Source organism: Sphingomonas populi, assembly GCF_004208535.1.
Lineage (GTDB): Bacteria > Pseudomonadota > Alphaproteobacteria > Sphingomonadales > Sphingomonadaceae > Sphingomonas > Sphingomonas populi.
This window is the reverse complement of sequence record NZ_SGIS01000034.1, coordinates 1-55,122: the sequence shown is the minus strand read 5'-3', so window position 1 is coordinate 55,122 and position 55,122 is coordinate 1. Positions and strand designations below refer to the sequence as shown.

Annotated in this window: 58 protein-coding genes, 1 tRNA gene and 1 riboswitch (1 of these 60 only partly in view); of the genes, 28 read left to right on the top strand and 31 right to left on the bottom strand. The window is 66.7% G+C overall.

The window, feature by feature from the left end; genetic code table 11:
* The 3 genes from EWE75_RS18640 to EWE75_RS18630 form a co-directional block, all read right to left on the bottom strand.
* A protein-coding gene (locus tag EWE75_RS18640; RefSeq protein ID WP_130159613.1) for a GGDEF domain-containing protein crosses the window boundary here: on the bottom strand, nt 1-113 show its beginning. It extends 1,111 nt beyond the left edge of the window; only the first 113 of its 1,224 coding nucleotides appear in the window; its start codon is at nt 111-113; its stop codon lies beyond the left edge, outside the window.
* Nucleotides 114-186: 73 nt separating this feature from the next.
* Entirely contained in the window at nt 187-885 is a 699-nt protein-coding gene (locus EWE75_RS18635; protein WP_130159612.1) for an HAD family hydrolase, read from the bottom strand.
* A 1-nt stretch (nt 886) separates the two neighbouring features.
* Nucleotides 887-2,086 (bottom strand): toxic anion resistance protein, encoded by a 1,200-nt coding sequence (locus EWE75_RS18630; protein ID WP_130159611.1) that lies wholly within the window; start codon nt 2,084-2,086, stop codon nt 887-889.
* A gap of 345 nt (nt 2,087-2,431) precedes the next feature.
* Here EWE75_RS18630 and EWE75_RS18625 point away from each other — a divergent pair, with 345 nt between their 5' ends.
* Together EWE75_RS18625 and EWE75_RS18620 are read left to right on the top strand one after the other, a co-directional pair.
* A complete protein-coding gene (locus tag EWE75_RS18625; protein ID WP_130159610.1) occupies nt 2,432-3,538 on the top strand; it encodes a sensor histidine kinase in 1,107 nt (368 codons plus the stop codon).
* On the top strand, nt 3,535-4,335 hold the full coding sequence (locus EWE75_RS18620) for a LytR/AlgR family response regulator transcription factor (RefSeq protein ID WP_130159609.1): 801 nt from the start codon (nt 3,535-3,537) through the stop codon (nt 4,333-4,335). The genes EWE75_RS18625 and EWE75_RS18620 overlap by 4 nt, the downstream gene beginning before the upstream one ends.
* A gap of 214 nt (nt 4,336-4,549) precedes the next feature.
* On the opposite strand, the gene EWE75_RS18615 is transcribed toward EWE75_RS18620, so the two are convergent.
* Together EWE75_RS18615 and EWE75_RS18610 are read right to left on the bottom strand one after the other, a co-directional pair.
* Nucleotides 4,550-4,816 (bottom strand): DUF3297 family protein, encoded by a 267-nt coding sequence (locus EWE75_RS18615; RefSeq protein ID WP_130159608.1) that lies wholly within the window; start codon nt 4,814-4,816, stop codon nt 4,550-4,552.
* 96 nt (nt 4,817-4,912) lie between these two features.
* Nucleotides 4,913-5,293 (bottom strand): hypothetical protein, encoded by a 381-nt coding sequence (locus tag EWE75_RS18610; protein WP_130159607.1) that lies wholly within the window; start codon nt 5,291-5,293, stop codon nt 4,913-4,915.
* A gap of 155 nt (nt 5,294-5,448) precedes the next feature.
* Here EWE75_RS18610 and EWE75_RS18605 point away from each other — a divergent pair, with 155 nt between their 5' ends.
* Nucleotides 5,449-5,856 carry an EVE domain-containing protein gene (locus EWE75_RS18605; RefSeq protein WP_130159606.1) on the top strand — a complete coding sequence of 136 codons (408 nt, stop codon included), beginning with the start codon at nt 5,449-5,451 and terminating at the stop codon, nt 5,854-5,856.
* Between the two features lie 165 nt (nt 5,857-6,021).
* Nucleotides 6,022-6,963 (top strand): phosphatase PAP2 family protein, encoded by a 942-nt coding sequence (locus tag EWE75_RS18600; protein WP_427915797.1) that lies wholly within the window; start codon nt 6,022-6,024, stop codon nt 6,961-6,963.
* Nucleotides 6,964-7,055: 92 nt separating this feature from the next.
* Here the strand turns inward: EWE75_RS18600 and EWE75_RS18595 are convergent, their stop codons facing one another.
* The 4 genes from EWE75_RS18595 to EWE75_RS18580 form a co-directional block, all read right to left on the bottom strand.
* A complete protein-coding gene (locus EWE75_RS18595; RefSeq protein WP_130159605.1) occupies nt 7,056-8,216 on the bottom strand; it encodes a TrmH family RNA methyltransferase in 1,161 nt (386 codons plus the stop codon).
* A gap of 141 nt (nt 8,217-8,357) precedes the next feature.
* A complete protein-coding gene (gene nrdR, locus EWE75_RS18590) occupies nt 8,358-8,819 on the bottom strand; it encodes a transcriptional regulator NrdR (protein WP_130159604.1) in 462 nt (153 codons plus the stop codon).
* 119 nt (nt 8,820-8,938) lie between these two features.
* Nucleotides 8,939-10,261 (bottom strand): serine hydroxymethyltransferase, encoded by a 1,323-nt coding sequence (glyA, locus tag EWE75_RS18585; RefSeq protein ID WP_130159603.1) that lies wholly within the window; start codon nt 10,259-10,261, stop codon nt 8,939-8,941.
* Nucleotides 10,258-10,707, bottom strand: coding sequence for an RpiB/LacA/LacB family sugar-phosphate isomerase (locus tag EWE75_RS18580; protein ID WP_130159602.1), 450 nt, complete (start codon nt 10,705-10,707; stop codon nt 10,258-10,260). The genes glyA and EWE75_RS18580 overlap by 4 nt, the downstream gene beginning before the upstream one ends.
* A 109-nt stretch (nt 10,708-10,816) precedes the next feature.
* Between EWE75_RS18580 and EWE75_RS18575 the strand changes: the two genes are divergently transcribed.
* From EWE75_RS18575 to EWE75_RS18550, 6 genes are all read left to right on the top strand, one after another.
* The gene (locus tag EWE75_RS18575; RefSeq protein WP_130159601.1) at nt 10,817-11,401 is read left to right on the top strand and encodes a sigma-70 family RNA polymerase sigma factor; all 585 of its coding nucleotides are present in this window, start codon (nt 10,817-10,819) and stop codon (nt 11,399-11,401) included.
* The gene (locus EWE75_RS18570) at nt 11,398-12,114 is read left to right on the top strand and encodes an anti-sigma factor (protein ID WP_130159600.1); all 717 of its coding nucleotides are present in this window, start codon (nt 11,398-11,400) and stop codon (nt 12,112-12,114) included. Before EWE75_RS18575 ends, EWE75_RS18570 begins: the two co-directional genes overlap by 4 nt.
* 78 nt (nt 12,115-12,192) lie before the next feature.
* Nucleotides 12,193-12,756 carry a fasciclin domain-containing protein gene (locus EWE75_RS18565; protein WP_130159599.1) on the top strand — a complete coding sequence of 188 codons (564 nt, stop codon included), beginning with the start codon at nt 12,193-12,195 and terminating at the stop codon, nt 12,754-12,756.
* Between the two features lie 268 nt (nt 12,757-13,024).
* A complete protein-coding gene (locus EWE75_RS18560) occupies nt 13,025-14,251 on the top strand; it encodes a BtaA family protein (protein ID WP_130159598.1) in 1,227 nt (408 codons plus the stop codon).
* Nucleotides 14,251-14,913 carry a class I SAM-dependent methyltransferase gene (locus tag EWE75_RS18555; protein WP_130159597.1) on the top strand — a complete coding sequence of 221 codons (663 nt, stop codon included), beginning with the start codon at nt 14,251-14,253 and terminating at the stop codon, nt 14,911-14,913. Before EWE75_RS18560 ends, EWE75_RS18555 begins: the two co-directional genes overlap by 1 nt.
* A 32-nt stretch (nt 14,914-14,945) precedes the next feature.
* Nucleotides 14,946-15,509 (top strand): Uma2 family endonuclease, encoded by a 564-nt coding sequence (locus EWE75_RS18550; protein ID WP_130159596.1) that lies wholly within the window; start codon nt 14,946-14,948, stop codon nt 15,507-15,509.
* 166 nt (nt 15,510-15,675) lie between these two features.
* On the opposite strand, the gene hemA is transcribed toward EWE75_RS18550, so the two are convergent.
* Nucleotides 15,676-16,917, bottom strand: a complete 1,242-nt coding sequence (hemA, locus tag EWE75_RS18545; protein WP_130159595.1) for a 5-aminolevulinate synthase — start codon at nt 16,915-16,917, stop codon at nt 15,676-15,678.
* A 240-nt stretch (nt 16,918-17,157) separates the two neighbouring features.
* Here hemA and EWE75_RS25125 point away from each other — a divergent pair, with 240 nt between their 5' ends.
* Nucleotides 17,158-17,316 (top strand): hypothetical protein, encoded by a 159-nt coding sequence (locus tag EWE75_RS25125; protein WP_165388443.1) that lies wholly within the window; start codon nt 17,158-17,160, stop codon nt 17,314-17,316.
* On the opposite strand, the gene murI is transcribed toward EWE75_RS25125, so the two are convergent.
* A complete protein-coding gene (gene murI, locus EWE75_RS18540) occupies nt 17,313-18,110 on the bottom strand; it encodes a glutamate racemase (RefSeq protein WP_130159594.1) in 798 nt (265 codons plus the stop codon). The genes EWE75_RS25125 and murI overlap by 4 nt on opposite strands.
* Before the next feature lie 132 nt (nt 18,111-18,242).
* Here murI and plsY point away from each other — a divergent pair, with 132 nt between their 5' ends.
* Together plsY and dprA are read left to right on the top strand one after the other, a co-directional pair.
* Complete coding sequence (gene plsY, locus EWE75_RS18535) at nt 18,243-18,851, top strand: glycerol-3-phosphate 1-O-acyltransferase PlsY (RefSeq protein ID WP_130159593.1); 609 nt, start codon at nt 18,243-18,245, stop codon at nt 18,849-18,851.
* Nucleotides 18,844-19,926, top strand: a complete 1,083-nt coding sequence (dprA, locus tag EWE75_RS18530; protein ID WP_130159592.1) for a DNA-processing protein DprA — start codon at nt 18,844-18,846, stop codon at nt 19,924-19,926. The genes plsY and dprA overlap by 8 nt, the downstream gene beginning before the upstream one ends.
* A 206-nt stretch (nt 19,927-20,132) precedes the next feature.
* Here the strand turns inward: dprA and EWE75_RS18525 are convergent, their stop codons facing one another.
* From EWE75_RS18525 to gor, 3 genes are all read right to left on the bottom strand, one after another.
* Nucleotides 20,133-20,906, bottom strand: coding sequence for a helix-turn-helix domain-containing protein (locus tag EWE75_RS18525; RefSeq protein ID WP_130159591.1), 774 nt, complete (start codon nt 20,904-20,906; stop codon nt 20,133-20,135).
* Nucleotides 20,907-20,989: 83 nt separating this feature from the next.
* Complete coding sequence (locus EWE75_RS18520) at nt 20,990-23,023, bottom strand: M13 family metallopeptidase (protein ID WP_130159590.1); 2,034 nt, start codon at nt 23,021-23,023, stop codon at nt 20,990-20,992.
* Between the two features lie 75 nt (nt 23,024-23,098).
* Nucleotides 23,099-24,448: a glutathione-disulfide reductase gene (gene gor, locus EWE75_RS18515; RefSeq protein WP_130159589.1), complete on the bottom strand. Its 1,350-nt coding sequence runs from the start codon at nt 24,446-24,448 to the stop codon at nt 23,099-23,101.
* 143 nt (nt 24,449-24,591) lie between these two features.
* On the opposite strand from gor, the gene EWE75_RS18510 reads away from it, so the two are divergent.
* Nucleotides 24,592-25,029 carry a hypothetical protein gene (locus EWE75_RS18510; RefSeq protein WP_130159588.1) on the top strand — a complete coding sequence of 146 codons (438 nt, stop codon included), beginning with the start codon at nt 24,592-24,594 and terminating at the stop codon, nt 25,027-25,029.
* A gap of 9 nt (nt 25,030-25,038) precedes the next feature.
* On the opposite strand, the gene EWE75_RS18505 is transcribed toward EWE75_RS18510, so the two are convergent.
* Complete coding sequence (locus EWE75_RS18505) at nt 25,039-25,455, bottom strand: Rieske (2Fe-2S) protein (protein ID WP_130159587.1); 417 nt, start codon at nt 25,453-25,455, stop codon at nt 25,039-25,041.
* 140 nt (nt 25,456-25,595) lie between these two features.
* Between EWE75_RS18505 and EWE75_RS18500 the strand changes: the two genes are divergently transcribed.
* Nucleotides 25,596-26,606 (top strand): glycosyltransferase family 2 protein, encoded by a 1,011-nt coding sequence (locus tag EWE75_RS18500; protein WP_130159586.1) that lies wholly within the window; start codon nt 25,596-25,598, stop codon nt 26,604-26,606.
* A 120-nt stretch (nt 26,607-26,726) separates the two neighbouring features.
* On the opposite strand, the gene rnc is transcribed toward EWE75_RS18500, so the two are convergent.
* Both rnc and lepB read right to left on the bottom strand, forming a co-directional pair.
* The gene (rnc, locus tag EWE75_RS18495; RefSeq protein WP_130159585.1) at nt 26,727-27,440 is read right to left on the bottom strand and encodes a ribonuclease III; all 714 of its coding nucleotides are present in this window, start codon (nt 27,438-27,440) and stop codon (nt 26,727-26,729) included.
* A complete protein-coding gene (gene lepB, locus EWE75_RS18490) occupies nt 27,395-28,255 on the bottom strand; it encodes a signal peptidase I (protein WP_130159584.1) in 861 nt (286 codons plus the stop codon). The genes rnc and lepB overlap by 46 nt, the downstream gene beginning before the upstream one ends.
* Before the next feature lie 107 nt (nt 28,256-28,362).
* Between lepB and pgi the strand changes: the two genes are divergently transcribed.
* On the top strand, nt 28,363-29,853 hold the full coding sequence (pgi, locus tag EWE75_RS18485) for a glucose-6-phosphate isomerase (protein WP_130159583.1): 1,491 nt from the start codon (nt 28,363-28,365) through the stop codon (nt 29,851-29,853).
* Between the two features lie 190 nt (nt 29,854-30,043).
* Here pgi and EWE75_RS18480 read toward each other — a convergent pair whose 3' ends face one another.
* A complete protein-coding gene (locus tag EWE75_RS18480) occupies nt 30,044-32,134 on the bottom strand; it encodes a RelA/SpoT family protein (RefSeq protein WP_130159616.1) in 2,091 nt (696 codons plus the stop codon).
* Nucleotides 32,135-32,249: 115 nt separating this feature from the next.
* On the opposite strand from EWE75_RS18480, the gene EWE75_RS18475 reads away from it, so the two are divergent.
* The gene (locus EWE75_RS18475; RefSeq protein ID WP_130159582.1) at nt 32,250-33,143 is read left to right on the top strand and encodes an SDR family NAD(P)-dependent oxidoreductase; all 894 of its coding nucleotides are present in this window, start codon (nt 32,250-32,252) and stop codon (nt 33,141-33,143) included.
* Here EWE75_RS18475 and EWE75_RS18470 read toward each other — a convergent pair.
* A complete protein-coding gene (locus EWE75_RS18470) occupies nt 33,115-34,101 on the bottom strand; it encodes a DUF2171 domain-containing protein (RefSeq protein WP_130159581.1) in 987 nt (328 codons plus the stop codon). The two genes, EWE75_RS18475 and EWE75_RS18470, sit on opposite strands and share 29 nt — an antisense overlap.
* 256 nt (nt 34,102-34,357) lie before the next feature.
* On the opposite strand from EWE75_RS18470, the gene EWE75_RS18465 reads away from it, so the two are divergent.
* Nucleotides 34,358-34,433, top strand: a tRNA-Ala gene (locus EWE75_RS18465).
* 49 nt (nt 34,434-34,482) lie between these two features.
* Here EWE75_RS18465 and EWE75_RS18460 read toward each other — a convergent pair.
* The 6 genes from EWE75_RS18460 to EWE75_RS18435 form a co-directional block, all read right to left on the bottom strand.
* Complete coding sequence (locus EWE75_RS18460; RefSeq protein WP_130159580.1) at nt 34,483-34,692, bottom strand: hypothetical protein; 210 nt, start codon at nt 34,690-34,692, stop codon at nt 34,483-34,485.
* A gap of 193 nt (nt 34,693-34,885) precedes the next feature.
* Complete coding sequence (locus EWE75_RS18455; RefSeq protein ID WP_231708444.1) at nt 34,886-35,620, bottom strand: FadR/GntR family transcriptional regulator; 735 nt, start codon at nt 35,618-35,620, stop codon at nt 34,886-34,888.
* A 22-nt stretch (nt 35,621-35,642) separates the two neighbouring features.
* Nucleotides 35,643-36,572, bottom strand: coding sequence for a Gfo/Idh/MocA family protein (locus tag EWE75_RS18450; RefSeq protein WP_130159578.1), 930 nt, complete (start codon nt 36,570-36,572; stop codon nt 35,643-35,645).
* Nucleotides 36,569-37,543: an AraD1 family protein gene (araD1, locus tag EWE75_RS18445; protein WP_130159577.1), complete on the bottom strand. Its 975-nt coding sequence runs from the start codon at nt 37,541-37,543 to the stop codon at nt 36,569-36,571. The genes EWE75_RS18450 and araD1 overlap by 4 nt, the downstream gene beginning before the upstream one ends.
* The gene (locus EWE75_RS18440; RefSeq protein WP_130159576.1) at nt 37,540-39,117 is read right to left on the bottom strand and encodes an aldehyde dehydrogenase (NADP(+)); all 1,578 of its coding nucleotides are present in this window, start codon (nt 39,115-39,117) and stop codon (nt 37,540-37,542) included. The genes araD1 and EWE75_RS18440 overlap by 4 nt, the downstream gene beginning before the upstream one ends.
* A 151-nt stretch (nt 39,118-39,268) precedes the next feature.
* Nucleotides 39,269-41,062, bottom strand: a complete 1,794-nt coding sequence (locus EWE75_RS18435) for an IlvD/Edd family dehydratase (protein WP_130159575.1) — start codon at nt 41,060-41,062, stop codon at nt 39,269-39,271.
* Between the two features lie 95 nt (nt 41,063-41,157).
* Between EWE75_RS18435 and EWE75_RS18430 the strand changes: the two genes are divergently transcribed.
* The 8 genes from EWE75_RS18430 (at nt 41,158) to EWE75_RS18395 (ending at nt 46,019) form a co-directional block, all read left to right on the top strand.
* Entirely contained in the window at nt 41,158-42,459 is a 1,302-nt protein-coding gene (locus EWE75_RS18430) for a sugar MFS transporter (protein WP_427915796.1), read from the top strand.
* Nucleotides 42,456-43,331: an SMP-30/gluconolactonase/LRE family protein gene (locus EWE75_RS18425; RefSeq protein ID WP_130159574.1), complete on the top strand. Its 876-nt coding sequence runs from the start codon at nt 42,456-42,458 to the stop codon at nt 43,329-43,331. Before EWE75_RS18430 ends, EWE75_RS18425 begins: the two co-directional genes overlap by 4 nt.
* Entirely contained in the window at nt 43,328-44,209 is an 882-nt protein-coding gene (locus tag EWE75_RS18420) for a 2-dehydro-3-deoxygalactonokinase (RefSeq protein ID WP_130159573.1), read from the top strand. Before EWE75_RS18425 ends, EWE75_RS18420 begins: the two co-directional genes overlap by 4 nt.
* Before the next feature lie 9 nt (nt 44,210-44,218).
* The gene (locus EWE75_RS18415; protein ID WP_130159572.1) at nt 44,219-44,854 is read left to right on the top strand and encodes a 2-dehydro-3-deoxy-6-phosphogalactonate aldolase; all 636 of its coding nucleotides are present in this window, start codon (nt 44,219-44,221) and stop codon (nt 44,852-44,854) included.
* Nucleotides 44,855-44,900: 46 nt separating this feature from the next.
* Complete coding sequence (locus EWE75_RS18410; protein WP_130159571.1) at nt 44,901-45,155, top strand: type II toxin-antitoxin system Phd/YefM family antitoxin; 255 nt, start codon at nt 44,901-44,903, stop codon at nt 45,153-45,155.
* On the top strand, nt 45,152-45,418 hold the full coding sequence (locus EWE75_RS18405) for a Txe/YoeB family addiction module toxin (protein ID WP_130159570.1): 267 nt from the start codon (nt 45,152-45,154) through the stop codon (nt 45,416-45,418). Before EWE75_RS18410 ends, EWE75_RS18405 begins: the two co-directional genes overlap by 4 nt.
* A gap of 71 nt (nt 45,419-45,489) precedes the next feature.
* Nucleotides 45,490-45,732 carry a type II toxin-antitoxin system ParD family antitoxin gene (locus EWE75_RS18400; protein WP_130159569.1) on the top strand — a complete coding sequence of 81 codons (243 nt, stop codon included), beginning with the start codon at nt 45,490-45,492 and terminating at the stop codon, nt 45,730-45,732.
* Nucleotides 45,729-46,019, top strand: a complete 291-nt coding sequence (locus EWE75_RS18395) for a type II toxin-antitoxin system RelE/ParE family toxin (protein WP_130159568.1) — start codon at nt 45,729-45,731, stop codon at nt 46,017-46,019. The genes EWE75_RS18400 and EWE75_RS18395 overlap by 4 nt, the downstream gene beginning before the upstream one ends.
* 35 nt (nt 46,020-46,054) lie before the next feature.
* Here the strand turns inward: EWE75_RS18395 and thiC are convergent, their stop codons facing one another.
* The 5 genes from thiC to EWE75_RS18370 all read right to left on the bottom strand — a co-directional run bounded on the left by thiC (nt 46,055) and on the right by EWE75_RS18370 (nt 52,118).
* Complete coding sequence (thiC, locus tag EWE75_RS18390; protein WP_130159567.1) at nt 46,055-47,932, bottom strand: phosphomethylpyrimidine synthase ThiC; 1,878 nt, start codon at nt 47,930-47,932, stop codon at nt 46,055-46,057.
* A gap of 41 nt (nt 47,933-47,973) precedes the next feature.
* Nucleotides 47,974-48,090, bottom strand: a riboswitch (TPP riboswitch).
* 54 nt (nt 48,091-48,144) lie between these two features.
* Nucleotides 48,145-49,164, bottom strand: a complete 1,020-nt coding sequence (locus EWE75_RS18385) for a ferritin-like domain-containing protein (RefSeq protein WP_130159566.1) — start codon at nt 49,162-49,164, stop codon at nt 48,145-48,147.
* A 41-nt stretch (nt 49,165-49,205) separates the two neighbouring features.
* Nucleotides 49,206-50,159, bottom strand: coding sequence for a ferritin-like domain-containing protein (locus EWE75_RS18380; protein WP_130159565.1), 954 nt, complete (start codon nt 50,157-50,159; stop codon nt 49,206-49,208).
* A gap of 137 nt (nt 50,160-50,296) precedes the next feature.
* The gene (locus tag EWE75_RS18375) at nt 50,297-51,181 is read right to left on the bottom strand and encodes a MipA/OmpV family protein (protein ID WP_130159564.1); all 885 of its coding nucleotides are present in this window, start codon (nt 51,179-51,181) and stop codon (nt 50,297-50,299) included.
* Between the two features lie 160 nt (nt 51,182-51,341).
* Complete coding sequence (locus tag EWE75_RS18370; protein WP_130159563.1) at nt 51,342-52,118, bottom strand: SDR family oxidoreductase; 777 nt, start codon at nt 52,116-52,118, stop codon at nt 51,342-51,344.
* Between the two features lie 107 nt (nt 52,119-52,225).
* On the opposite strand from EWE75_RS18370, the gene EWE75_RS18365 reads away from it, so the two are divergent.
* Entirely contained in the window at nt 52,226-53,005 is a 780-nt protein-coding gene (locus EWE75_RS18365) for an ATP-binding cassette domain-containing protein (protein ID WP_130159562.1), read from the top strand.
* A gap of 175 nt (nt 53,006-53,180) precedes the next feature.
* Entirely contained in the window at nt 53,181-54,692 is a 1,512-nt protein-coding gene (locus tag EWE75_RS18360; protein WP_130159614.1) for an ABC transporter permease/substrate-binding protein, read from the top strand.
* Between the two features lie 68 nt (nt 54,693-54,760).
* On the opposite strand, the gene EWE75_RS18355 is transcribed toward EWE75_RS18360, so the two are convergent.
* The coding region (locus EWE75_RS18355) for an IS30 family transposase (protein WP_130159561.1) at nt 54,761-55,122 on the bottom strand (362 nt) is incomplete at its 5' end.

The following is a 55,122-nucleotide window of genomic DNA, read 5'->3' as shown; positions in this document are numbered from 1 at the left end:
AACCATTCGACCGCGCGCTGCTGCTGGTACGAAAAGCGTATGATTGCGAACGCCACTGCGAACAGCAGCGCCACGCAGGCGTTGACGATAAGTGCGTAAACCGCGCCGTCCATGACCGAAAGGCTCCCCCTTCGGTCACTATAGGGTGATCCCCTCGAAAAAATGGTTAACGCGCGCCTGCTGGCGCTAGGCCGTGCCCTCGTCGCGGTATTTGATTTCGAGGAAGCGGCCGCGCGTGGCGAGCGCGTCGAGATCGCCTTGCGCGAGCTGTTCGGTCATCTCGCGGATCTCGGCGTCGATCAGGCGGAGGCTGTCGGCGAGCTGCGCGTCGGGCGACTTGCCGTTGCGCGCCTGTGCGCGCAGCGGCTCGGGAACGCGGGCATAGCCACGGATCAGTTCGGGGAGTTGCTCGCCGAGCAGTTTGCGCACCTCGAACGCGGCGGGCTGCTGCTCGTCGAGGGTGGCAAGCTGGGGCGCGAGCGTGTCGAGCCGGGTGCCGATACCGTCGAGCAAAGTCTGTGCGGGGGCGGGCAAGGCCGGGCGCTGCGTTTCGAGCCATTGCTCGGTGCGGGCGGGCAGTGCTTTGAGCGGGACTTCGGCGAGTTTCTCCGCCGCTACGGGCGTGTCGAGGCGGGCGAAGGCGAGGATCAGCGTCACCGCGACGAGCAGCGCGGCGACGAGCAGCGCGCCGCCCATGCCGATCGGCATGATCCAGCCGACGACGATCGTCGCCACCACGATCGCCAGATCGGCGCTCGCGATCAGCGCGGCGCGCTTGGCGAGGCTGGTGCCCCCACGCGCGCGGCGGCGTTGCGCCACGCTGCGCTCGCGCGTGCGGTCGAGCAATTCGCTGGTGCGCGCGAGCTGGCGATCGACGTCGGTCATGTCACACCGCCTCCAGCTTGAACGCGCTGTTGGGGCCGGCGAGGGTGTTTTGCGCGGCACCCTCGGCGCGGGCGATATAGCCCTTCGATTTCTCGACCTCGTTCGACAGCGTGTTGACCGTGGTCTTCATCGAATCGAGCGCCTTCAGCTTGAACGTGTCGATCGCGTCCATCGTGTCGTAGATGTTCTGGAACGCGCGCTGGAGCGTCTCGACGGGGATGGTCGATGCGGCGGCCTGTTCGTGGATCGTCGCGGTCTGGCTCTTGAGCAGCTTGCCGGTCGCATCGATGATGTTGGCGGTGGTGGTGTTGAGCGCGGTGATCTGGTCGAGCACCAACCGCTGATTGGCGAGCGCCTGCGCGACGGTGACGGCGGTGCGCAAAGCGGAGACGGTGGTGGTCGAGGCGCGATCGACGCCCTTCACCAGCTCGACGTTGTTCTTCTTGACGAGATCGAGCGCGAGATAGCCCTGCACCGTCACTGCCATTTGCGTCAGCAGATCCTGCGTGCGTTGGCGGACATAGAAAAGCGCGGTCTCGCGGATCGCCTTGGCCTTGGCCGGGTCGCTATGGTCGAGTTCGTTGGCCTTGTCTTCTAGGCGGCTGTCCATTTCCTTCGACAGCACGATCATCTGTTCGAGCCGGCCCATCGCCGCCCACAGATTGGCGCGCTCGGTATCGATCGCGGCATTGTCCATCAGCAACTCGTCCTTGCCACGCGCGAGCGTCTTGAGGATCGCGTTGATGTGCGTCTGCGAGGAGCGGTATTTGTCGAAATAGCTGGTGATGCCACCGCCGAAGATCTTGCTGACGAGGCCACCGCGCCCCGACAGCAGGCTGCTGTTGGCGGCGGGATCGAGCTTTTCGATCGTGCGGCGCAGCTCGGTGAGGTCGGCGCCGACGCTGCCTTCGCCGTCCATCGCCTTGACGGGCCTGTCGAGGAAGCGGTTCGACTGGCCGGCGGCGTCACGGATTTCCTTCTGCCCCATCGCCGCGATCGCATCGACGCGTTTGCCGAATTCGGGCGAGTTGACGTCCTGCGCGACGAGCTCATCGACGAAGCCCGACACCTTGGCCTGAAGCTGGGTGCGGACCTTGTCGTCGACCGGGACCAGGCCGGCGGCCTTGGCGGGGGCGACGACGGGCACCGGATCGGGCGGGGTCAGCACCAGGCTCTGCTCGGTCGTGTCGGTATCGGCCATCGTCTCTTTCCTTTGCGGGTGTTCGCCCGTCTCAAGCTGTTATATGTAAATAACACACGAGGTTTTGCAATCTCTGGCTGTTCTTCGCCTTTAGCGCGTCCCGTTCCCCCGCGAAAGCGGGGGTCCAGAGCCGCGAACGCCGCGCTCGTTGCTCTGGACCCCCGCTTTCGCGGGGGAACCGTTCAAGGAACGGGGAGCAGGTCAAAGAAATCGTCGCCCCCGGCGCAGGCCGGGGCCGTTGGGTTTGCGGCACTCGGCTCGCCAAGTTACGCGGCGGCCCCGGCCTGCGCCGGCGACGATGTGGTGACTTTGCGCTCTCCTTCCAGCCGGGCTAGGGTGGGCCGCATGGCGCTGTTTTCCCTTCCCGCGATCTTCTCGCGGCCGTTTTTCGAGGACAAGGGGCGCGCGTTCTGGCGGCTGCAGGCGGCGGGGTGGTCGGGCTATCTGCTGTTGCGCAGCGTTTCCAGCGTGTCGAACGGGCAGGACATTTCGGGCGTGGTGCCGGTGATTGTCGAATCGATCGTCGGCTATTGCATCACGCTGCTGCTCTCGACGCTCTACCATTATTACCGGAACCAGCGGCAGCTCGCCGCGATCCTGCTGACGATCGTCACGCTCGCAGTGGCGACGGTGCTGTATTCGGTGCTCGACGCGTTTTCGTTCTCGTTCATCAAACTGGCCGATCCGGGGCTGAACCTCGGGCTGGTGCTGGGGACGATCTTCCTCAACTTCACCGTGCTTGCCGGCTGGTCGGCGCTGTATTTCGGGATCAATTTCTACCTGATCGTCGAAGCGCAGATGGACCAGATGGCGGCGCTGGAGAACACCGCCAGCTCGGCGCAGCTCGCGATGCTGCGCTATCAACTCAACCCGCACTTCCTGTTCAACACGTTAAACTCGATCTCGACGCTGGTGCTGCTCAAGCAGACCGAGCGCGCCAACGCGATGCTGAGCCGGCTGTCGTCGTTCCTGCGCTACACGCTCGCCAACGAGCCGACCGCGAATGTCACGCTCCAGCAGGAGGTTGAAACTCTGAAGCTCTATCTCGAAATCGAGAAGATGCGTTTCGAGGACCGCCTGCGCCCAAGCTTCGAGATCGATCCGCGCGTGTCGCAGGCGCGGTTGCCGTCGCTGCTGCTCCAGCCGCTCGTCGAAAATGCGATCAAATACGCGGTGACACCCAAGGAAGAGGGGGCCGAAATCAACGTCACCGCGCGGTTGAGCGGGGATCGGGTGCAGATCGCCGTATCCGATACCGGGCCGGGCTTGTATGAAACGAAAGCGCGGGCAAGCGCATCGACAGGCGTGGGGCTCGCCAACATCAGGGAGCGGCTGGCGCAGACTTTCGGGTCTGACCACCGTTTCGAAACGCGTTCGATCCCAGGGGGCGGATATGGGGTCGAGATTGAAATACCGTTCCAGTTAGAGGAACCGAAGAGAGAGGCCGCATGACGATCCGTACCATCCTGGTCGATGACGAACCCCTGGCGATCCAGGGTCTCGAGCTGAGACTGCAAGCGCATGACGATGTCGAGATCATCGAGAAATGCGCCAATGGCCGCGAGGCGATCCGCGCGATCAAGACTCACAAACCCGACCTTGTCTTCCTCGACATCCAGATGCCCGGCTTCGACGGCTTCTCGGTCGTGCAGGGGCTGATGGAGGTCGAACCGCCGCTGTTCGTGTTCGTGACCGCCTATTCGGACCACGCGCTGAAGGCGTTCGAGGCGCAGGCGACCGATTATCTGATGAAGCCGGTCGACGAGGCGCGGCTTGCCGACACGCTCGACCGCGTGCGCCAGCGGCTCGCCGAGAAGCGCGGCGTCGAGGAGGTTGACCGGTTGCGCGAAGTGCTCGCCGAGGTCGCGCCCGAATCGGTCGACGAGCTTGGCGGCAGCGACGAGCAGGTTTCGGCGAACCGTTTCGAAAAGCTCATCAACATCAAGGATCGCGGCCAGATCTTCCGCGTGGATGTCGATACGATCGAGCGGATCGACGCGGCGGGCGATTACATGTGCATCTACACCGGCGACAACACGCTGATCCTGCGCGAGACGATGAAGGATCTGGAGAAAAGGCTCGACCCGCGCCGGTTCCAGCGCGTGCATCGCTCGACGATCGTCAACCTCGATCTGGTCAAGGAGGTGAAGCCGCACACCAATGGCGAATGCTTCTTGGTGCTGGGAAGCGGCGCGCAGGTGAAGGTGAGCCGCAGCTACCGCGACGTGGTCGCGCGGTTCGTGCATTGAGGTGAGGTTGGGGGAGGTGAGAGAGGCTTGATCGGCTTCTTTCACTCCCCGTTCGTCCCGAGCGAAGTCGAGGGACTAGCCGGGCGCAGGTGTCTCGACTTCGCTCGACACGAACGGTTTGGGGTGGTCGCCCCGGCGTAGGCCGGGGCCGTCACGTAATTTGGCGAGCCGGTTGCCCCGAACCCAGCGGCCCCGGCCTACGCCGGGGCGACGATTAGGCTTCCGTCTCTTCTTCGCCCTCGGCCGGGCGCTCGAACCACGACTCGACTTCGCCGGACAGCTTGAGCGTCAGCGGCTGGCCGTTGCGGTCGACCTTCTTGCCGAGCGCGACGCGAATCCAGCCTTCGGAGCGGCAATATTCCTCAACGTCGGTGCGCTCCTTGCCCTTGAAGCGGATGCCGATCCCGCGCGAGAGCTTGGCCTCGTCAAAGAACGGGCTGCGCGGGTTGGATGAAAGGCGATCGGGGGGTGTGTCGGTCATGATGGCGCGCTTCTTGGCGGAAAAGATGCGGGAAGGCCAGATGCGAAAACGGCGCGGGGGGAAGCCCGCGCCGTCTTGCGTTCCGTGCCGGTCGGATCAGTTGCAGACGCGGACCCGGACGTTTTCCCCGTAATAGGGGTCCCAGCGCCACGAACTGTAGCAGCGCGGGCCGCGATATTCGTCGTAATAATACGCGGGCGGGGCAGCGTAATAGCCGCGCGGACCGTCGTAATAGCCGCCGCCACGGTAGTAGCCACGATCATAGCCACGGTTGCTGCTGGCGATCGCCGCACCGACGCCGAGACCGACGATGCCGCCAAGCAGCGCTGCGCCGGTCGCGTCACCGCCACGATGATACCCGCCGTGATACCCACCGCGATAGCCGCCGCGCCACTGCGCCTCAGCCGGAACCGCCGCCGTCAACGCCGTCGCGGCCAGGGCGACACCAAGACCGGCCTTTTTCAAAAACGCGTTCATCTCCAACCTCCTCGTATCAAAGCCCGTCCGCATTGCCGATATAACGCTTCGGTGGACCAGCTTGTTGCACTTGACTAGCCGAGTCGGTCTGAACACGCTCGGAATGGTGCGTTAAGCTGTGGTTTATACGCGGCATCGTGACGAAGGGGGGGATGATGGCATATTGGCTGATGAAGTCGGAACCGGAAAGCTATGCCTGGGCTGATCTGGTTGCCGAGGGCACGACCGAATGGACCGGGGTGCGCAACCCGGCGGCAGCGCTGCACCTGAAGGCGATGGCGGTCGGCGACCGCGCGTTCTTCTACCATTCGGGCAAGGAGAAGGCGGTGGTCGGCGTGATGGAGATCGTGCGGACGGCGCAGCAGGACGGCGATGTGCCGCGCTGGGTGTCGGTCGCGGTCGCGCCCGTCGCGGCGATGCCCAGGCCGGTCACGCTGGCGGCGATCCGGGCCGAGCCGACGCTGGCGGGGCTCGAGATGCTGCGCCAGTCGCGGCTGTCGGTCAGCCCGGTCGGTGAAGCGGAATGGGCGGTGGTGCTGGCGCTGGGCGCGTTCGACGGGTGAGCGCATCGGTGTGGCTTGGATGACACTTCTGTCATGCGCAGTTCAGGGCGGCGATAGCCACGGCGGCGCACAGGGCTGTCATTTATGTGTAACGCGCTATAGCGTGTGTGACTCGATCGACACGCCTCTCGTGCCGATCGGCAGCCCCGGAGTTTCGGATTCACCGTGTTGACCCTGTCCTCTGCGCCCAAATGGATCGCCTCGGGCCTTTTGTTGTCCTTCGTCGTGCTGGTGGCGCTGTTGCATCATGCCGGGCTGAGCATCAATCCGTGGAGCCCGAGCAACCTGCCCTTCGTCGGCGTGGCGGTGACGGCAGCGGCGCTGCGCGTCGCGGCGCGACGGTGGCCGACGCCGATGCTGGTGATCGCGGCGCGGACCGGCACCTTCTATGCGGTGCTGACCGCGATGGTGTTGATGGGTGCGGTCGCATCATATCCGCTCGCGGCGATGTCGCACGGGTTCAGCGATGCCGCGCTCCAGCATGCCGACCGGCTGCTCGGGTTCGACTGGATCGGGATGTACGATATGGTCGCCGCGCATCGCAGCCTGCAACTGCTCGGCACCGCCGCCTATCGCAGCATCTATCTGACCCCGGCGGTGATCCTGGGCTGGTTCGCATGGGAGGGGCGTAACGAGGATGCCTATCGCTTCTTCGCGACCTTCTGGTTGGCGGCGATCATCGCGCTGGTGCTGTATCCGATGATGCCGGCGGTCGGCCCGCTGTCCTATCTGTGGCATGGGCCGATGCCGTACCTGCCCGAGAGCGAGACGTGGCAGCAGGGGCTGATCCCGGTGCTGCGCGCGGGCGGCGACACCGTAATCGATCTGGGCCAGTTGCGTGGCCTCGTCTCGGCGCCGAGCTTCCATACCGCGTCGGCGTTCCTGTTCATCGCGGCGGGGTGGCAAATCCGGCCACTGCGCTGGGCGGTGGTGGCGATCAACGCGGCGATGCTGCTATCGACGCCGATCGAGGGCACGCATTACCTCTCCGACATGATCCTCGGCATGCTGGTCGCGCTGGTGGCGATAGCGGTGGTGGGGTTCGTCTCGGCGGAACGCGGGCGCGGGCGGGTCGGGGCGCCGGAGTTCCAGCCGAGCCGGGTTTGAGGGCCGACTTCATCGCTTCCGTTCGTGCCGAGCGCAGTCGAGGCGCCAGCGCTTGGGACCATCCCTCGACTTCGCTCGGGACGAACGGGAGGTTAGCTGCGGGGTTCCTTCTTCCGTTTTGCCCCGGCGAGCGCTGACAGCACGCCGCGCAAGGTGCGGACTTCCTGGCTCGACCAGCCTGGTTTGGTGAGCAGAGTGCGCAGCGTCCGCCGCGTCGCGACGGTGCGGTCGGGCGGATAGAAGAAATTGGCGCCGACGAGCATGTCGTCGAGCTGCGCGATCATGCCGTCGAGGTCTTCCTGGGGGGCCGGTTCGGGCAGATCGACTTCGGGCGGCTGCGCGAGCGCGACTCCCTTGGACCATTCATAGGCGACGAGGATCACCGCTTGCGCGAGATTGAGCGAGCCGAACTCGGGGTTGATCGGCACGGTGATGATCTCGCGCGCGACCGCGACGTCGTCGGTCTCCAGCCCCGAACGTTCCGGCCCGAACAGGATCGCGCTGCGGCCCGGCCCGGCGTGGACTTTGCGTGCGGCGACCTCCGGGGTCACGACCGGCTTGGTGACGCCGCGCTTGCGCACCGTGGTGGCATAGACGTTGGGGCAATCGGCGATCGCCTCGGCGAGCGTCTCGAACACCTGCGCCTGTTCAAGCACGCTGTCCGCGCCCGAGGCGGCGGGGCCAGCCGACGGGTTGGGCCAGCCATCGCGCGGGGCGACGAGGCGCATCTCGGTAAGCCCGAAATTGAGCATCGCGCGCGCGGCCTTGCCGATGTTCTCGCCGAGCTGCGGGCGGACCAGGACGATGACGGGGGGTGGGGGCGGCTGGTGGGTGTCGGGATCGGTGCCTCGACTTCGCTCGGCAGGAACGGGGGGGGAAGGGGTCTCCGCAACCTTGAGGGAAGATGGTTCGTCCTCAACCTCCGTTCGTCCCGAGCGAAGTCGAGGGACAGAGTGCTGACGCTCGTCGCGTTCCGAGGGTGGCATCGCCGCCACGCTGAGCGCAGCCCAGTCCGACGCGATCAGCGCTTCCTTCTTCGCGCGAGCCCAGGGTTTGATCCGCTGTTCAGCCTCAAGCGCTTCGATGCGCGACGGGAAATCCTGCGACCACATCAACGCGACCGGGAGACGCGACTGGGTATACCCCTGAATCTCGCCCGTCATGTGCTGACCGATGCGGCGTTCGAGATCGTCGGTGTGGCCGGTATAATAGGTGCCGTCGGCGCAGCGGAGGATGTAGACCCAGAAGCTCATCGCGCGGCTCTATCCCTCGATACGCTATTTCGACAAGCTCGATAGCGAGCGCGGGCACCTTCCGCTCGTCCCGAGCGAAGGTGTCTCGACTTCGCTCGACACGAACGGTTGGGGGTACGGAGTTACCGCGCCATCACCCCATCACCCCTTCGCCACCGCGCTCACATTGCCGGCGAATTCCTCGAAATCCTTCGCCTCGCGGAAGTCCTTATAGACGCTGGCGAAGCGGATGTAGGCGACCGAGTCCATACCCTTGAGGCCGTCCATCACCATTTCGCCGATGCGCTGCGATTGCACTTCGGTTTCGCCCTGCGTTTCCAACTGGCGCTGGATGCCCGAGACGAGTTTCTCCAGCCGCAGCGGCTCGATCGGGCGTTTGCGGGCGGCGATCAGCAGTGAGCGGAGCAGTTTCTCGCGGTCGAAGGGTTCGCGGCGGTCCTCGCTTTTCAGCACCACCAGTTCGCGGAGCTGGATGCGTTCGAACGTGGTGAAACGCGCCGCGCAGCCCTCGCACTGGCGGCGGCGGCGGATTGCCGCCCCGTCTTCGGTGGGGCGGCTGTCCTTTACCTGACTGTCTTCATGGCCGCAGAAGGGGCAGCGCATTTAGGCTTCCTTTTGGAAGAGCGGTGCCGGCCCGCTCCCCCACCCGGCCGCCCACTCAGGGTATTCTGGATGGGCGGCCGGGTGGGGGAGTGGGCCGGCACCGCATGCGCGTGAGCGCATCAAAGGTTCGCGTAGATCGGGAAGCGCGCGCAGAGCGCCGCGACGCGCGTCCGCACGTTGGCCTCGACCTGCGCGTCGCCCTGTTCGCCGTTATTGCGGAGACCGTCGAGCACGTCGGCGACCATGTTGCCGATCTCGCGGAACTCGGCGACGCCGAAGCCGCGGGTCGTGCCGGCGGGCGAGCCGACGCGGATGCCGCTGGTCTTGGTCGGCGGCAGCGGATCGTTGGGGATGCCGTTCTTGTTGCAGGTGATGCCGGCGCGTTCGAGCGCCTCGTCGGCGTCCTTGCCGGTGACGCCGAGCGGCGTGAGATCGATCAGCGCGAGGTGCGTGTCGGTGCCGCCCGAGACGACTTCCGCGCCGCGTTCCTTGAGCGTGGCGGCGAGCACCTTGGCGTTCTCGATCACGGCGGCGGCGTAGGTCTTGAACTCAGGGCGAAGCGCCTCGCCGAACGCGACCGCCTTGGCGGCGATGACGTGCATCAGCGGGCCGCCCTGAAGGCCGGGGAACACCGCCGAGTTGATCTTCTTGGCGATGGCTTCGTCGTTGGTCAGCACCATGCCGCCGCGCGGGCCGCGCAGCGTCTTGTGCGTGGTGGTCGTCACGACATGCGCGTGGGGCAGCGGCGAGGGGTGCAGGCCGGCGGCGACGAGGCCGGCGAAATGCGCCATGTCGACTATGAAATACGCGCCGACCTCATCGGCAATCGCGCGGAACTTCGCGAAATCGATCTCGCGCGGATAGGCCGAACCGCCGGCGATGATGAGCTTGGGGCTGTTGGCGCGGGCGATCTCGGCGACCTGTTCGTAATCGATCAGGTGCGTGACCGGATCGACGCCATATTGCACCGCATTGAACCATTTTCCCGACATCGCGGCGCGCGCGCCGTGCGTCAGGTGGCCGCCGGCGTCGAGGCTGAGGCCCATCACCGTCTCGCCCGGCTTGACCAAAGCGAGCATCACCGCGCCATTGGCCTGCGCGCCCGAATGCGGCTGGACGTTGGCGAAGCCGCAGCCGAAGAGCTGCTTGGCGCGGTCGATCGCGAGCTGCTCGACCTCGTCGGAAGGGTGGCAGCCCTGATAATAGCGCTTGCCGGGATAGCCCTCGGCATATTTGTTGGTGAACACCGATCCTTGCGCTTCCAGCACCGCCTTGGAGACGATGTTCTCGGAGGCGATCAGCTCGATCTGATCCTGCTCGCGCTTGAGTTCATGGGCGACGCCGGCGAACACAGCGGGATCGGCGTCGGCGAGGCCGCGCGTGAAGAAGCCGTCGGGCTGGACTGCGTTCAGCGAGGGCGATTCGAGGGTCTGGGTGCTCATGCGCTTTCCCTTTCGGAAGGGGCGCCGAGCTTGTCGACGCGGGGTTGATGGCGACCGCCGGCGAAGGCGGTGGCGAGGAAGGATTCGAGACAGGCCTGCGCCATGTCGGGGCCGGTCAGCCGGGCGCCCATCGCGATGACATTGGCATCGTTATGCTCGCGCGCAAGCGCGGCGGCATAGGGATCGGACACCAGAGCGCAGCGGCACGCCGGGTTGCGGTTGACCGCGATCGAGATGCCGATGCCCGATCCGCACAGCGCCACGCCGAAATCGGCTTTGCCCGCAGCGACATGCGCGGCGAGCTTGTAGCCGTAATCCGGGTAATCGACACGCGCGGTCGTTTCCGGGCCGAGATCGACGACATCATGCCCGGCGGCGCGCGCCCAGGCGACGAGCGCCGCCTTGAGATCGACGGCAGCGTGATCGGAAGCGAAAGCGATGTGCAAGACGGCGCGAGTCCTCAAGGCGATGCAGACGCGCGGCTCTTACGCAAACCGTCACGCGAATGCCACACCTGCTGTTGCGGGCGCGCGTGTTAAACCATACAGCGGTGGCATGACGGACACGCCCGCCGCACCGATCATCGGCCGCGATGCTGTGGCGCGCGCGGAACTCGTCGAAATCCTGGTCCGCACCGGCGACGAGGACCGCGCGGCGTTCCGCGACTTATACATTCGCACCAACGCGAAGCTTTTCGGCATCTGCCTGCGTATCTGCGGGGAACGGGAGGCGGCGGCGGATGTGTTGCATGACGTGTATCTGACGGTGTGGAAGCGCGCGGGAGCGTATGAGCCGTCGCGCGCCAGCCCGATCACCTGGCTGGCGACGATCGCGCGCAACCGTGCGATCGACTGGCGGCGCGCGAACGGAACACGTCGGTCAGCGCCGATCGAGGAGGCGCCCGAACTGGTCGACGCCGCGCCGCTGGCGAGCGATGCGCTGATCGCCGACGAGGAGGCGCACAGCCTGCATCGCTGCCTTGAGGAGCTGGACGGCAACCAGCGCGAGTCGATCCGCACCGCCTTCTTCCAGGGCGTGACCTATGCCGAACTCGCCGAGCGGCTGAGCGTACCGCTCGGCACGATGAAGAGCTGGGTGCGACGCGGGCTGGCCCGCTTGCGGGAGTGTCTCGAGGCATGACCGACATCCGCACGCCTGACGACCTGCCCGACGTCACCGCCGCCGAACTCGCGCTCGGGGTGCTGGAGGGGGAGGAGCGTGCGGTCGCGCTGCGCCGGGTGCTCGCCGAGCCTGGCTTTGCGCAAAGCGTCGAGACGTGGCGCGAATATTTCGGCCAGTTGTTCGCGGTGTGGCCCGAAGCCGCCGCGCCCGACGGCGTGTTCGAGCGAATCGAACGTTCGATCGACGCGCTGCATGGTGTTGTGCCGCCGTCGCGCGGGATCTGGCCGGCGGTGGCGGGGCTGATGAGCGTCGCGGCGGTGGGGCTGCTGGTGTTCGTCGTCGCGCGTCCGCCGCAAGCGCCGCTGCCGGTGCCAGCGCCGAGCGTGGTGGCAACGCAACCGCTGCTCGTCGCCTCGATCGCACCGACCGCCAAGGGTGCTGCCATCGCCGCCGTGTACGATCCCGCGCGCGGCGTGCTGCGGCTGACCACAGCCGAGGCGCCCGCCGCCCGGCGCAGCGCCGAACTCTGGGTGATCGGCGCGGACAAGACCCCGCATTCGCTCGGCCTGCTCACGCCCGGCGGCGCGACCCGTGTGACGCCGGCGCCAGCGATTCGCCGCCAATTGGCGGCGGGGGCGACGCTGGCGGTGACGATCGAGCCCGAAGGCGGCTCGCCGACCGGCGCGCCGACTGGCCCGATCGTGCTGAAGGGTGATCTGACGGCGGTTTGAGGGCGGGTGCGTCCTTCTCGCCAGTCGCCCGTACCTCCCCACGCGCCCAACCCCGGCGCGAAACAGGAGAGCACTCCCATGACCCCGATCTTCCGCGCCGGCCTTGCCGCCGCCCTCGTCCTCGGCAGCGCGACCGGCGTCGCCGCGCCGGCGTTCGCCAAGTCCAACCCGATGGTGGGTGGCGCCGCGATGTACCCGACCAAGACCATCGTCGAGAATGCGGTCCATTCGAAGGATCACACCACGCTGGTCGCCGCCGTCAAGGCCGCCGGCCTCGTCGAGACGCTCAGCGGACCCGGCCCGTTCACCGTGTTCGCGCCGACCAACGCCGCCTTCGCCAAGCTGCCGGCCGGCACCGTCGACACGCTGGTGAAGCCCGAGAACAAGGCGATGCTGACCGGCATCCTCACCTATCATGTCGTGCCGGGCCGGATTTCCGCCGCCGACATCGCCGCCAAGGCCGAGACGAACATGGGCACCGCGACCTATGCGACGGTGCAGGGCGGCACGCTCAGCTTCAAGAAGATGGGCCGGGGCTGGGTGGTGATGGACGCCAAGGGCGATACCGCCCGGATCACCATCGCCGACGTGTTCCAGTCGAACGGCGTGATCCATGTGATCGACACGGTGCTGATGCCCTGATCGCGGTGGCGGAATGAATTTCCGCGCGGGCTGCATCCGCGCGGCGATGTGCTTCGTACATTGTGGGCCTTTCCCTCCCCCGGGGCGAAAGGTGTGTACCCGGGCGGCGATGCTCCTCCGCTGCCGCCTGGGAGTGCGTACCGGACCTGTCGGCGGAACTCTCTGCCGACAGGTTCTTTTCATTTGGTCGCGGACACGTCATGGAAGCGTCATCGCATTGTCGTAGGCGAGCGCCGCGCGTCACCCGCCCGGCCCGCAGGAGATTGTAATGGCCACCGCTGTCCGCCCCCCCAAGAACCGCGCCGTGCGTGCGGCGGTTCACCGCCATGATCACCTGTCCAAACAGGGCATTCTCGAACGCGCCTTCACCTTTGCGTTCCGTGGGCTCGTGTACGCGCAGATCTGGGAAGACCCGGCGGTCGACATGGAAGCGCTGGCGATCACGCCGGACAGCCATGTCGTGACGATCGCCTCGGGCGGCTGCAACGTGCTGTCGTATCTGACCGCGAACCCGCGTGCGATCACTGCGGTCGATCTCAACACCGCGCATATCGCGCTCAACAAATTGAAGCTGGTCGCGGCGCGGCACCTGCCCGATTACCAGACCTTCCACCGTTTCTTCGCGCGCGCTAACAGTCGCGCCAACATCCTCGCCTATCGCACCTATGTCCGCCCGTTCCTCGATGAGACGAGCAAGCGCTATTGGGAAGGCCGCGACATGGTCGGCCGGCGGCGGATCGGCGGGTTCGCCAAGGGCGTTTACAAGCGCGGGCTGCTCGGCAATTTCATCGGCGCGGCGCATCTGATCGCGCGGATGAACGGGGTGAACCCCAAGGTGCTGCTCAAGGCCAAGACGATCGAGGAGCAGCGCGAAATCTTCGACCGCGAGTTCGCGCCGGTGTTCGACAAGGGCTTCATCAAGTGGCTGACCGACCAGCCCGCCTCGCTGTTCGGCCTCGGCATTCCGCCCGCGCAATATGAGGCGCTGGCCGGCGACGAGAAGATGGCGGTGGTGCTGCGCGAGCGGCTCGAGAAGCTCGCCTGCGACTTCGACCTCAAGGACAATTATTTCGCATGGCAGGCGTTCAACCGCGGCTATAGCGAAGACCCCAATGCGCCGCTGCCGCCGTATCTCCAGAAGGCGCATTACGAGGAGATCGTCGATCGGGTCAGCCGGATCGAGGTGCGGCATACCAACTTCACCGACTATCTGCGCAGCCAAAGCGAGGGTTCGCTCGATCGCTACATCCTGCTCGACGCGCAGGACTGGATGACCGACCAGCAACTCACCGAGCTGTGGGGTGAGATCACCCGCACCGCCAAGCCGGGCGCGCGCGTGCTGTTCCGCACCGCCGGGATCGAGACGATCCTGCCGGGCCGCGTGCCGGACGATATCCTGTCGAAATGGGATTACCGCGCCGAGGAGTCGCTCGATTACACCAAGCGCGACCGCTCCTCGATTTATGGCGGCGTCCATCTGTACGTCCTGAAATAATGGCGGCGGTGGGCGGCGCCGGCCATGCCGGACACATGGATGCGATCTACAAGACGCAGCGCCATTTCTACGATCTCACCCGCAAATATTACCTGCTCGGCCGCGACGCGCTGATCCGCGATCTCGCGCCGCCGGCGGGCGGGAGCGTGCTGGAGATCGGCTGCGGCACCGGACGCAACCTGATCGCGGCGGCGAAGCGCTGGCCGGATGCTCGATACTACGGCATCGATATTTCCGAGGCGATGCTGGAGACGGCGCGCGCCAATGTCGCCAAGGCTGGCCTCGCCGACCGCATCACGCTGGCGCAGGGCGATGCCACGGCGTTCGACAGCGTGGTGCTGTTCGGGGTGGCAGCGTTCGACCGCATCTTCCAGAGCTATACACTGTCGATGATCCCCGACTGGAAGGGCGCGTTGCGCGAGGGCGCGGGCAAGCTTGCACCCGGCGGGCGGCTCGACATCGTCGATTTCGGCCAGCAGGAGCGCTTGCCGGGGGCGTTCAAGGCGGTGCTGTTCGCTTGGCTCGCGCAGTTCGACGTGACGCCGCGCGCGGAGCTGAAGGGTGCGGCCTGCGGAATCGCCCGCGACACCGGGCTGACCGCGAGCTTCGCATCGCTCCGCAATGGATACGCTTGGTCCGCGCGGTTGAGCCGGGCGGCTTAACGGCAGGCGACAAATGTGGTAAGCTCAACGCTATGAACTCGCTAAGCCGCATCGCAGCCCCCAGCGCCGTGCCTAGCGTCAAGGCGCGTTTCACCACCGCTGAATTTCTCCAGATGGTCGAGGCGGGCGCCTTTGACGATATGAAGGTCGAACTGGTCGATGGGGAGCTTGAGCGAATGAATCCCCCGATGAACGCACATTCCGACCGACAGGGGCGTGCGACGTTTCGGCTGATGACGGTGCTTGGGGAGGATCGGGTCCGCGTCGAGATCGGTGTCGTTTTGGACGATTCCACGGTGTTGGGATGCGATGTTGCCGTGCTTCACGCGCCTGTCCGTGAGAACCGGATGCTTGGCGTCGAGGACATCGCGCTGGTCGTCGAAATTGCCGAGACGACAATCGCGCGCGACATGGGGATGAAGCGCGCGAAATATGCATCGGCGGGGATTGCCGAATATTGGGTGGTCGACGGCGGTCGCTCAGTCGTTCATGTCTTCGCGGAACCGCTGGACGGCGAATATGCTTCGATCAGTACGGTGCGCTTCGGCGCGCCATTGGCGGTGCCGGGTACGGACCGGACGATCACGATCGATTGATCGTCCGTCACCGCGCCAATCAGTGATGGAAGATCAGGTACAGCACCAAAATAACGGGCAGCGGCACGCCCAATGCCCAGAGAATGCAGCCTTTTCCCATCGTGATTCCCCTGATCGAAGGTTCGTCACGACATAACTGCGGACCCTGCCGCCAGTTCCGCCCGGATCAGGCGGCCTTGCGCAATTCCAGCCGGCTCCAGATTTCGGAGAGCGCCTCGGTCAGCTCGACCATCATCGCTTCGGTGTGCGCGGGGCCGGGGGTGAAGCGCAGCCGCTCGGTGCCGCGCGGCACGGTGGGGTAGTTGATCGGCTGGACGTAGACGCCGTATTCGGCGAGCAGGATGTCGCTGATCTTCTTGGCGCGGGCGGGATCGCCGACCATCAGCGGCACGATATGCGTGTCGCCGGGCATCACCGGCAGTCCGGCTTCGGCGAGCATCGTCTTGAGCTTCGCTGCCGCCGCCTGTTGCGCCTCGCGCTCGACGCTCGACGCCTTGAGGTGGCGTACGCTCGCCAGCACGCCCGCGACCAGCACCGGCGACAGCGAGGTGGTGAAGATGAAGCCGGGCGCGTAGCTGCGGATCACGTCGACGATCATCTGGTCGGCGGCGATATAACCGCCCATCACGCCGAACGCCTTGCCGAGCGTGCCCTCGATGATGGTCAGCCGATCGGCGACGCCGTCGCGTTCCGAAATGCCGCCGCCGCGCGCGCCGTACATGCCGACCGCGTGGACTTCGTCGAGATAGGTCAGCGCATTATATTTATCGGCGAGGTCGCAGATCGCTTCGACCGGGGCGATGTCGCCTTCCATCGAATAGACGCTCTCAAACGCGATCAGTTTCGGCGTGGCGGGGTCGGCCGCCGCCAGCAATTCCTCGAGATGCTCGAGATCGTTGTGGCGGAACACGAACTTCTCGCAGCCGGCGTTGCGGATGCCCGCGATCATCGAGGCGTGGTTGAGTTCGTCGGAGAAGATGATGCAGCCGGGCAGAATCTTGGCGAGCGTCGCCAGCGTCGCTTCGTTCGAGACATAGCCCGAGGTGAACAGAAGCGCGCCCTGCTTGCCGTGGAGATCGGCGAGTTCGCCTTCGAGATCGACATGGTAGTGCGTGTTGCCGCCGATGTTGCGGGTGCCGCCCGAGCCGGCGCCGACATCGTGCAGCGCCTCCTCCATCGCCGCGATCACCTTGGGGTGCTGGCCCATCGCGAGATAATCGTTCGAACACCAGACCGTGATCGGCTTGGGTCCGTTGTGCCCGGCGAAGCAGCGCGCGTTTGGGTACGCGCCCTTGTTGCGCAGGATGTCGATGAAGACACGGTAGCGGCCCTCGGCGTGCAGCCGGTCGATCGCTTGAGTGAATATCCGCGAGTAATCGACCCCGCGCGCCGGTGCATGCGATTCCATGATTGTCGGCATCTAATCCCAACCCCTCCCGATATCCAGCGATTTGCGCACCCCATGAGACGGCTGGAGATATACGACGATCGCCCGATTCTTCTTGTTCTGGATCAAAGCCGTGTCGGTTCAATCCTGCTATGATCGCAAACATCGCAGCGCATCGAGTCGCACGCAAGTCCAAGATCAAGAGCGTCGTCAGGCGCTGTCCCGAATGCCGCTGTGCTTGCAAGAGACGGAGCTGGGATCATGAACGAAGGACAGGACAAAGCCCGCTATTATGCCCGACGCGCGGCGCAGGAGCGCGCCGTGGTGGCGCGATCCGACGATCCGCTGGCGCGGCGCGTGCATGCCGAACTGGCGGAACGCTATGCCGCGCTCGGCCACGAACGGGATGCACGCGGCTAAAGCGTCTCGGTTTCGGCGAGGCCGAAGCGCGCGAGCGCGGGACGGAGCGCCGCATCCGCCGCGCCGGCGCCGGTGAACACGGCAAGGCCGGGGCCGGGCTGCTCGGGCCAGACGTGGTCGCGCGTCAGATACGCGATTCGCCGCGCGATGCCGGCTGACCCGTCGACGAAGGTGAGCGGGCGCGGCGCGGCGGCGGCGAGCTGATCCGCGACCAACGGGAAGTGCGTGCAGGCGTTGACGATCGTGTCGATGCGGTCTCCGCCGGGCTGATCGAGCAAGCCGGCGAGGATCGCACGGTAGCGTTCGGGCGGTGCCGCTTTACCGCGCAAGGCGTCCTCGGCGAGCGCGACCAGCTCCGCCGAGCCGTGGCGCAGCACCAGGCAATCGCCGGCGAAGCGCGCGGCGAGATCATCGACATAGGGTTGGCGCACGGTGGCGTCGGTGCCGAGCACGCCGATCGCGCGGGTGACGCTCGCCTCGGCGGCGGGCTTGATCGCGGGGACGGTGCCGACCACGGGCAGATCAAGCGCGCTACGCACCGCGCCGAGCGCGATCGTCGAGGCGGTGTTGCAGGCGATGACGATGAGGCGCGGGCGATAGCGCTCTGCCAGCCGACCGAGCAAGGCCGGCACGCGCGCGGCGATCTCCGCCTCGGTCTTGGTGCCATAAGGGAAGCCCGCCGAATCGGCGACGTAGACGAACGGCGCTTGGCGGAGCAGTGCGCGGGTCGGCGCCAGCACCGACAGCCCGCCGACGCCGGAATCGAAAAACAGGATCGGGCGTGTGTCCATCATCGCCCGCGCCATACCGGCGCGCGCGGATTTGACAATCGTCCCGTCTTCAATCGTGCTGCTTGATGAAGAGCAATGGCGTGGCCGGCCCGGGTTCGCTAGAAGCGGGGCGTCTGGGGGCGAAACGATCCGATCATGCCGACCGAATATCTCTGGGGTGCGCCGGCGGGCGTCTTGCTGCTCGGCTATCTGCTCGGCTCGATTCCGTTCGGGCTGATTCTCACGCGCGCGTTCGGCGCGGGCGATCTGCGCCAGATCGGATCGGGCAATATCGGTGCGACCAACGTGCTGCGCACCGGGCGCAAGGGGCTGGCGGCGGCGACTTTGATCCTCGATGCGCTGAAGGGGTTTGCGGCGGTGGCTATTGCCGAGAGGCTCGCGCCGGGAACGGGCGTGCTCGCGGCGGCGGCGGCATTCGTCGGGCATCTCTATCCCGTGTGGCTGCGCTTTCGCGGCGGCAAGGGCGTGGCGACATTGCTCGGCGTGGCGCTGGCGCTGCACTGGCCGGTCGGGTTGGTCTATGCGGCGGTGTGGCTCGGGCTGCTCGGCGCTTTGCGGATTTCCTCGGTGGCTGGAATGACGGCGGCGGTGAGCGCTCCGGTCGCGGCGGCTTTGTTCGACAGGTTCGACCATGTGCCGCTGCTGATCGCCTGCGCGCTGCTCGTGCTGTGGAAGCACCGCGCCAATATCGAGCGACTGCTCGACGGCACCGAACCGAGGGTGGGCAGCAAGGCGCGTGGCTGATGCCGCGTCGATCGCGCGGCTGCGGCTGATCCGCACCGCGTCGATCGGTCCCGTCACCTACCGGCAGTTGATCGCGCGCTTCGGCGATGCGGCGGCGGCGATCGAGGCGCTGCCACAGCTTGCCGCGCGTGGCGGCGGCCGCTCGCCGGTGGTCGCGGCTGTCGCCGTGGCGGAGCGCGAGATTGCGGCCGCGCGCAAGCTGGGTGCGCGGCACCTCTTCATCGACGATGCCGACTATCCCGATCTGCTCGCGCAGCTCGACGATGCGCCGCCCGCGTTGATGGTGCGCGGCGATGTCGCATTGCTCGCGCGCGACACGGTGGCGATGGTCGGGGCGCGCAATGCTTCGGCGGCGGCGTGTCGGTTCGCGCGGCAGATCGCCGCCGAGCTGGGCCGCGAGGGCGTGACGGTGGTTTCCGGCCTCGCGCGCGGGGTGGATACGGCGGCGCATGTCGGCTCGATCGAGGGCGGCACGGTCGGGGTGATCGCGGGCGGGATCGACGTGGTCTATCCGCCCGAAAACGCCGAGTTGCAGGAGCGGATCGCGCGTGAGGGGTTGCTCGTCGCCGAACAGCCGCCGGGCACCGAGCCGCGCGCGCGCCATTTTCCGTATCGCAATCGTATCATCGCAGGGGCTTCGCTGGGGACATTGGTGGTGGAAGCCGCGCCACGTTCCGGCTCGCTCATCACCGCGCGGCTGGCCGGAGAGGCGGGGCGCGAGGTGATGGCGGTGCCGGGCAGTCCGCTCGATCCGCGCGCGCAAGGGTGCAACGGGCTGATCCGCGAGGGCGCGATTCTTGTGCAGTCGGCGGCGGATGTGCTTGAGGCGATCCGGCCGATCGATGCGCGCAGCGTGCGCTCGCGCGGGGTGCGGTTCGACGCGCCGGTCGCGGCGGACGCCAGCGACCGTGAGCGGCGGGTGATTACCGGCTTGCTGGGGCCGGTGCCGGTGGCGGTGGATGAACTGATCCGCCAGTCCGGCGCGGTGCCGGCGGTGGTGCAGGTGGTGCTGCTTGAGCTTGAACTGGCCGCGCGGCTGGAGCGGCACGCGGGCGGGCGGGTGAGCCTCACCTGATCCTCCCCGGTACGGGGAGGTGGCGCGCGCAGCGCGACGGAGGGGGGCTTCCCCAAGCGATACCGTATGCGGAATCCCCCCCTCCACCAGCCTGCGGCTGGTTCCCAGTTTTGGGTTGGCCATGCCCCGCATGGCCAAGGATCGTCCGGGGGACGATCCGACCCAAAACTCCGTGCCGGGGAGGATCGCAAGAGATGCTGTCGTCGCTATTCGATCATCACGCCGGCCACACGCCAGCGGCCATCCTCGCGCACCAGCGTGACCGTCTCCACCGCCTCGGCCTTGTTGGCGAAGCGGGTACGGAACTTGGTCACTTGATAGCCGGCGGGCGGGGCGGGGATGTCTTGCTGGCTGACGAAGGTGCGGGAGATCATCTTGCCGAATTGCGCGCGCGCCTTTTCGGACTCCGCTGTCCACATTTGTAGGGTGTTCGACTTGCGGAAGGACGCGCCGGTTGCGCGATAGCTTTCGTCCCAGCGGGACTGATCCAGCAGGGTGAGCCAGTGTTGCGCAGTGTCCACCACCTCGGCGTCCGGCGTCCCGGTGGCGGCGGCGGGCCTTGGCGGAGACGCCACTTGAGGCAGTGCGGCGAGCAATACGAGACCGAGCGCGAGCGTCATGAGCAGGACTCCAAGGAGGATCGGGCGGCGGTGTGTCTGCCCTGCGCCGTCGATCGGCGTGGGCTCCTGATCCACCCGCTGCCGGGCCGCGTCTTCCCCGATTTCCGTGTCCCCAACCAAATCGGGGGTGGGGGAGGTGACATCGCCGCCTTCTGCCTCAAACAGAATGCGTGCCGCTTCGCGGCTGCTCGACACAGCCATTTTGCGCCGGGCGTCGCGGAGGCGCTCGTTGATCGTATGGACCGACAGCCCGAGACTGCGCGCGATCGATTTCGCATCGTGGCCGCGCACGATGAGGCGAAGCGTCTGCTTCTCCTTTTCGGTGAGCGCGCGAGGCCCTGTTTTTGTCGGCGTGTTCATGCCTTTCGGCACCTATGGCGGGCCTATCGCCGCGACCACCCCGAAAAATTTGTATCTTCGGAGTGGAGCGGGATGGGAGGATCTTACCAGATATGCACGCGCTGGGCGGGCGGTAGATACAGCTTGTCGCCGGGCTTTACGTTGAACGCGCTGTACCAGGCGTCGACATTGCGGACGACGCCGTTGGCGCGGAAATAGACCGGGCTGTGGGGATCGGTGAGCAAGGCCTGACGCTGCGCGTCGGGGCGGGTCTTGCCGCGCCACGCCTGCGCGAAGGCGAGGAAGAAGCGCTGGTCGCCGGTGAGGCCGTCGATCACCTTGGCCTTGCCGTGTTTGGCCTGATAGCGCTGGTACGCCGCATAAGCCGCCTCGATCCCGCCGAGATCGCCGATATTCTCGCCGAGCGTGAGCTTGCCCTGGATGTGCGTGCCGGGGACGGGTTCATAAGCGTCATACTGGCCGGCGAGCGCGGCGGTGCGCGTCTCGAAGGCCTTCTTGGCTTCGGGCGTCCACCAGTTTTCGAACTTGCCGGTCGGGCCGAAGCCGGCGCCCTGATCGTCGAAGCCGTGGCCCATTTCGTGGCCGATCACCGCGCCGATCGCGCCGTAATTGACCGCCGCATCGGCATTGGGATCGAAGAACGGCGGTTGCAGGATCGCCGCCGGGAAGGTGATCTGGTTCATCAGCGGGTCGTAATAGGCGTTCACCGTCTGCGGGGTCATCTCCCACAAGGTGCGATCGACCGGCTTGGGGAAGCGCGACAGTTCGAGCTGATGCTCGAACTCGCCAGACCGCATCGCATTGCCGAGCAGATCGCCGCGCACGACCTTGAAGCTGGTATAGTCGATGTACGTATTAGGGTGGCCAATGCGCGGTTCGAACGCGGCGAGCTTGGCGAGCGCGGCGGTGCGGGTCGGCGTGTCCATCCACGGTGCCTTGGAGATGCGCTCCTGATAGGCGCCGCGCAGATTCTCGATCAGCTCGTTCATCTGCGCCTCGGCGGCGGGCGGGTAGAAGCGCGCGACATAGAGCTGGCCAACCGCCTCGCCGAGTGCGTCGTTGGTCAGCGCGACGCCGCGCCGCCAGCGCTCGCGCTGGGTGGGTACGCCCGACAACGTGTGCTTGTAGAAGGCGAAGTTGGCATCGTCGAACGCCTTGGGCAGAGAATCGGCGTGATCGCTGACGAAGTGGAAGGCGAGATAGTCCTTCCACGTCGCGACTGGCGTGGCGGCGAAGATCTTGGCCATCGCGGCGAGCGCGGTGTTCTGCGTCATCAGCACGGTGGGCGAGCTTTCGACGCCGGCGGTGCGCAGCATCAGCGCCCAGTCGAACTCGGGCGCCTTTTTGGTGAGGCCGGCGATATCCTCGGGATCGTTGAGCGCGGCGATGTCGCGGCTCTGCGCGGGCGACCATTGATCCTTGGCCATCGCGGTTTCGAGCGCGAAGATCGCATCGGCCTTGGTGCCGGCGTCACCGATGCCGGCGAGCGTGAGCATCTGCGCGATATAGGCGCGGTACGCCTTGCGGAACGCGTCGTATTTCTCGCCCGCGAGCAGATAATTGTCGCGCGGCATGCCGAGCCCGCCCTGGCCGGCGGCGGCAGTGTAGCGCGTCGGATCGGCGAGGCCGGGCATCACCTCGATCTCGACCGGGCTGGCATAGCCGACGGTCGCGAACAGGGTCTGAAGCCCGGCGCGGTCCTGCACCGCTGCGATTTTGGTCAGATACGGCTTGAGCGGCGCGGTGCCTTTCGCCTCGATGGCGGCGGTGTCCATCCACGTCGCGTAGAAATCACCGACCTGCTTGCCGGTCGCGCCGTATTTGGCGGGGTTGGCGGCCATGTCGTCGAGGATGGTGCGGACGTTCGCCTCGGACGCGTCGCGCAGCAGCACGAACGCGCCGGTCGAGGCCTTGTCGGCGGGGATTTCGGTCTTCTTGTCCCAGCCGCCATTGGCATAGGCCCAGAAATCGTCGCCCGGCTTCACGGCGGGGTCGCGTGCGGTGAGATCGACGCCGAAATCGCCGTAAACGGTCTTGGCGGCGGGTGCGGCGATCGTCGGCACGGCGACCGCGAGAGCGAGCATCGCCGAGGTGCGAAGCAGAACGGACAAGCGCATGAAATCCCCCACTAACTGTATTAGTGGAGGATAGCGGTGCGCCGGCCCGGCGGCAATCCCCCGAGCCGGCCGCGTTTATCGCAGCAGCACGAGTTCTTCGGCCATCGTCGGGTGCAGCGCGATCGTGTCGTCGAACGCCCGTTTGGTGAGACCGGCCTTCACTGCCACCGCCGCCGCTTGCAGGATTTCGGGCGCGTCGGGGCCGATCATGTGGATGCCGAGGATTCGGTCCGTCGTGCTGTCACACACCATCTTGTAGAGCGCGCGTTCGTTGCGGCCGGCGAGGACGTTCTTCATCGGGCGGAAGTCCGAGGTGTAGACCTTGACCGAACCGAACTTGTTCTTGGCCTGCCCCTCGGTCAGCCCGACGCTGGCGATCGGCGGATGGCTGAACACGGCGGAGGGGATGTTGTCGTAATCGACCGTGCGCGGGGTGCCGCCATAGACCGTGTCGGCGAACGCCTGCCCCTCGCGGATCGCGACCGGGGTGAGCTGGACGCGGTTGGTGACATCGCCGATCGCGTAGATGTTATCGCACGACGTCTGGCTCGCGTCGTTGACGGGGATCGCGCCCTTGGCGTCGACCTCGATGCCGGCGGTCTCCAGCCCGAGCCCCTTGGTGTTGGGGTCGCGGCCGGTGGCGAACATCACGCAATCGGTCTCGATCGGGTCGTGCCCGGTCATCGACACAAGCAGGCTGCCGTCCGCCTGTTTCTCGATGCCGCGAAAATCGGCGTGAAAGCGGAAGTCGATCCCCTTCATCATCGAAATCTGGAGCAGCCGGTCGCGGATCTGTTCGTCATAGCCGCGCAGGATCACGTCGGTGCGGTTGATGAGCGTCACATGCGCGCCGAACTGGTGAAACACGCCGGCGAATTCGTTGGCGATATAGCCCGCGCCGGCGATCACCATGCGCTTGGGCACCGCGTCGAGGTGGAACGCCTCGTTCGAGGTGATACCGAGTTCATGCCCCGGGCAGGCCGGCACCGACGGGGTCGCGCCGGTCGCGACGAGGATGCGGCGTGCGGTCAGCTCGCGGCCGTCGCCGAGCTTGATGCCGTGCGGGCCGGTGATGATCGCACGGTCATTGATGATCTCGACCTTGTTGTTGGTCAGCGTCGAGGTGTACGCTTGGTTGATCCGGTCGACCTCCTCGAAGACGTTGGCGGTCAACACCTTCCAGTCGAAATCGCAATCGGGCACGTTCCAGCCGAAGCGGCGGGCGTCGGCGAGATCCTCGGCGAAATGCGCGCCGTAGACGAGCAACTTCTTGGGAACGCAGCCACGGATGACACAGGTGCCGCCGACGCGATATTCCTCCGCCACCGCCACCTTGGCGCCATATGCGGCGGCGACACGCGACGCGCGCGTCCCGCCCGAGCCTGCGCCGATGACGAAGAGATCATAATCATAGCTGTCGGTCATGCATTGCTCCTAGACCGCGCGACCTCGCTTCGAAAGCGCATTGTCGCGTGCCCGCTTTCCTGTATCGAAGCGCTTAGGTAGGGTGCCGGGGTGCCCTGGGGAAGCGGTCGATAGCGCCGCAGGGTCGTTCAAGGAGACTGTCGATGCGCCGTATTTCGTGCCTGTTGGGGCTGCTGGCCCTCGCCGCGTGCCAGCAGAGCACGCCGACGACCGATGCCGCCCCCCAGCAGGAAGTCGCCGAGCAGACCGATACGCCCAATCCGACCGAATCGCCGATCGATCCCGATCCCAACAATCCGCTGATCGGTGACTGGAAGCTCGATGACGGGCTCGCCTGCATCTACAACCGGCTGACCTTCACCGAGGACATGCGCGTCATGCACCGCACCGGCAGCGCCGCGCAGGACATTCCGACCCCGGTCGATACCTATAAGGTGGCCGGCGGCAAGGTTCAGGTCGAGGTGGTCGGCGAGGACAATCCCGTCACCTATGTGGTGTTCGATGCGTCGCATATCGGCGATGGCACCGAGGCGTGCCGGTTCCACAAGGTGAGTGCGGTGGCGGTTCCGCCGGCCAATTGAGGCGGGCGCCTACGCCAGCCCGAGGAGCAGCCGCCACCACGGCGGCGGCCCGCTCCGGGCGGTGAAGATCGTGCCCTTGCGCACCTCGACCGGCCAGCTTTGCAACCGCTGTTTGACGCACGGCCCCGCCACGCAAACGCCGTCCTCGGCACGGAACAGCGCGCCGTGCCAGGTGCAGGCGACCAGCAGGCCGGTCGATACGGCATGGACCTGATAGCTGTCCGGCTGCGCCGCCAGCGGCACGCCGGCGTGCGGGCACAGATCGACATAGCCGGTCACGCTGTCGCCGCTGCGCACCACGAAGCCGTCGAACCGGCCCGCCTTCAATCGCAGGCGGAACCCGCGTGCCGCGCCGTCGGCGATGTCGGCGAGCGGGGCCAGTTTGAACCCCGGCGGCGTGGCGTAGAGGCGGGTCTCGGCTGGCATCGGGCGTCCTTCGCGAAAGCGCGGCCTTATCCTTTATAAACGGATGCGATGCTATCCGCGCGGGCGGTAATGGGGAGTCGCGTGCGGTGAGGCAATTTTCGGCATCGGAATTCGGCGGCCAAGGCGCTATGCGCGAGGCTATGCAACGTCCTGCCCTGTCGATCGTGATCCCCTGCTACAACGAGGCGGCCTGCCTCGACCAGCTCCATGCGCGCGTGTCCGCCGCTGCCCGGGCGGCGGTGGGGGAGGATTTCGAAATCCTGTTCATCAACGACGGATCGAAGGACGATAGCTGGCCGGTGATGCAGCGGCTTTCCGCCGCCGACCCGCATCTCGTCGCGATCAACCTGTCGCGCAACCACGGCCATCAGCTCGCGCTCACCGCCGGGCTGGACCTGTGCGCGGGCGAGCAGATCCTCATCATCGACGCCGATCTGCAAGACCCGCCCGAACTGCTCACCGACATGCGCGCGATGATGACCGCGCAGAACGCCGACGTCGTCTATGCAGTGCGGCGCAAGCGCGCGGGCGAATCCTTGTTCAAGAAGGTCACCGCCGCCGCGTTCTACCGGCTGCTCGACCGGGTGACCGATACCGCGATCCCGCTCGACACCGGCGATTTTCGCCTGATGAGCCGGCGCGCGCTCGACGCGTTCCTGTCGTTGCCCGAACAGGCGCGCTTCATTCGCGGCATGGTGGCGTGGGTCGGCTTCCGCCAGGTGCCGTTCGCCTATGACCGGCACGAGCGGTTCGCGGGCGAGACCAATTACCCGCTCGGCAAGATGATCCGCCTCGCGCTCGACGCGGTGACGGGTTTCTCGACCGCGCCGCTGCGGCTCGCCAGCCATGCCGGGCTGGTGCTGACCGGGCTGTCGCTGCTGCTGTTCGTCTATATCGCGATCGGCTTCTTCACGGGCTCGGCAGTGGCGGGCTGGACCTCGACGATGCTGGTGGTGGTGCTGCTCGGCGCGGTGCAGATGTTCGTGCTGGGGATGATCGGCGAGTATCTCGGCCGGCTGTATGTGGAGTCGAAACGGCGGCCGCTGTATCTCGTGGCGGACGTCGCCGGCCCGGTGCAGGGGCGCGCGACCCTGGGGTTCAATGCGGTGCCGCCGCCGCGCGAGGTTCCGAGCGAGGCTGCGGGGGAATAGCGCGACCTATTTCCAACCCGTTCGTGCCGAGCGCAGTCGAGGCACCTGCGCTCTTGGCACGCCCCTCGACTTCGCTCGGGACGAACGGGGGAGTGGGCGGTAGGTGGTTGACGCGAGTGGTTACGCCGTAACCTTCGCCAGCAGCGCGGCCGCCGCTGCGGTTTCGGCTTCCTGCTTCGATCCGCCTTCGGCTTGCACCTCGGCGAAGGTGCCGAGCGAGGCTTTCACGATGAAGCGCGGGGCGTGGTGCGGGCCGGAGCGGTCGAGCACGTCGTAGCTCGGCGCCTTGCGGTTGTGCGCGGCGGCCCATTCCTGGAGCGCGGACTTGGGGTGTTGCGGCGCTGCCGTCGCGCGGGTTGGGCGGTCGCCCCAGGCGGTGCGGATCGCGTTGCGCGCCGCATCCAGCCCGGCCTCAAGGTACAGAGCGCCGATCAGCGCTTCCATCACGTCGCCGAGGACGTTGTCGCTGTCGGTAGCACCATCGTCGCGCGCCTGCTTGCCCAGCCTCAGGTGGGCGGCCACGCCCAGCGCGCGCGCGACATCGGCGCAGGCGGCACCCGTCACCAGCGTGTTGAGCCGCCGCGACAGCGCGCCTTCGGGTTCCTTGGGATAGAGCGCGTAGAGCCACTCGGCCATGACGAGGCCGAGCACGCGGTCCCCCAGAAACTCCAGCCGCTCGTAATTCGCCGCCGCCTGGCTGCCGTGGGTCAGCGCGCGCTCATAGGTGGCGAGATCGATCGGCGTGTGGCCGAGGATCTCGGTAAGCCATGTCGCGAGCGCGCCGCCGCTCAAAAGCCTTCCCCGATGCGGTTCAACCGCGCGGCGGTGAACCATGTCCACGGCAGGAACCAATTGGCGGAGCCGTCGGTGGACCAGAAACCGACCACCGCCTTGCCCTCGATCCGTTCGAGCGGGACGTACCCCATGCCGCTGCTCTCACCGGGCAGCGCGTCGGCGGGGGCCGGGAAGCGGCTGTCCGAACTGTTGTCGCGGTTGTCGCCCATCACGAAGACATGGCCGGCGGGCACGTTATAGACCTTGGTATCGTCGCGGTCGGGCATTTCGCCCTTGTCGAGCACGTCGTAGCTCTTGCCGTTGGGGAGCGTCTCGCGGAACTGCATGTAGCGGCAGACCGGCTTGCCCTTGGCGTCGACATCCTGGAACTGGCTGTCGCAGGCGTCGGTGCCGTAATTGGGCGACAGCGGCAGCAGGAAATCGCCGACGCGCTGCTTGGGCACCGGCACGCCGTTGAGGATGACCTGGCCGTGGCGGACCTGGATCGAATCGCCGGGCAGGCCGATGATGCGCTTGATGACATCGACATCGTCGCCCGGGGGCCCGCGGAACACCACCACGTCGCCGCGTGCCGGATCGCGCCCGAAGATGCGGCCCGGAATCGGCGGGAAGCCCCACGGCAGCGACCAGCGCGAATAGCCGTAATTCCACTTCGAGATGAACAGATAGTCGCCGATCAGCAAGCGCGGCATCATCGACTCGCTCGGGATGCTGAACGGCGCGAAGATGAAGCTGCGGAACACCAGCACGACGAGCGCCAGCTTGAGCAGGAAGCTGAGCGTCTCGCGCGTTTCGGACCGGGGCTTCTTCGCCTTGGCCGGGGTCTGCGCCGGAGTGGAGTCGGTTTCGGACATTTTCGGGCCTTTGGGCAGGGCGGGCGGGCGCGTCAAGCTGGCGGTTGTAATGTGGTGCGACTAGGACGATCTCACCAACCGTTCCTATCATAAATACCGAGGTGACCATGCCTGCCGACTGGACCGCGATCGAACAGCTCCCCGCGACCAAGCTTACCGATCTCTTCGCTGCGGACGCGGGGCGGCTCGACAGCTTCAGCCTCGATATCGCAGGCCTGCATTTCGACTGGTCGAAGACGCATCTCACCAAGGACGCGGTCGCCGCGTTCGAGGCGCTCGCCAAGGCGCAGGATCTCAGCGGCAAGCGCGAGGCTTTGTTCGCGGGCAAGGTCATCAACACCACCGAGGGCCGTTCGGTCACGCATGTCGCCGAGCGTGGTGAGGGCAATGAGGAGGACGTCGCCAAGGCGCAGGCGCTCCACGCCCGCATGCGCGCGCTGATCGACGCGATCGAGGGCGAGGCGCTCGGGCCGATCGAACATATCCTGCATGTCGGTATCGGCGGCTCGGCGCTCGGCCCCAATCTGCTCGTCGATGCGCTTGGGCGTCAGTCGGGGCGCTATGATGTCGCGATCGTCTCCAACGTCGATGGCGCGGCGCTGGAAGAGGTGTTCGCCAAGTTCGATCCGACCGCGACGTTGCTGGTGATCGCCTCGAAGACCTTCACCACCAAGGAAACCATGCTCAACGCCGAGAGCGTGCTGCAATGGATGGCCGAGGGCGGGGTCGAAGACGTGTACGGTCGTGTGGTCGCGCTCACCGCCGATCCCGACAAGGCGATCGAATGGGGCGTGGACGAGACTCGCATCCTGCCGTTCGCCGACTCGGTGGGCGGGCGCTATTCCTTGTGGTCGTCGATCGGCTTTCCGGCGGCGCTCGCGCTCGGCTGGGACGATTTCGCCGATCTGCTCGAAGGGGCTGCCGAAATGGACCGCCATTTCAAGCAGACCGCGCTGAGCCAGAACGCCCCCGCGCTCGCCGCCTTCGCCGATCTTTATTACGCGCAGGTCCGCCACTGCGAAACGCGCGCGACCTTCGCCTATGACGAGCGGCTGCGGCTGTTGCCGTCGTACCTCCAGCAGCTCGAGATGGAATCGAACGGCAAGGGCGTGACGATCGACGGTGAGCCGCTCACCCGCCCGAGCGCGCCGATCACCTGGGGCGGCGTCGGCACCGATGCGCAGCATGCGGTGTTCCAGTTGCTCCACCAGGGCACGCATCTGGTGCCGGTCGAGTTCGTCGCGGTGATCGAGCCGGGCGACACGCTGAGCGAGGACCACCACCGCCAGTTGCTGCTCAACGCGTTCGCGCAAGGCGCCGCGTTGATGGCGGGCCGCGACAATGCCGACAAGGCGCGGGCCTATTCGGGCGATCGGCCTTCCTCGACGATCCTGCTCGACACGCTCGATGCGCGCACGCTCGGCGCGCTGATCGCGTTTTACGAGCACCGCACCTTCGTCAGCGGGGTGTTGCTGGGCATCAACTCGTTCGACCAGTTCGGCGTCGAGCTGGGCAAGGAAATGGCCAAGGCGGCGGATGCCGGCGGGCAGGAGTTCGATGTCTCGACCACCGACCTCATCAAGCGCGCGTTCGGGTGATTTGGGGGAGGGTGGGAGCCACTCGCCCTCACCCTTCCCACCCGGCTGCGCCGGGCGGGCCCAGTTTCGGGTGAACAGCGCCCCGCGCTGTTCAGGTGATGCCGGGGGCATCAACGACCCGAAACTCCTCTCCCGGCGGGAGAGGGAAGGAGGAGCGACGCGACGGAAGCGTGAGGGTGCGCAGTTAGAGCTAAACCCGCTCCACCCCGTTGACCGCATCGGCGGCGCGTAGCGCGGCGATCAGGCGCATCAGGTGCTGGGTGTCGTGGACTTCGACATCGAAGGTGTTGGTGTGCAAACCCGTGTCGCGGTTATCTAGCCGCATGTTGACGATGTTGGCCTTTTGCGCGCCGATGATCGTCGCGATCGTGCCGAGCGCGCCGGGCTCGTTCTTGACGCCGACGGCGATCCGCGCGGTGCCGCCGTCGGTCTTGTCGCCCCAGGCGAGATCGACCCAATCGGCATCGTCGGCGCGCGCCAGCACCGGGCAATCGATGACATGGACCTCGATGCCCTGATCGGGCCGGCGTAAGCCCACGATGCGGTCACCGGGGATCGGGTGGCAGCATTCCCCGAGATCATAAGCGACGCCGGGGGTGAGCCCGCGGATCGAGATCGCCTTGGTCTGCGGTGGCACCTCGCGCTGGCCGCTCGCCTCGACCGAGCCGGGCATCAGCGCCTCCATCACATCGGCATCGGGGATGCGGCGGCGCGCGATCGCCTCCATCAGTGCGGCCTCGTCGGGCAGCTTGAGCCGGGTCAGCGCGGTCTTGATCGCGTCGCCGCCGATCGGCGCGGGCAGGCGCGAGACGACCTCGTCATAGAGCTTGCGCCCGAGCGCCTGCGTCTCCTCACGCTCGCTCTGGCGCAGATAGCGGCGGATCGCCGCGCGCGCCTTGCCGGTGATCGCGAAGTTCATCCAATTGGGCTGGGGGTGCTGCGCCTTGGAACGCAGGATCTGCACCTGATCGCCATTCTCGATCAGCGTGCGCAGCGGCACGACGCGGCCGTTGACCTTGGCGCCGACCGCCTGATCGCCGAGATCGGTGTGGACCGCATAGGCGAAATCGATCGGCGTCGCGCCCTTGGGCAATTGGTGCAGTTCGCCCTTGGGAGTGAAGGCGAAGATGCGATCCTGATACATCGCCATGCGGGTATGTTCGAGCAATTCCTCGGGGCTGTCGGCCGTGTCGAGGATTTCGATCAGGTCGCGAATCCAGCTCACCTGGGTTTCGGGGCGGACCTTGTCCTGCTTGTACGCCCAATGCGCGGCAAGGCCGAGTTCGGCCTCCTTGTGCATGTCGGGGGTGCGGATCTGGATTTCGATGCGGCGGTTCTCGGCGTGGATTACCGAGGTGTGGAGCGAGCGATAGCCGTTGCGCTTGGGGGTGGAGATGTAATCCTTGAACCGCCCCGGCACCATCGGCCAGCGCCGGTGGATAGCGCCGAGCGCTGCGTAGCATTCCTCCTCGCTCGGCACGATCGCGCGGAACGCCATGATGTCGGAAAGCTGCTCGAAGCTGATGTCGCGCTCGTTGGTCTTTTTCCAGATCGAATAGGGGTGTTTCTCGCGGCCGGTGATGTCGGCCTCGATGCCGTGGCGCGAAAGCAGCAGCTTTAGGCCGGAGCCGATCTTGGCGATGCGGTCCCCGCCGCCTTCCTGCAATTGCGCGAGCCGGCGCGTGATCGATTCATACGCTTCGGGTTCGAGCTGCTGGAAGGCGAGCGTCTGCATCTCCTTCATGAACTCGTACATGCCGATCCGCTCGGCGAGCGGCGCGTAGATGTCCATCGTCTCGCGCGCGATGCGGCGGCGCTTCTCGGGCTTGGCGATGAAGTGCAGCGTCCGCATGTTGTGCAGCCGGTCGGCGAGCTTGACCAGCAGCACGCGGATATCGTCCGACATGGCGAGCAGGAATTTGCGCAGGTTCTCCGCCGCGCGCTCGTTCTCGGTCTGCGCCTCGATCTTGGAGAGTTTGGTGACGCCATCGACCAGCCGCGCGACGGCGGGGCCGAAGATCTTCTCGATCTGCTCTGGCGTGGCGACGGTATCCTCGACGGTATCGTGGAGGATCGCGGTGGCGATCGTCTCGTCGTCGAGATGCAGGTCGGTGAGGATGCCCGCCACCTCGATCGGGTGGCTGAAATAGGGATCGCCCGAAGCGCGTTTCTGCGTGCCATGCGCCTGCACCGAGAACACATAGGCGCGGTTGAGCAACGCCTCATCGGCATTGGGATCGTAGCTCAGGACGCGATCGACCAGTTCATATTGTCGTAGCACGCCGGTAAGATGGGGGCGTGAGAGGCAGATTGGCAACACAATCTTGATCGTGGCGGTGGGCTTTTCCGGCATGGTGTGATTGTTGCAACGTTTCGGGGCACTGGAGGCGACGGCGATGGCACGCGATACCTGGCTGATTACCGGCGCCTCGGCGGGCCTCGGCGCGCTGTTCGCCGAGCGCGCGGCGGCCGAAGGGCATGACGTGATCCTGGTCGCGCGGCGGGCGGAGCGGCTTGAAGCGCTGGCCGCGAAGATCGCCGCGACCGGCGTGTCCGCAAGCGTGATCGCGTGTGATCTCGGCGCGGCCGGTGCGGTCGCCGGGCTGATGGGTGAGATCGCCGCGCGCGGGCTGGCGGTGAACACGCTCGTCAACAATGCCGGCTTCGGCGTGCGGGGCGCGTTCGCGGACGGTGACGGCGCGGTGCAGGCGGCGATGATCGACCTCAACTGCCGTGCGCTGGTGGAACTTGCCCATGCGGTGGTGCCCGGCATGGTGCAGATGCGGCGCGGCGGCATCCTCAACATCGCCTCGACCGCCGCATTCCAGCCGGGGCCGGGGATGGCGGTCTATTATGCGACCAAGGCGTTCGTGCTGAGCTTCTCCGAGGCGCTGCACGAGGAGGTGCGCGCCAGCGGCGTGCGCGTGACGGCTTTGTGTCCCGGGCCGACGCGCACCGAGTTCGCGGATATCGCAGGCATGGGGGCGAGCGCGTTCTTCGAGAAGAACGCCGCCGATCCCGAGGCCGTGGTGCGCGATGGGATGCGGGCGCTGGCGCGGGGGCAGGCGATCAAGGTGTCGGGCGCGATGAACGCGGCGATGGCGGGATCGGTCGGATTGCTGCCGCGCGGGCTGACCCGGCGGGTGTCGGCACGAACGGAGGGGAGGCGCTCAGTCGTAGATGAAGAAAGGGCGGGCGCCGTGATCGGTGCCCGCCCGTCTTTCCGGTCGGACCCGGCGCGTTGTCGCGCCGGGAGATCCCTTAGTACGTGCCCGAGAAGCTGCGGTTGAGCGAGCGGTCGGTGCTGGTGGCGGTACGGTCGGCGTCGCGATCGCCCTCGTTGAAGAACGCAGTGTTGCGGTCCTCATCGCGCCAGTGCGCCTTGGCCTCGTCGGCGGTCTTGCGGACGGTGACCTGCTTGCCATCGACCGATTCGATCCAGCGCGACGGGATCGAGTGGTGATGGCCACCGGCATTCGCGTCGGTCTTGGTGAGGATGATGCGGTCGCCGCGCACCTTGTCGACCGTGCCGATATGCTGGCCGTCCGACCCGATCACCTCGAAATGCTCCTCGACCTTGGTGAGCGCGCCACGCTGGGTCTGGCGCTCGGTGCGCCAAGTGCCGAACTCGCTCTCGAACTTCGAACGGTTCTCGTTGCGATATTCGTGATAATCACGGTCGAGCGCGTCGATCTGGCTGCGACGCCACTGGTGGTAATCATGGTCGCGGCCATAGGACGCGCCCTGATGCGAATGATCCTGGCGATCGTCGTAGCGCGAATCGAGCTCGCGACGGCGCTCGGCCTCCTCATCGCCGAACCACGAGCGGACCTCGTCGCCGGCGCGGTCGAAGAAGCCGCGATCCTCGTAGTCATAGCCCTGCGGCTGGCGGCCATAGTCGCGTCCGCCGGCTTCGGTGTAACGGCGGCCATTGCTGCCGTAGCTACCACGATATTCGCCGCCATTGCCGCGATCGCGCGGGTAGCCGCGTCCGGCGAATTCGCGGTTGGTGTCGCGTCCGCCAAAGTCGCGGCCTTGCTCGCGGTTGCCGTAGCCATAACCGCGGTTTCGGTCATAGTCGCCGCGTGGTCCGCCGCGATCGCGGTCGAACGCGCCGGCGGCCTGATAGTCGCGTGCGCTGGAATAGGTGTAGTCGCGGCCAGAGCCATAATCGCGGCCCTGGATGTCGGGGTCCGGGCTGTGGTTATAGTCACCGGCGTTGTTCTGGGGATAACGGTCGTAACCCATGATGGCGTCCTCCTGAGACGGTCCTGCTGCGACCGGCGGCGGCATTGGCGCCTGCCTGTCGGTTGCCTGCTAAGAAGGGATGAACGCGGCAATTGTTCCAATGTTTTCAGTGTTCAGGGGCGCGCGCCGACGCAGCGGAGGCGCCGTTCGTCGCAGCGTTCAGGCGGCGATCCGGCGGTGAAAATTTGATCGGGTGGGCGTTGCATCGCCGAAAAAGGGCGGCTACAGGCGTGGTCCCGCATCCACGGCGTGGCACGGGGCTGTAGCTCAGATGGGAGAGCGCTGCAATCGCACTGCAGAGGCCAGCGGTTCGATTCCGCTCAGCTCCACCAGCCGCTGCGCGGCTGATGATGCGGTCGCAAGGTGCGGCCGATCCTGGATTTATTCGGCAACCGCCGCGTCGTGTTTGATGATGGTTTCCGGGCGCGCGGCGGCGCGACGTGCCGCGAGCGCGGCGTTGTTGGCGAGCGCCTGTTCGTTGCAATGCGCTTCCCACGCGCGGCGCGCCGCCGCGTCGCGACGGCGCAGATACGCGGCATACGCCAAGAACGCGATCACGAAGACCGCGCCGATCAAAACAAAAAAAGCCACCCCACGCCCTCATATAGCGATGTTATGCGGTACAGGGAAAAAGCGGTTGGTCGCGTCATCCGCACGACTCAACTTATCCATAATGGAGCGATACGCGCTAGGCGCTGGGTTGCCAATGGCTCGCGCGCCGCGAAATATTTTTATTATACTATATTACAAATATGTCATTTAGGGTGGGCGGGGCGTGAAGCCCTCAGCGTGACGGCAGTGCGAGGTCCATGTCGGCGAGCGCGTGCCCCAGCAGCGCGCGCATCGTTTCGCGCGCCCGCACCGCATCCGAGGCGCGGATCGAGAGCAGCACCGCGTCATGATCTGCGATGGGGTCGCGCGGCAGGCGCTGCTTGCGGTGCTTGAAGGTGGTGGTCCAACTCACCGCCGCGCCGACCGAGCCGGCGAGGCTGGCGAGCGCGGCGTTGTGCGCGGCGGCGAGGATCGCGTGGTGGAAGCGCTGATCGGCGGCACGTCCGGCGGTGGTTGACAGGCCGTGTGCGCGCATCTGGTCGAGCGCGGCGGTGAGATCCGTCAGGTGCGCTTCCGTCCGGCGCAGCGCGGCGAGTTCGGCGGCGGCGGGTTCGATGATGCCGCGCAGTTCGAACAGGTCGCGGACGAATTCGGGGTCGGGCTCGTCGCTGAACATCCACGCGAGCAGATCGGGATCGAGCAGGTTCCAGCGCGCGCGCGGCGTGACTCGGGTGCCGGCCTTGGGACGGCTCTCGATCAGCCCCTTGGCGGCGAGGATACGCACCGCCTCGCGGTAGGCGGTGCGCGAGACGTGGAGCCGCCCGGCGCTTTCGATCTCGCCCTCGAACAGCGTGCCGGGCGGGTGACGACCGTTCAGGATGGCGATGCCGAGGTCACGGGCGATCGTCTGGTGGATGCGCAGCGTCGATTTCGGCGCGCCCGGTTCGTTACCCGTGTCTCGATCCAAGCGCGCCTCCCGATCCTCCCGTTTAGTCGTGAAACGCCTCCGTGGCGATGTGGCGGCCGCAGAGGAACGCGTCGGCGACCAGTTGCAGCGGCGCGAGATCGACATCGATCTCGTTGCGACCGGCGATATCGACGAAGCGGCGGTACATCGCCGGATATTCCTCCTCCGCGCCGACCGGCTGCTCGGCATCGCCAAGGAACCAGCGGTTGCCGCCTTCGGCGAGCCGCAGCGTGCCAGCTTCGGTCTCGACGATGATGTCCCAGCTTTGCGGGCCAGTCTGGCGCCAGTCGAACACGGTGTCGATCGCCGCACCCGAGCCGGTCCGCATCGTCAGCGTCGCGCCGATCGGCGCCTGGCAGTTGGACGGCACTTCGAGCGTGGCGCTGAGCAGAGACACGCGATCGGGCACGATCTCGGTGAGGATCGACAGCGCGTTGATGCCGGGATCGAACACGCCGAAGCCGCCCGCTTCCCAGATCCACGGCTGGCCGGGATGCCAGTGCCGGACATCTTCCTTCCACGAGATCGCGATGCTGCGGATCGTGGTTTGCGCAATCCAGTCGCGTGCGGCGGCCACGGCGGCGGCGTAGCGCGAGTGCCAGCTTGCGAACAGGCTGACGCCCTGCTTGCGCGCGAGCGCGATCAGCGCCTCGACTTCGGAGACGGTCGCGCCGGGCGGCTTTTCGAGGAAGACGTGCTTGCCGGCAGAGAGTGCCGTGACCGCCGCCTCGAAACGTGCCTGCGGGGGCTGGCACAGCACGATCGCGTTCAGCTCGGGCGAACCCGCCAGCATCGCGGCGAGATCGCTGTAGTTCGCGACGCCGTCACCCTTGGCGTTGCGGCTGGCGACCGCGACGAGATCGATCCCGTCGGTTTTGGCAATGGCGGGCAAATGCTGGTCGCGCGCGATCTTGCCGAGCCCGACCAGCCCGAGCTTCAGTCCGTCGCTCACAGGCTGCGGACTTTGGCGATGCCGGTGTCAGCAGCACGCGCGAGCGGGTTGCGCACCGGCAGCAGGAAGGCGTCGGCCTCGACTTCGAACACGTCGCCGACTTCGGTGCGGACGCCGTCCGAGAAGGACAGGGTTGCGGTGCCGAAGAAGTGGACGTGCAGATCGCCGGGGCGCAAGAAGCCGTCATACTTGAAGTGATGGTGTTCGAGATTGGCGAGGCTGTGCGACATGTTCGCCTCACCCGAGACGAACGGCTTTTCCCACAGCACTTCGCCGTCGCGCACGATGCGGCTGGTGCCGCGCACGTCCTCGGGCAGATCGCCGAGCCGCAGCTCGGGCGCGAGCGCGGCCTGGCGCAGCTTGGAATGCGCGAGCCAGAGGTAATTGCCGCGTTCGGTGACGTGATCGGAAAACTCGTTGCCGAGCGCGAAGCCGAGCCGGACGGCGACGCCATCCTTGTCGATCAGGTAGATGCCGGCGATTTCGGGCTCCTCGCCGCCGTCTTCGGCGAACGCGGGCATGGTCAGCGGGGTGCCGGGATCGACGAGGATGCCGCCGTCGCCCTTGTAGAACCACTCGGGCTGAGCGCCGACCGCGCCGTCGGCGGGCTTGCCGCCTTCGACGCCCATCAGGAACATCTTCATCGAATCGGTCTGCGACTCGGTGGCCTTGGCGTGCATCTTGTCGCGGCCTTCCGCCGAGCCGAGATGGGTGAGGCCGGTGCCGCTGACGAGCGTGTGCGCGGGATCGGCATGATCGATCGGCGAGAGCAACCGCACGGTCGTCAGGTCGATCGCCTCGCCGAGCGCGGCTTCGGCGGTCGCGGCGAGGCTGGTGCCCGCCGCGATCGCCTGCTCCGCCAGCGCGAGCGTGGTGGTCGCGCCGACCACACGCCGCGCCGCGCCGCTCTCGTCGAGCGCGGCGACACCGCGCGTATCGCCTTCGGCGAACTGGACGAGCGAGCGGATCATTTGGCCTGCTCCAGCGCGCCGTTCACGCGGCGCGTGATGCCCCACGGGTTCGCCGCCTGGAGCGGTGCCGGCAGCAGCGCATCGGGCGTATCCTGGAAGCAGACCGGACGCAGGAAGCGCGCCATCGCCAGCGTGCCGACCGACGTGCTGCGACCATCCGAGGTCGAGGGGAAGGGGCCGCCATGCACCATCGCATGAGTCACTTCCACGCCGGTCGGCCAGCCGTTGAACAGGATACGGCCGACCTTGGCTTGCAGCGCGGGCAGCAGTTCGGCGGCGGCGTCATTGTCGCTGGCTTCGCTCTGGATCGTCGCGGTGAGCTGACCTTCGAGATTGGCGATGACAGCCTTGATCTCGGCGATGTCCTTGCAGCGCACGAGGATCGACGACGAGCCGAACACTTCATGCGACAGCGCCACGTCGGCTTCGAACTTCGCAGCCTCGGTGGTGAACAACGCACCGACCGCCTGATTGACGCCCTCACCGACGCAGCCGCGCGCGACCGTGGTGACGGCTTCATGGCTGGCCAGTTCCTCGACGCCACGCTCGAAGCTGGTGTGGATGCCGGGGGTGAGCATGACGGCGGGCTGCGCAGCCGTCAGCGCCTTGGCGGCGGAGGCGACGAAGGTTTCGAGATCGGGGCCGTCGATCGCGATGACGAGGCCGGGGTTGGTGCAGAACTGGCCGGCGCCCATCGTCAGCGAGCCGACGAAGGCGGGGCCGAGCGCTTCGGCGCGCGCGGCGAGTGCGCCCGGCAGCAGCACGACCGGGTTGATGCTCGACATTTCGGCATAGACCGGGATCGGCTCGTCACGCTGGCTGGCGATCTTGACGAGCGCCAGGCCACCGCCGCGCGAGCCGGTGAAGCCGACCGCCTTGATGCGCGGATCGGCGACGAGCGCGCCGCCGAGTTCGTTGGTGGTGCCGGGGAGGTACGAGAACACGCCTTCGGGCAGGCCGCACGATGCGACCGCCTGCTGGATCGCGCGGGCGACCAGTTCGCCGGTGCCGGGATGGGCGGGGTGGCCCTTGACGACGACCGGGCAGCCCGCCGCGAACGCCGCCGCAGTGTCACCACCGGCGACCGAGAAGGCGAGCGGGAAGTTCGACGCGCCGAAGACGGCAACAGGGCCGAGGCCGACGTTGACGCGGCGCAGGTCGGCACGCGGCAGCGGCGCGCGATCGGGCAGGGCCGGATCGATCGTCGCGTCGAGCCACAGGCCCTGACGGACCTCGGTCGCGAACATACGAAGCTGGCCGACGGTGCGGCCGGTCTCGCCTTCGAGGCGGGGCTTGGGGAGGGCGGTCTCGGCCATCGCGGTGGCGACGAGATCGTCCTTGATCGCAAGGATGTTGGCGGCGACCGTTTCGATGAAGGTCGCACGCGCTTCGAGGCTCAGCGTCGAGAAGGTCTGGAACGCTTCGGCGGCGAGCGTGGTTGCCTTGGCGACGTCGGCGGGGCCGGCGTTGCTGAACGCGACATCGCCGCTTTCGCCGGTGGCCGGGTTGATCGCGGTGAAGGTATCGGCGCTGCGGCTTTCGCTCGCGCCAATCAGAATGGCTCCGTTATACATTATGATGTCTCCGGATCGGGGGAATTGGGAATCTAACAAGGGTATGTCATCCTCACCCTTCCCACCGGCTTCGCCGGTAGGCCCCTTCCCTCTCCCAATGGGAGAGGGAGGGAGGAGCGAAGCGACGGAAGGGTGAGGGTGACGCGTCACATCAATGGTTGTCGCGCGGCAGGCCCTTGGTCTGGGCGATGCGCTGGTACTTTTCGGCGCCTTCGAGGATCGCGCCGGTTTCCATCTGGCCGACCACCGAACGCTGGATCTCCTGCCACGGGGTCTGCGAGGCGGGGTATTTGAAGCCGCCTTCCGCTGTCAACGCGGCGCGGCGCTCCGCCAGTTCCTCGTCGGAGATCAGCACGTTGGCCGAACGCTTGTCGAGATCGATGCGGACGCGGTCGCCGGTGCGGATCAGCGCGAGGCCGCCCATCGCCGCCGCTTCGGGCGAGGCGTTGAGGATCGACGGGCTGCCCGAGGTGCCCGACTGGCGACCGTCGCCGATGCACGGCAGCGCATGCACGCCCTCGGTGATGAGGTACGACGGCGGCCGCATGTTGACCACCTCGGCGGCACCCGGATAGCCGATCGGGCCGGCGCCGCGCATGAACAGCAACGTCTCAGGCGTGATGCCAGTGGCGGGATCGTCGATGCGGTGGTGGTAATCCTCAGGGCCGTCGAACACCACCGCCGGGCCTTCAAACGCCTCGGGATCATTGGGGTTCGACAGATAACGGTCGCGGAACTCGGGCGAGATCACGCTGGTCTTCATGATCGCCGAATCGAACAGATTGCCGCGCAGTACGATGAAGCCGGCCTCCTCTACGAGCGGCTGATCGAACGGACGGATCACCTTCTCGTCCTCGATGATGGCGCCCCGGCAATTGTCGCCCATCGACTTGCCGTTGACGGTGAGCGCGCCCTCGTGGATCAGCCCCTGGCCGATGAGCTGCGCGGTGACGGCGGGGACGCCGCCGGCGCGGTAGAAATCCTCGCCGAGATATTCGCCGGCGGGCTGGAGATTGACCAACAGCGGCACCTTATGGCCCTTCTCCTGCCAGGTATCGAGCGGCAGTTCGACGCCGACGTGGCGCGCGATTGCCGACAGATGGATCGGCGCGTTGGTCGATCCGCCGATCGCCGAATTGACGACGATCGCGTTCTCGAACGCGTCGCGCGTCAGGATGTCGGAGGGCTTGAGATCCTCGGCGACCATCTCGACGATGCGCCGGCCAGTGCGATAGGCGACTTCCTGACGGTCACGATACGGCGCGGGGATCGCCGCCGAGCCGGGCAGCGACATGCCGAGCGCCTCGGTCAGCGAGTTCATCGTCGTCGCGGTGCCCATCGTGTTGCAATAGCCGGTCGACGGTGCCGAGGAGGCGACGAGGCGGATGAACTCGGCATTGTCGATCTCGCCGGCGGCGAGCATCTGCCGCGCCTTCCACACGATCGTGCCCGAGCCGGTGCGCTCGCCCTTGTGCCAGCCGTTGAGCATCGGCCCGACCGACAGAGCGATCGCCGGGATGTTCACGGTCGCCGCCGCCATCAGGCAGGCGGGGGTGGTCTTGTCGCAGCCGATCGTCAGCACCACGCCGTCGAGCGGATAGCCGTAGAGCAGTTCGACGAGGCCGAGATAGGAGAGGTTGCGGTCGAGGCCAGCCGTCGGGCGCTTGCCGGTTTCCTGGATCGGGTGGACCGGGAATTCGATGGCGATGCCGCCCATCTCGCGAATGCCTTCGCGCACGCGTTCGGCGAGGACGAGGTGATGGCGGTTGCAGGGCGAGAGGTCAGACCCGGTCTGGGCGATGCCGATGATCGGCCGGCCCGACTGCAGTTCTTCCAGGCTCAGCCCGAAATTGAGATAGCGCTCGAGATAGAGCGCGGTCATGTCGATATTGTCCGGGTTGTCGAACCAGGCGCGGCTGCGGAGTTTGGGGGGCGTGTGGCTCATAGCGGTTCCCGTAGCGTAAGGTGCCGATCGCATTGACGGCTCCGACCGCGAGATATACTCATACAATTACAGAATCAATCAGCTCGTGAGGGTGTGTGGCAGGTCCAATCTTGAATTCGGGAGGCGGTGCCGTGTCGCCCGCCTCTAACGGCGGACGGTCTTACGGGCCGGCGCTGACGTTGCTCGCCACATTGTTTTTCATGTGGGGGTTCATCACCGTCATCAACAACACGCTGCTGCCGCATCTGCGCAGCGTGTTCGACCTGAGCTACGGGCAGACCACCGCGATCGAGTCGGTTTGGTTCATCGCTTATGGCGTCATGTCGATCCCCTCGGCCAAGCTGATCGAACGGATCGGCTACCAGAAGTCGCTCGTCACCGGCCTCGCCATCATGGCGGCGGGCGCGCTCGGCATGATCCTCGCGGCGTCGATCCCGTCCTATGGCGTGACGCTCGTCATGCTGTTCGTGATCGCCAGCGGCATCACGCTGCTTCAGGTCGCGGCCAACCCCTATGTCGCGGTGATCGGATCGCCCGAGACCGCGTCGTCGCGGCTCAATCTGGTGCAGGCGATGAACTCGGCTGGCACGATGCTGGCGCCGGCGTTCGGCGCGTATCTGATCCTCGGCCGGTCGGTCGGCGGCACCGCCAAGGCGGGCCGCATCCTGACCCCGGCGGAGCGGCTTGCCGACGCGCATTCGGTGGTGCTGCCCTATCTGCTCGTCGCGATCGTGCTGGTCGTGCTCGCGGTGGTGATCGCGCGCTTCCCGCTGCCGGTGATCGGCCAGAACGCCACCAGCCGCGTCGCCAAGGAAGAGCGCAAGAGCCTGTCGCTGTGGAAGCATCGCGCGTTGGTGTTCGGTATTCCGACGATGATCGCGTATCTGCTCGCCGAGATCGGTGTGGCCAATCTGTTCGTCAATTTCGTCAGCCAGCCCGATATCGCCGATCTGACGCATGAGCAGGCCGGGCAATATCTGACGTTGCTGTGGGGCGGCATGATGGTCGGCCGGTTCGCCGGCTCCGCGATCATGCAGAAGTTCCGCGCCGAGGACGTGCTGGCGGTGTTCGCGGGCGGCGCGTTGCTGGTGATGCTGGCGGTGCTGGCCACCACCGGCCACACCGCGATGTGGGCGCTGATTCTGGTCGGTCTGTTCCACTCGATCATGTTCCCGACGATCTTCACGCTCGCGATCCGTGGCCTTGGGCCGCTGACCGAAGAGGGTTCAGGGCTGATGATCATGGCGATCGCCGGCGGTGCCTTGGTGTTCGTGCAGGGGGTGCTCGCGGATCGGTATGGCTTGCAGGCGTCGTTCGCGCTGACCGCCGCGTGCGAGGTCGTCGTGCTGCTGTACGCTTTGTGGGGCTGCCGGGTTTCGGCTGAGGACGCGAAATGAGCGATATGATCGAACCCCGCCTCGTCTGGCCGGTCGAAGCGACATTGGGCGAGGGGCCGGCGTGGATCGGCCGCGAGAACGCCTTGTGGTTCGTCGACATCAAGGGCGGCAAGGTCCATCGCTACGATCCCGCAAGCGACGATCGCCAGTCGTTCGAGGTCGGCGGGATGCCGAGCTTCATCGTGCCCGCCGAGGGCGGCAAGCTGCTGGTCGGATCGGTCGATGGGCTGTATCTGCTGGAGGACGGCAAGCTTGCCGGCCCGATCGCGAAGATCGACATGCCCGCGCACAACCGCACCAACGACGCGACCGTCGATGCCTCGGGCCGGCTGTGGCTCGGCACGATGGACAATGAGGAAGCGGCCAATACCGGCGCGATCCATCTGTTCGACGTGACCGACCTGCGCGCCGTCGGCGGCGAGTGCGTCATCACCAACGGTCCGGCGGTGAGCGGCGATGGCAACACGATCTATCACGTCGATACGCTCGGGCGGACGATCTATCGCTGCGACATTTCGGCGGGCACCAGCCTCGCGCATGGCGACGTGTTCGTGAAGATCGCCGAGGCGGACGGCCATCCCGACGGCGTGACGGTCGATTCGGAAGGTTGCGTGTGGGTCGGGCTGTGGGGTGGCTGGCAGGCGCGGCGCTATGCGCCCGACGGCACGCTGATCGCGACGGTGGCGATGCCATGCGCCAACGTCACCAAGGTGACGTTCGGCGGGCCGGACCTGCGCACCGGCTATGTCACCACCGCGCGTAAGGGTCTGTCGGAGGCCGAACTGAACGGCCAGCCGCTCGCCGGCGGGCTGTTCGCGTTCGACGCTCCCGCGCCGGGCGTGGCACTGCCCGAGGTGAAGCTGAGCGCGTGAGCGGGTATATCGTTCTAGGCGACTGGGGCACCACGCGGCTGCGGCTGTTCCGTGTCGAGAATGGCGTCGTAACCGACCGCGCCTTCGGCGACGGGATCGGTACGCCCGGAATCGTACCCGAGGCGGTGCTGCGTGCGGCGCTCGGCCCCTGGCTGGCGGCGGGCGCGCCCGAGGCGATCCGGCTGTGCGGGATGGTCGGCGCGCGTGACGGCTGGCGGGAGGTGCCTTATGCCGAGTGTCCGGCGTCGCGCGATGACTGGTTCGCCGCCGCTACCGATCTGACGCTCGATGGCGTGCCGGTTTCGATCATGGCCGGTCTGGCCTGCGCGGATGCGGATGGTGTGCCCGATGTGATGCGCGGCGAGGAAACGCAGCTTTACGGCGCGCTCGCGCTGTCGCCCGAACTGGCGACGGGGCGGCACATCGTCATCCTGCCCGGCACGCACAGCAAATGGGCGGTGATCGAGGATGGTGCGATCACCGGCTTCCGCACCATCCTGACCGGCGAACTGTTCGCGCTGCTGCGGACGCATTCGACGCTGGCGCGCGGGCTGGCGGCTGGTGATGCGGGTGTCGAGGCGGAGGGTTTCGCGGCTGGCCTCGCGCGCGCGGAAACCGGCGTGCTGAGCGCGCTGTTCGGCGCGCGGGCGATGCAATTGCGCGGCGGCAAGACGCCCGACTGGGCGCTCGGCTATCTGTCGGGGCTGGTGATCGGTGGCGAGATCGTCGAGATGCGCGCCATGCTTGGCGGTGCGGGCCGCGTGACCATCATCGGCGATCCGCGCCTTGCCGATCGCTACGCAGCGGCGTTTGCGCAGGGCCGCACTGCGGTGCGGCGGCTTGATGGCGATGCCTGTGTGCTCGCCGGATTATCCTAGGAGGTTCTGATGACGCTAGACCAACTGCTCGGCGAGGGCGTGCCCCCGGTCGCCGCAATCCTGCGCGGGCTTCGCCCCGACGAGGCGCTCGACGTGGCGGCGGCGCTGATCGACAATGGCATCCGTATCCTTGAAGTGCCGTTCAACTCGCCCGAGCCGCTCAAGAGCATCGCCGCGATGACGCAAGCGTTCGGCGACCGTGCGCTGATCGGCGGCGGCACGGTGCTGAGCGTCGAGGCGGTCGAGGCGCTGGTGGAAGCCGGCGGGCGGCTTATGGTGACGCCCAACACTAACCCGGCGGTGATCGCGCGCGCGGTGGCGCTGGGGCTGGAGGTGCTGCCCGGCTTCATGACGCCGAGCGAGGCGTTCCAGGCGATCGCCGCCGGCGCGCGCCGGTTGAAGCTGTTCCCCGGCGCGAGCCTCGGCCCGGCCTATCTGAAGGCGGTGCGCGACGTGCTGCCGCGCGATGTCGCGGTGTGGGCGGTCGGCGGCACCAGCGCCGAGACGTTCAAGGATTGGCTGGACGGCGGCGCCGAGGGCATCGGCGTGGGCGGTGCGCTGTTCAAGCCGGGCGACAGCGCGGCGGTGGTCGGCGAACGCGCGGCAGCGCTGACGGCGGCGTGGAAGGTGGCAACGGCGGGGTAGCTGCGCTGCGGTTGCAGTTCTGTACGCAATCCCGTACAAGTCTGCCATGCAGATTCTCAGCGTTTCCGAAACCCGCGCCAACCTCAAGGCCGTGCTCGACCGCGTCGTTGCCGACAAGGCGCCGATCGCCATCGCACGCCCGAAGGGCGAGAGCGTCGTGCTGGTGTCTGAAAGCGAGTGGGAGGGGATGCAGGAAACGATGCATCTGCTGGCATCCCCCGCCAATGCTAAGCATCTGCTGGACGGGATCAAGGAACTCGATGCTGGACTCGGCGAGGAGCATGAGTTGATCCAGCCGTGAAGATCGTGTTCCGGGCCGATGCTTGGCACGATTATGTCGGTTGGTCGCGTGAAGACCCTAAGGTGCTGGAGCGGATCAATACATTGCTCGGCGAATGTTTACGCGATCCGTTTCGTGGAACGGGCAAACCCGAGCCGCTTCGGAAAAACCTAAGCGGGTGGTGGTCACGTCGCATCAACAGCGAGCATCGGCTTGTGTATCGGGTCACGGGCAGCGGTGACACGCAGGCGCTGGAAGTCCTGAGCTGTCGTTACCATTACTGACCAGTACCGATTGTAGCGTCGGCAGTAGAACTGTAATTGTCAAACTTAGCGCAAAATCGTATAAGCGCGACATGGCGCAGATGAACATCTCGATCCCCGACAAGCTCAAGAGCTGGGCGGAGCGGCGTGTCGCCGACGGCGATTACAGCAGCACCAGCGACTATGTGCGCGATCTGGTGCGGCGCGATCAGGCGGCGACCGAGCAGCTTGAGCGGTTGCGGGCGGCGATCGATGAGGGGCGCGCGTCCGGGGTTAGCGATCGGACGATCGACGATATCATTGCGGATCGGCGAAAGCGGGACGGTTTGGTGTGATCCGCGTTGCGCTCAGCGAGAGCGCGGACGCTGATCTCGAATCGATCCTCGACTACGGCATCGCCACGCACGGACGCGCCAAAGCCGAACACTATCTCCAGACCATCAACATGACGGCGACCCGGCTGGCGGATTTCCCCGGCCTCGGCGCGGCGCGGGACGATCTATGTCCCGGCCTCCGCAGTATACCTGCCGGTGAGCATCGCCTCTATTATCAGATCGATCCCGAAGAGGTGATGATCTTGCGCGTTCTCCACAAAGCGATGGACCCCGACCGCCACCTTTAGGCGGCGGCGAGAGCCAACCTCACCGTGGCGGCGCGTCAATCATGCTCCCGCCCGCCGGAACCCATGTACAGTTCGCTGCCGGTTTCCTTGAAGACCTTGCTCATCTCGGCCATGCCCGCTTCGGCATCCTCGGCCGCGACGAAGCTCTCCACCGGGGCGTTCTGCTTCGCCGCGAAGTCCCGCACCTCCTGCGAGATTTTCATCGAACAGAATTTCGGGCCGCACATCGAGCAGAAATGCGCGGTCTTGGCACCCTCCGCTGGCAATGTCTGGTCGTGGAACTGCTCGGCGGTATCGGGGTCGAGCGAGAGGTTGAACTGGTCGCGCCAGCGGAAATCGAAGCGGGCGCGGCTCAGTGCGTCGTCACGGAGCTTGGCGGCGGGGTGGCCCTTGGCGAGATCGGCGGCGTGCGCGGCGAGTTTGTATGTCACCACGCCGACTTTCACGTCGTCGCGGTCGGGCAGGCCGAGATGTTCCTTGGGCGTCACGTAGCAGAGCATTGCGGTGCCGAACCAGCCGATCATCGCGGCGCCGATGCCGCTGGTGATGTGATCGTAGCCCGGTGCGATATCGGTAACGAGCGGCCCGAGCGTGTAGAACGGCGCCTCGCCGCAGGCGGCGAGCTGCTTGTCCATGTTTTCCTTGATCTTGTGCATCGGCACATGGCCGGGGCCTTCGATCATCACCTGAACGTCCTGTTCCCAGGCGCGCTTGGTGAGTTCGCCGAGCGTGTAGAGTTCGGCGAACTGCGCCTCGTCGTTGGCGTCGGCGTTCGAGCCGGGGCGCAGACCGTCACCGAGCGAATAGGCGATGTCATACGCCTTCATGATCTCGGTGATCTCGTCGAAGCGCTCGTAGAGGAAGCTCTCCTTGTGGTGCGCGAGGCACCATTTCGCCATGATCGAGCCGCCGCGCGAGACGATGCCGGTGACGCGCTTGGCGGTCATCGGGATGTAGGGCAGGCGCACGCCGGCGTGGATGGTGAAATAGTCGACGCCCTGTTCGGCCTGCTCGATCAGCGTGTCGCGGAACACCTCCCACGTCAGATCTTCGGCGACGCCGCCGACTTTCTCCAGCGCCTGATAGATCGGCACGGTGCCGATCGGCACGGGCGAGTTGCGGATGATCCATTCGCGCGTGTCGTGGATGTTGCGGCCGGTGGAGAGGTCCATCACCGTGTCCGCGCCCCAGCGGATCGACCAGACCATCTTGTCGACTTCGCTCGCCACGTTCGAGGCGACCGCTGAGTTGCCGATGTTGGCGTTGATCTTGACGAGGAAGTTGCGCCCGATCGCCATCGGTTCGCTCTCGGGGTGGTTGATGTTCGAGGGGATGATCGCCCGGCCGCGCGCGACTTCGTCGCGGACGAATTCGGGGGTGACGTAATCGGGGATCGACGCGCCCCAATCCTGCCCGTCGCGGACAAGCTTTTCCTTGAGCTCGGCGCGGCCGAGATTCTCGCGGATCGCGACATATTCCATTTCGGGGGTGATGATGCCGCGGCGCGCATAGTGCATCTGGCTGACGTTCGCGCCGGCTTTGGCGCGGAGCGGGCGCTTCACGACATTGGGATATTGCGGCACGCCGGCGGAGCGGTCGGGGCCGGACAGGCCGTTGTCCTCGGGCTTGATCTGGCGCGCGTCATAGCTCTCGACATCGCCGCGCGCTTCGATCCAGCCGCGCCGCAGTTCGGCAAGGCCGGTGTTGATGTCGATCAGCGTATCGGGATCGGTGTAGGGACCGGAGGTGTCGTACACGCGCAGCGGTGCTTCGCCCGAGCCGGGTTCGAGGTGGATCTCGCGCATTGCCACGCCCGCGCCGGGGATGTTGGGCGAGGGGACGTGGATCTTCTTCGACCCACGGATGGGGCCGGTGGTGACGCCGATTTCGGTGCGGGTGGGAAGGTCGGCCATCTCGTCGTCTCCTCAAATGGGAGAAAACGGACTTTCCGATGAGAAAAAGGCCGTTCCCTCCCTACGCCGGTAAGCCCGTGAAGGGGCCGGATCAGGTTCTACGGGTCGGGCGGATTTGCACCGCCCCTCTCAGCCTGATGGCTCCCCGGGGAATGACGCGAGCGTAGCGGCTTTGCGGCGGGTTGGAAAGACCCGCCGCGTTAACGCGTGTTTCAGGCGTTGCTTGCCGCGCTGGTCTTGATGTTGCCGTTGGCGCCGGCGGGGAAGAAGCCGCCCAACGTGACCGCCGCGCGGTTCTGATAGGCGACGTTGAGTACCTGACCGGCGGTGCGGGTGTAGACGCGGCCCTGCGCGTCGGCGGGCACGATGTTGGCCGTGGTCGCGGTGCCGGTGATGCCCTGGTCGATATCGGCCGAGCCATCGAAAGTGTCGCGTGCGTTGCTGAACTGGCCGGCGGCGGTGCCCTGGCCCATCGTGTAGAGTGTCGTGCGGATCAACGCGGCATGATAGGCCTGCGTGGTGAGCAGCCCGGCAGCGGCATCGAGCGTGAGCGTGCTCGACAACAGGGTCGTCACGCCCTTGTACGCCGTTACCGCGACATCCTTGAAGATGAAGGCGGCGAGCAGGAAGTTGAGATCGCTGGCATAGGGATCGAACGTGACGCCCGACGCGACATAGCCGGCGGCCTGAGCGAAGGTGCTGAACGCGCCGCTCGCGCTGCCATCGATGTTGAGCGAGGGCATCGCCACCGCCGACGATCCCAGCGCCGAGCGCAGGAAGGCGAGGTGCGCGAGATCATCGGCGGCGATCTCGCGGGCGTATTGCGCGATAGTGGGATTGCTGAAGCTCACCGCGCGACCGCCCGTCACGGTGCCTTGCTGGCCGGTGCCGGTGAGGAGCGCGGCGCCGCCGCCGGGATGTGCCGGGGTGTCGGCGATCGCCGAGATGTTGGCGCCGGTCGTGGCGAACGCGAAGAACTGCGCCTGCAGATAGGCGAAGTTGAGCGCGAGGTTGAGCGCATCGGCGTTGATGATCGCGGCGGTGTTGGTCGAGGTCGGGGTCGGCGTGGGGGTCACCGTACCGCCCGAATTGTCACTGCCGCCGCAGGCGCTGAGCAGCGCGAGGCCGCCGGCTGCAACGGTGATCTGGCCGGTCGTGCGCAGGAAGTGGCGACGCGCGAGGCGGCGGCTATCTTCGGCGGTGCTCGGCGTGGTCGAGAGTATATCAGTCACGGGAAAGTCTCCGGGCGGAATTCGAGAGCGTGCGGCGAGGATCAGTTCGCGCCGCTGGTGACGGTCGCGCCGTTGACGCCGGCGGGGAAGAAGCCGCCCACCGCAACCGCGAGGCTGTTGAGATAAACGATATTGAGCACCGAGGTGGCCGCGCGGCCGAAAGCGATGCCGTCCGGGCCTGCCGGGGTGATGTTCGAGACCAGATTGCTGTTCGCGTCGGTGGTCGGCGAGATGCCCTGATCGTCGTCGGTGGTGCCGTCGAGCGCGTCGCGCACGTTCGAGATCGCGTCCGCATTGGCGCGCAGCGTCGATCCACTGGCGGCGCCCTTGGCGTAAAGCAGGGTGCGGATCGTGCCGGCGCGGTACGACGCCGCGCCGAGCAGGCCGACCATCGACTCGCGGTTGGTGGCATCGGTCACGCTGGTGACGAGGCCGCGATACGCGGTTGCGACGACGTCTTCGAGGAAGAAGGCGGCGAGCAGGAAGTTGCTGTCGTTCGCATAGACATCGAAGCCGGTGCCCGAGGCGACGAGGCCGGCGGCGCGCATCGCGGTGCTGAACGCGGCTGTCGCGGTCACGTCGAGATCGATCTTGGGCTGGGCGATCACGTCGGCGCCGGTGGTGGTGCGCAGGAAGGCGACGCGCGCGGCGGCCTCGCTCGCGAACTCGCTGGCGATCTGCGCGACGACGGGATCGGTGAAGGTCGCCTGGCGGCCGCCGGTGACGGCGCCGGCAGTGCCCGCGCCCGTCAACTGCGCGGCGGGAAGGCCGGCGCCGTTGGCGGCGAGGCCGTAGAACTGCCCGAGCAGATATTCGAAGTTGAGCGCGAAATTGAACAGCGACGAATCGGCGACGGTATCCGCGCGTGCGATCGACGTGATCGTAAGGGCGGCGGCGCCCGTGGCGGTGATCGCAGCGGCGCCGAGCGCGGTGCGGAAAAATTCACGGCGCTCGTTACGCGTATCGAGGGAGTCCTCGTGCAGGGCAGTCATCATCGTCCTTCCGGCATGTCACCTTGAGCCAGGGTGCGCACCCCGCCCGGAACCGGATACGCCACGGCCGCTCTCGCCCTTGGCAGGCGGGAACGGCCGGAGTCGCGGAGGCACGCACACATGCGCCCCGTAGAGACGTTTTAGAAGGTGTACGCAACCCCGAGCGCGCCGATCCACTGGCTGGGCTTGCCCTGCAGCCGCACGATCGGGCTGTAGGAATAGTCGCCGAGCAGGCGCGAATACGCGCCGCCCGCGATCAGCTTGAAACCCTGGAGCAGGTCGCCGGTCAGCGCATACGTGACATAGCCGCCGAGCTGATAGTTCTTCCAGCCGGCCTTGGCGTTGTAGACCGGCAGGCCGCTCGACAGGCTCTGCTGCGGCGTGATGCTGTAATAGGTCTGCGCATAGCCGCTGCCGACGCGGTTGGCGGACGCGGTGAGGCCGACCGCCGCCTTGCGGCTGAGCGGGGTGAGATAGTTGATCGCCGGCTGCCAGATCTCGCTGTCATGCGCGTTGTTGACGTCGTGACGGTAGCTCACCGAGATCGAGAGTTTGTCGTAGGGGCTGGTGATGATGCCGGTCTTGCCGATGCCGACATAGCCGCCGAGTTCGATCGCGGTATCGACCTTGCCAAGCCGGCGGATCGCGCGATCGTCGATGTCCTTGAGCTTGGTGCGATCGAAGTTGAGCACTGCGATCGGCCCGAGCTGGAAATCGATCTTGTCGCCGGGGTTGTTGGGGATGAGATCAAGGCTGGCGCGGTTGCCGATGACACTGAACGCGAAGCCCTTGAACTGGCCGATCACCAGCGGCGCCGGCACGAAGCGGTAGTTGTCCGAGCCTTCGTAATCGGGCACATAGGCTGCCGCGACGCCGACCGTCACGTTGTCGCCGCCGAACTTGGAGGCGAGATCGGCATTGTCCTGTGCGGCGGGTGCGGCGCTCTGCGCGAGCGCGGGCGCGGCGCCCAACACGGCTGCGATCGGAAGAACGGCGGCTAGGCCACGGCGGATGATATTCGGCACTGAGAACTCCCTGTCATATTGGGCGCGAGCATATTACGGGGCCGTAACGCCGAGCCCGTCCAAATCGCTCCGCAACTTTCGACGCCTCCGCACTTTGCTGCACCTGCGTTGCCAAAGTGCAACGATCGCGTTCGTTTCTCACCGGGAAAGCGGCTCGGGGTCAGTCGCGCCGCATGCGTTTGCGCAGCATTGCCGGGGCGAACCGCGCGGCGAGCGCCATGATGTGCGCGGTGCGCCCGACATAGGTGTGGACGCGCGTGCCGTGGACGGCGTCCCATGCCGCCTGCGCGACCGCTTCTACGGGCGTGAGTTCGAAGCCTGCGGCGCTGACCGTTTCGCGGATCGTGCGGTTGCTGCCGTCGACCGTGCCGTCGAGCAGCGGGGTTTCGATGAAGGCGGGGACGATCGCGCGGACGCGGATGCCGTCGCGCGCCCATTCGACATCGAGCGCCTCGGTCAGCCCGCGCACCGCGAATTTGGTCGCTGAATAGGTGGCGAGGCCGGCGCTGCCGTAGATCGCCGAAGCCGAAGCGGTGTTGAGCAGGCACGCGCCGGGCGTGCGCGCGAGATAGGCGTGGCCGATCTTCGCGCCGTTGAGCACGCCGGTGACATTGATCGCAACGGTTCGGTCGATCGCGTCGAAGCCGGTCGCGGTGAGCGGGCCGCCGGTGGCGATGCCGGCATTGTTGAACAGCACGTCGAACTGGCCGGCGCTGGATGCGGTGAAGGCGTCGAGTGTGGTGCCCCAGCCGGTGCGGTCGCGCACGTCCATGACATAGGTCTCGACCATGCCGGGCGGCAGCAGCCTGCGCGTCGCGGCGAGGCCGGCTTCGTCGATATCCGCCAGCCCGACTCGCCAGCCGCGCTGCGCGAACAGGATCGCGGTCGCGCGGCCGATGCCGGAGGCGCCGCCGGTGATGAAGATCGATTTGGCCATGCTTCCCCCATATCGAGGTTACTGCGTCGGTGAAATCGCCGTTCCCCCGCGAGGGCGGGGGAACTTGGGGTTTGACGTTGCCGGGCGGCTCCAGCACAACAAGCGCGATGCCAGCGTCCCGCGTTTCCGGCCCGTCGGTGGCGTTCGATCGCGTTTCGAAGCGCTATCCCGGCGCGGTCGCGGTCGACGATATTTCGGTCGAGATCGCGGGCGGCAGCTTCGTCGCGCTGGTCGGGGCGTCGGGATCGGGCAAGTCGACCTTGCTCAAAATGGTCAACCGGCTGATCGAACCGAGCGCGGGCGGTATCCGCATCGGCGACGCGGACGTGGCAGCGGGCGACGCGCATCTGTTGCGGCGGCGGATCGGCTATGTGTTCCAGAACATCGGCCTGTTCCCGCATATGAACGTCGGGGAGAATATCGCGATCGGACTGCGGCTGACCGGCGGCAAGGATCGCGCCGGGCGTGTCGCGGACTTGCTCGATCTGGTCGATCTGCCACGCGACTTTGCTGGGCGCATGCCCGATGCGCTCTCGGGCGGGCAGCGCCAGCGTGTTGGGGTGGCGCGCGCGCTCGCGCTGGAGCCGGGGCTGATGCTGATGGACGAGCCGTTCGGCGCGCTCGATCCGGTGACGCGCGACCAGCTCGGCATCGCGATCCGCGCGTTGCATGACCGGCTTGGACTCACCACGATCATGGTGACGCATGACATGGCCGAGGCGCTGATCCTCGCCGATCGCGTGCTGGTGATGGCGGGCGGGCGGATCGTCGCCGATGCGACCCCGCAGGCGCTGCTGGCGGGTGAGGGCGGGGCGGAGGCCGACGCGCTGGTGGCGGTGCCGCGCGAACAGGCGCGGCGGCTGCGTGAGATCGGGGGCGGGGGGTGATGGAAGCTTTGCTGCGCCCCGTGATCCGTTCGTCCCGAGCGAAGTCGAGGGGCATGCATGGAGCGCTGAGGCCGGTGCCTCGACTTCGCTCGGCACGAACGGAGCGGGGGAAGCGGCGCTCGGGACGACCGGACGTTTTTAGCGGGGGCGCGGCGTGAGCGCCTTCCTCGACGCGATGGGGCGGGTGCCGCCGTTGCTGGCGCAGCATCTGGTGCTGGCGTTCTCGGCGTTGCTGCTGGGGATCGTCATCAGCCTGCCGCTGGCGATCGTGTCGGCGCGGCGGCCGGGGGTGGCGCGGTTCGCGCTCGGGTTCGCGAGCCTGATCCAGACGATCCCGACGCTGGCGCTGCTCGCACTGTTCTATCCGCTGCTGCTGTCGCTGTCGGCCCTGGTCGGCGGCGGGATTCCGGCGCTTGGCTTTCTGCCGTCGCTGCTCGCGCTGACGCTGTACGGGCTGCTGCCGATCCTGCGCAACGCCGTTACCGGCCTTACCGGCATCGATCCGGCGGTGATCGAGGCGGCAGATGGCGTGGGGATGACCGCGTGGCAGAAGCTGCGGCTGGTCGAGGCGCCGCTCGTCGCGCCGGTGGTGATGGCGGGCATCCGCACCGCCGCCGTCTGGACGATCGGCGCGGCGACGCTCTCCACCACGGTTGGCCAGCCGAGCTTGGGCGACATGATCTTCGCTGGCCTGCAGACGCAGAACTGGGCGCTGGTGCTCGCGGGATGCTTCAGCGCGGCGGCGCTGGCGCTGGCGGTCGATGCGCTGCTCGGGCTGGTCGAGCGTGGCATCGCCAGGCGACGGCGCGGCGCGGTGTGGGGTGCGCTGGTGGTGCTGGCGATCGGGGCGGGGGTGGCGCTCGCGCCGATGTGGCCGAGCGGGGAGACTCGCGTCGTGATCGGCGCCAAGGGGTTCTCCGAGCAATATATTCTCGCGCGCGTGATCGGGCATCGGCTGGAGGCGGCGGGCTACCGCGTTGCTTATCGCGAGGGGCTGGGGTCGGGCATCGCGCTCGGTGCGCTGTCGGGCGGGGATATCGATGTCTATGTCGATTATACCGGCACGATCTGGGCGGATACGATGAAGCGGACCGACGTGCCGCCGCGTGCCGCGATCTACGCCGGGGTGCGCGACTGGGCGGCAAGCACGCGCGGTGTGACTTTGCTCGGCGGGCTCGGGTTTGAGAATGCCTATGCGTTCGCGATGCGCGGAGACGATGCGGCGCGGCGCGGCGTGAAGACGATCGCCGATCTGGTGCCGATCGCGCCCAAGCTGCGGTTGGCGACCGACATCGAATTTCTCGACCGGCCCGAATGGGCGGCGGTGAAGCGGGCCTATGGTCTGGAGTTCGGATCGGCGCACCCGTATCAGCCGACCTTCATGTACCGTGCGCTGGAAAGCGGCGCCGCCGATGTGATTCCGGCGTTTTCATCGGACGGGCGGATCGCTGCGGACAAGTTGGCGGTGTTGGGTGATCCGAAGGGCGCGATCCCGGGCTATGACGCGATCCTGCTGCTGTCACCCGAACATGCGAAAGACGCGCGGTTTCAGGCGGTGTTGAAGCCGTTGATCGGGCGGATTTCGGTCGAGACGATGCGCGAGGCGAATTATCTTGTGGATCGCGATGCGGACAAGAAGTCGCCTGAAGAGGCGGCGCGGTGGCTGGAGAAGAAGGTGGGCCTCTAGCTGTTCCCCCGCGAAAGCGGGGGTCTAGAGCCGCAGGCGCGGCGCTGGTGGCTCTGGACCCTGTGGATTCACGTTTGAAGTGCACCGTTTGAGATTTGCGAGAATGCCTCGGCGGGGGTCAGGAAGTCGAGGCATTTCCGCGGGGTGTTGTTGAGACGGTCGCCATAGGCGCGCAGTTTCCTGTGGCTGACGGTGTCGAGGTTGGTTTTGCGGGGAAGCAACCGCCTGAGGCGGCCGATGGTGTTCTCAACACCGCCCTTTTGCCATGGGCTGTGAGTATCGCAGAAGAAGGTCTGGATCCCGAGGCTTTGGTGGAGCTGGTGATGCTCGGCGAACTCGGTGCCGTTATCGAAGCTGATGGTTTTTCGCAGGGTGTCGGGGATGAGACGGAGCCGATATGCGATCCGCTGTGCGGTGAGTTCGGCTTTGC

Bases quoted from the DNA above. Each gene is read 5' to 3' on its own strand.
- EWE75_RS18635 (WP_130159612.1), bottom strand. From the start codon at position 885: ATGACCGACGTCGATCGCCAGCTCGCGCGCACCAGCGAATTGCTCGAC.
- EWE75_RS18630 (WP_130159611.1), bottom strand. From the start codon at position 2,086: ATGGCCGATACCGACACGACCGAGCAGAGCCTGGTGCTGACCCCGCCC.
- EWE75_RS18625 (WP_130159610.1), top strand. From the start codon at position 2,432: ATGGCGCTGTTTTCCCTTCCCGCGATCTTCTCGCGGCCGTTTTTCGAG.
- EWE75_RS18620 (WP_130159609.1), top strand. From the start codon at position 3,535: ATGACGATCCGTACCATCCTGGTCGATGACGAACCCCTGGCGATCCAG.
- EWE75_RS18615 (WP_130159608.1), bottom strand. From the start codon at position 4,816: ATGACCGACACACCCCCCGATCGCCTTTCATCCAACCCGCGCAGCCCG.
- EWE75_RS18610 (WP_130159607.1), bottom strand. From the start codon at position 5,293: ATGAACGCGTTTTTGAAAAAGGCCGGTCTTGGTGTCGCCCTGGCCGCG.
- EWE75_RS18605 (WP_130159606.1), top strand. From the start codon at position 5,449: ATGGCATATTGGCTGATGAAGTCGGAACCGGAAAGCTATGCCTGGGCT.
- EWE75_RS18595 (WP_130159605.1), bottom strand. From the start codon at position 8,216: ATGAGCTTCTGGGTCTACATCCTCCGCTGCGCCGACGGCACCTATTAT.
- nrdR (WP_130159604.1), bottom strand. From the start codon at position 8,819: ATGCGCTGCCCCTTCTGCGGCCATGAAGACAGTCAGGTAAAGGACAGC.
- glyA (WP_130159603.1), bottom strand. From the start codon at position 10,261: ATGAGCACCCAGACCCTCGAATCGCCCTCGCTGAACGCAGTCCAGCCC.
- EWE75_RS18575 (WP_130159601.1), top strand. From the start codon at position 10,817: ATGACGGACACGCCCGCCGCACCGATCATCGGCCGCGATGCTGTGGCG.
- EWE75_RS18570 (WP_130159600.1), top strand. From the start codon at position 11,398: ATGACCGACATCCGCACGCCTGACGACCTGCCCGACGTCACCGCCGCC.
- EWE75_RS18565 (WP_130159599.1), top strand. From the start codon at position 12,193: ATGACCCCGATCTTCCGCGCCGGCCTTGCCGCCGCCCTCGTCCTCGGC.
- EWE75_RS18560 (WP_130159598.1), top strand. From the start codon at position 13,025: ATGGCCACCGCTGTCCGCCCCCCCAAGAACCGCGCCGTGCGTGCGGCG.
- EWE75_RS18555 (WP_130159597.1), top strand. From the start codon at position 14,251: ATGGCGGCGGTGGGCGGCGCCGGCCATGCCGGACACATGGATGCGATC.
- EWE75_RS18550 (WP_130159596.1), top strand. From the start codon at position 14,946: ATGAACTCGCTAAGCCGCATCGCAGCCCCCAGCGCCGTGCCTAGCGTC.
- hemA (WP_130159595.1), bottom strand. From the start codon at position 16,917: ATGGAATCGCATGCACCGGCGCGCGGGGTCGATTACTCGCGGATATTC.
- EWE75_RS25125 (WP_165388443.1), top strand. From the start codon at position 17,158: ATGAACGAAGGACAGGACAAAGCCCGCTATTATGCCCGACGCGCGGCG.
- murI (WP_130159594.1), bottom strand. From the start codon at position 18,110: ATGATGGACACACGCCCGATCCTGTTTTTCGATTCCGGCGTCGGCGGG.
- plsY (WP_130159593.1), top strand. From the start codon at position 18,243: ATGCCGACCGAATATCTCTGGGGTGCGCCGGCGGGCGTCTTGCTGCTC.
- EWE75_RS18525 (WP_130159591.1), bottom strand. From the start codon at position 20,906: ATGAACACGCCGACAAAAACAGGGCCTCGCGCGCTCACCGAAAAGGAG.
- EWE75_RS18520 (WP_130159590.1), bottom strand. From the start codon at position 23,023: ATGCGCTTGTCCGTTCTGCTTCGCACCTCGGCGATGCTCGCTCTCGCG.
- gor (WP_130159589.1), bottom strand. From the start codon at position 24,448: ATGACCGACAGCTATGATTATGATCTCTTCGTCATCGGCGCAGGCTCG.
- EWE75_RS18510 (WP_130159588.1), top strand. From the start codon at position 24,592: ATGCGCCGTATTTCGTGCCTGTTGGGGCTGCTGGCCCTCGCCGCGTGC.
- EWE75_RS18505 (WP_130159587.1), bottom strand. From the start codon at position 25,455: ATGCCAGCCGAGACCCGCCTCTACGCCACGCCGCCGGGGTTCAAACTG.
- EWE75_RS18500 (WP_130159586.1), top strand. From the start codon at position 25,596: ATGCAACGTCCTGCCCTGTCGATCGTGATCCCCTGCTACAACGAGGCG.
- rnc (WP_130159585.1), bottom strand. From the start codon at position 27,440: ATGGTTCACCGCCGCGCGGTTGAACCGCATCGGGGAAGGCTTTTGAGC.
- lepB (WP_130159584.1), bottom strand. From the start codon at position 28,255: ATGTCCGAAACCGACTCCACTCCGGCGCAGACCCCGGCCAAGGCGAAG.
- pgi (WP_130159583.1), top strand. From the start codon at position 28,363: ATGCCTGCCGACTGGACCGCGATCGAACAGCTCCCCGCGACCAAGCTT.
- EWE75_RS18475 (WP_130159582.1), top strand. From the start codon at position 32,250: ATGGCACGCGATACCTGGCTGATTACCGGCGCCTCGGCGGGCCTCGGC.
- EWE75_RS18470 (WP_130159581.1), bottom strand. From the start codon at position 34,101: ATGGGTTACGACCGTTATCCCCAGAACAACGCCGGTGACTATAACCAC.
- araD1 (WP_130159577.1), bottom strand. From the start codon at position 37,543: ATGATCCGCTCGCTCGTCCAGTTCGCCGAAGGCGATACGCGCGGTGTC.
- EWE75_RS18440 (WP_130159576.1), bottom strand. From the start codon at position 39,117: ATGTATAACGGAGCCATTCTGATTGGCGCGAGCGAAAGCCGCAGCGCC.
- EWE75_RS18435 (WP_130159575.1), bottom strand. From the start codon at position 41,062: ATGAGCCACACGCCCCCCAAACTCCGCAGCCGCGCCTGGTTCGACAAC.
- EWE75_RS18425 (WP_130159574.1), top strand. From the start codon at position 42,456: ATGAGCGATATGATCGAACCCCGCCTCGTCTGGCCGGTCGAAGCGACA.
- EWE75_RS18415 (WP_130159572.1), top strand. From the start codon at position 44,219: ATGACGCTAGACCAACTGCTCGGCGAGGGCGTGCCCCCGGTCGCCGCA.
- EWE75_RS18410 (WP_130159571.1), top strand. From the start codon at position 44,901: ATGCAGATTCTCAGCGTTTCCGAAACCCGCGCCAACCTCAAGGCCGTG.
- EWE75_RS18400 (WP_130159569.1), top strand. From the start codon at position 45,490: ATGGCGCAGATGAACATCTCGATCCCCGACAAGCTCAAGAGCTGGGCG.
- thiC (WP_130159567.1), bottom strand. From the start codon at position 47,932: ATGGCCGACCTTCCCACCCGCACCGAAATCGGCGTCACCACCGGCCCC.
- EWE75_RS18380 (WP_130159565.1), bottom strand. From the start codon at position 50,159: ATGATGACTGCCCTGCACGAGGACTCCCTCGATACGCGTAACGAGCGC.
- EWE75_RS18370 (WP_130159563.1), bottom strand. From the start codon at position 52,118: ATGGCCAAATCGATCTTCATCACCGGCGGCGCCTCCGGCATCGGCCGC.
- EWE75_RS18365 (WP_130159562.1), top strand. From the start codon at position 52,226: ATGCCAGCGTCCCGCGTTTCCGGCCCGTCGGTGGCGTTCGATCGCGTT.
- EWE75_RS18360 (WP_130159614.1), top strand. From the start codon at position 53,181: ATGGGGCGGGTGCCGCCGTTGCTGGCGCAGCATCTGGTGCTGGCGTTC.